At 26.9% G+C, this 57,671-nt stretch carries 64 protein-coding genes and 1 tRNA gene; 60 read left to right on the forward strand and 5 right to left on the reverse strand.

Features of this window, described 5'->3' with window-relative positions:
• Nucleotides 1–109: 109 nt before the first annotated feature.
• From BP769_RS07360 to BP769_RS07475, 24 genes are all read left to right on the forward strand, one after another.
• Entirely contained in the window at nucleotides 110–829 is a 720-nt protein-coding gene (locus BP769_RS07360; RefSeq protein ID WP_409197723.1) for an iron dependent repressor, metal binding and dimerization domain protein, read from the forward strand.
• Nucleotides 830–1,054: 225 nt separating this feature from the next.
• Entirely contained in the window at nucleotides 1,055–1,570 is a 516-nt protein-coding gene (endA, locus tag BP769_RS07365; RefSeq protein WP_409197722.1) for a tRNA-intron lyase, read from the forward strand.
• Between the two features lie 20 nt (nucleotides 1,571–1,590).
• Nucleotides 1,591–2,682, forward strand: a complete 1,092-nt coding sequence (locus BP769_RS07370; protein WP_413826037.1) for a tryptophan--tRNA ligase — start codon at nucleotides 1,591–1,593, stop codon at nucleotides 2,680–2,682.
• A gap of 23 nt (nucleotides 2,683–2,705) precedes the next feature.
• Complete coding sequence (locus tag BP769_RS07375) at nucleotides 2,706–3,416, forward strand: stage II sporulation protein M (RefSeq protein ID WP_409197720.1); 711 nt, start codon at nucleotides 2,706–2,708, stop codon at nucleotides 3,414–3,416.
• A gap of 220 nt (nucleotides 3,417–3,636) precedes the next feature.
• Entirely contained in the window at nucleotides 3,637–4,836 is a 1,200-nt protein-coding gene (thrC, locus tag BP769_RS07380; protein WP_409197719.1) for a threonine synthase, read from the forward strand.
• A 138-nt stretch (nucleotides 4,837–4,974) separates the two neighbouring features.
• A complete protein-coding gene (locus BP769_RS07385) occupies nucleotides 4,975–5,205 on the forward strand; it encodes a histone family protein (protein WP_409199093.1) in 231 nt (76 codons plus the stop codon).
• 364 nt (nucleotides 5,206–5,569) lie between these two features.
• Nucleotides 5,570–6,037: a hypothetical protein gene (locus tag BP769_RS07390; RefSeq protein ID WP_409197718.1), complete on the forward strand. Its 468-nt coding sequence runs from the start codon at nucleotides 5,570–5,572 to the stop codon at nucleotides 6,035–6,037.
• Between the two features lie 464 nt (nucleotides 6,038–6,501).
• Nucleotides 6,502–6,870: a 50S ribosomal protein L7Ae gene (gene rpl7ae, locus BP769_RS07395; protein ID WP_413826029.1), complete on the forward strand. Its 369-nt coding sequence runs from the start codon at nucleotides 6,502–6,504 to the stop codon at nucleotides 6,868–6,870.
• Nucleotides 6,871–6,916: 46 nt separating this feature from the next.
• Complete coding sequence (locus BP769_RS07400; protein WP_409197716.1) at nucleotides 6,917–7,126, forward strand: 30S ribosomal protein S28e; 210 nt, start codon at nucleotides 6,917–6,919, stop codon at nucleotides 7,124–7,126.
• Between the two features lie 79 nt (nucleotides 7,127–7,205).
• Nucleotides 7,206–7,367, forward strand: a complete 162-nt coding sequence (locus tag BP769_RS07405; RefSeq protein ID WP_409197715.1) for a 50S ribosomal protein L24e — start codon at nucleotides 7,206–7,208, stop codon at nucleotides 7,365–7,367.
• A complete protein-coding gene (ndk, locus tag BP769_RS07410; RefSeq protein ID WP_409197714.1) occupies nucleotides 7,364–7,822 on the forward strand; it encodes a nucleoside-diphosphate kinase in 459 nt (152 codons plus the stop codon). Before BP769_RS07405 ends, ndk begins: the two co-directional genes overlap by 4 nt.
• Before the next feature lie 175 nt (nucleotides 7,823–7,997).
• Nucleotides 7,998–9,785 (forward strand): translation initiation factor IF-2, encoded by a 1,788-nt coding sequence (infB, locus tag BP769_RS07415; protein WP_413826026.1) that lies wholly within the window; start codon nucleotides 7,998–8,000, stop codon nucleotides 9,783–9,785.
• A 96-nt stretch (nucleotides 9,786–9,881) separates the two neighbouring features.
• On the forward strand, nucleotides 9,882–10,265 hold the full coding sequence (locus tag BP769_RS07420) for a 30S ribosomal protein S6e (RefSeq protein ID WP_409197712.1): 384 nt from the start codon (nucleotides 9,882–9,884) through the stop codon (nucleotides 10,263–10,265).
• Between the two features lie 256 nt (nucleotides 10,266–10,521).
• The gene (locus tag BP769_RS07425; protein ID WP_413862348.1) at nucleotides 10,522–11,748 is read left to right on the forward strand and encodes a translation initiation factor IF-2 subunit gamma; all 1,227 of its coding nucleotides are present in this window, start codon (nucleotides 10,522–10,524) and stop codon (nucleotides 11,746–11,748) included.
• Between the two features lie 86 nt (nucleotides 11,749–11,834).
• Nucleotides 11,835–12,188, forward strand: coding sequence for a PIN domain-containing protein (locus tag BP769_RS07430; RefSeq protein ID WP_409197710.1), 354 nt, complete (start codon nucleotides 11,835–11,837; stop codon nucleotides 12,186–12,188).
• A gap of 66 nt (nucleotides 12,189–12,254) precedes the next feature.
• Complete coding sequence (locus BP769_RS07435) at nucleotides 12,255–12,779, forward strand: inorganic diphosphatase (RefSeq protein ID WP_409197709.1); 525 nt, start codon at nucleotides 12,255–12,257, stop codon at nucleotides 12,777–12,779.
• Between the two features lie 53 nt (nucleotides 12,780–12,832).
• Complete coding sequence (locus tag BP769_RS07440; RefSeq protein WP_413826021.1) at nucleotides 12,833–13,399, forward strand: DNA-directed RNA polymerase; 567 nt, start codon at nucleotides 12,833–12,835, stop codon at nucleotides 13,397–13,399.
• On the forward strand, nucleotides 13,396–13,578 hold the full coding sequence (spt4, locus tag BP769_RS07445) for a transcription elongation factor subunit Spt4 (protein ID WP_413826018.1): 183 nt from the start codon (nucleotides 13,396–13,398) through the stop codon (nucleotides 13,576–13,578). The genes BP769_RS07440 and spt4 overlap by 4 nt, the downstream gene beginning before the upstream one ends.
• A 134-nt stretch (nucleotides 13,579–13,712) precedes the next feature.
• Nucleotides 13,713–14,186: a GTP-dependent dephospho-CoA kinase family protein gene (locus BP769_RS07450; RefSeq protein ID WP_413826129.1), complete on the forward strand. Its 474-nt coding sequence runs from the start codon at nucleotides 13,713–13,715 to the stop codon at nucleotides 14,184–14,186.
• 88 nt (nucleotides 14,187–14,274) lie between these two features.
• On the forward strand, nucleotides 14,275–14,589 hold the full coding sequence (locus BP769_RS07455; RefSeq protein WP_413826015.1) for a 30S ribosomal protein S24e: 315 nt from the start codon (nucleotides 14,275–14,277) through the stop codon (nucleotides 14,587–14,589).
• A gap of 47 nt (nucleotides 14,590–14,636) precedes the next feature.
• Nucleotides 14,637–14,792: a 30S ribosomal protein S27ae gene (locus tag BP769_RS07460; protein WP_409197706.1), complete on the forward strand. Its 156-nt coding sequence runs from the start codon at nucleotides 14,637–14,639 to the stop codon at nucleotides 14,790–14,792.
• A gap of 180 nt (nucleotides 14,793–14,972) precedes the next feature.
• Nucleotides 14,973–16,400 carry an argininosuccinate lyase gene (argH, locus tag BP769_RS07465; RefSeq protein ID WP_413862350.1) on the forward strand — a complete coding sequence of 476 codons (1,428 nt, stop codon included), beginning with the start codon at nucleotides 14,973–14,975 and terminating at the stop codon, nucleotides 16,398–16,400.
• A gap of 135 nt (nucleotides 16,401–16,535) precedes the next feature.
• Nucleotides 16,536–17,684 carry an ABC transporter permease gene (locus BP769_RS07470; RefSeq protein ID WP_413862352.1) on the forward strand — a complete coding sequence of 383 codons (1,149 nt, stop codon included), beginning with the start codon at nucleotides 16,536–16,538 and terminating at the stop codon, nucleotides 17,682–17,684.
• A 20-nt stretch (nucleotides 17,685–17,704) separates the two neighbouring features.
• On the forward strand, nucleotides 17,705–18,409 hold the full coding sequence (locus tag BP769_RS07475; protein ID WP_413862354.1) for an ABC transporter ATP-binding protein: 705 nt from the start codon (nucleotides 17,705–17,707) through the stop codon (nucleotides 18,407–18,409).
• Between the two features lie 58 nt (nucleotides 18,410–18,467).
• Here BP769_RS07475 and BP769_RS07480 read toward each other — a convergent pair whose 3' ends face one another.
• Together BP769_RS07480 and BP769_RS07485 are read right to left on the reverse strand one after the other, a co-directional pair.
• The gene (locus BP769_RS07480) at nucleotides 18,468–18,773 is read right to left on the reverse strand and encodes a hypothetical protein (protein WP_413828387.1); all 306 of its coding nucleotides are present in this window, start codon (nucleotides 18,771–18,773) and stop codon (nucleotides 18,468–18,470) included.
• Between the two features lie 83 nt (nucleotides 18,774–18,856).
• On the reverse strand, nucleotides 18,857–19,897 hold the full coding sequence (locus BP769_RS07485; protein ID WP_413862356.1) for an ATPase: 1,041 nt from the start codon (nucleotides 19,895–19,897) through the stop codon (nucleotides 18,857–18,859).
• 218 nt (nucleotides 19,898–20,115) lie between these two features.
• Between BP769_RS07485 and BP769_RS07490 the strand changes: the two genes are divergently transcribed.
• The 10 genes from BP769_RS07490 to BP769_RS07535 all read left to right on the forward strand — a co-directional run bounded on the left by BP769_RS07490 (nucleotide 20,116) and on the right by BP769_RS07535 (nucleotide 30,260).
• Nucleotides 20,116–20,724: an acyltransferase gene (locus BP769_RS07490; protein ID WP_413825998.1), complete on the forward strand. Its 609-nt coding sequence runs from the start codon at nucleotides 20,116–20,118 to the stop codon at nucleotides 20,722–20,724.
• 260 nt (nucleotides 20,725–20,984) lie between these two features.
• The gene (locus BP769_RS07495; RefSeq protein ID WP_413826127.1) at nucleotides 20,985–21,152 is read left to right on the forward strand and encodes a 4Fe-4S binding protein; all 168 of its coding nucleotides are present in this window, start codon (nucleotides 20,985–20,987) and stop codon (nucleotides 21,150–21,152) included.
• Between the two features lie 24 nt (nucleotides 21,153–21,176).
• The gene (locus tag BP769_RS07500; RefSeq protein WP_413825995.1) at nucleotides 21,177–22,358 is read left to right on the forward strand and encodes an NAD(P)/FAD-dependent oxidoreductase; all 1,182 of its coding nucleotides are present in this window, start codon (nucleotides 21,177–21,179) and stop codon (nucleotides 22,356–22,358) included.
• Nucleotides 22,359–22,594: 236 nt separating this feature from the next.
• A complete protein-coding gene (gene galE / locus BP769_RS07505; RefSeq protein ID WP_413862358.1) occupies nucleotides 22,595–23,560 on the forward strand; it encodes a UDP-glucose 4-epimerase GalE in 966 nt (321 codons plus the stop codon).
• Between the two features lie 20 nt (nucleotides 23,561–23,580).
• On the forward strand, nucleotides 23,581–24,636 hold the full coding sequence (locus tag BP769_RS07510) for a hypothetical protein (RefSeq protein WP_413825991.1): 1,056 nt from the start codon (nucleotides 23,581–23,583) through the stop codon (nucleotides 24,634–24,636).
• A gap of 114 nt (nucleotides 24,637–24,750) precedes the next feature.
• Nucleotides 24,751–26,139, forward strand: coding sequence for an amidophosphoribosyltransferase (gene purF, locus BP769_RS07515; protein WP_413826125.1), 1,389 nt, complete (start codon nucleotides 24,751–24,753; stop codon nucleotides 26,137–26,139).
• A gap of 155 nt (nucleotides 26,140–26,294) precedes the next feature.
• Nucleotides 26,295–27,530 carry a U32 family peptidase gene (locus tag BP769_RS07520; protein WP_413825988.1) on the forward strand — a complete coding sequence of 412 codons (1,236 nt, stop codon included), beginning with the start codon at nucleotides 26,295–26,297 and terminating at the stop codon, nucleotides 27,528–27,530.
• 15 nt (nucleotides 27,531–27,545) lie between these two features.
• Nucleotides 27,546–28,346, forward strand: coding sequence for a Ni-sirohydrochlorin a,c-diamide reductive cyclase ATP-dependent reductase subunit (cfbC, locus tag BP769_RS07525; RefSeq protein ID WP_413825985.1), 801 nt, complete (start codon nucleotides 27,546–27,548; stop codon nucleotides 28,344–28,346).
• 461 nt (nucleotides 28,347–28,807) lie between these two features.
• Nucleotides 28,808–29,314, forward strand: coding sequence for a hypothetical protein (locus BP769_RS07530; protein ID WP_413828693.1), 507 nt, complete (start codon nucleotides 28,808–28,810; stop codon nucleotides 29,312–29,314).
• A gap of 31 nt (nucleotides 29,315–29,345) precedes the next feature.
• The gene (locus BP769_RS07535) at nucleotides 29,346–30,260 is read left to right on the forward strand and encodes a sensor histidine kinase (RefSeq protein WP_413825980.1); all 915 of its coding nucleotides are present in this window, start codon (nucleotides 29,346–29,348) and stop codon (nucleotides 30,258–30,260) included.
• Here BP769_RS07535 and BP769_RS07540 read toward each other — a convergent pair.
• Nucleotides 30,257–30,733, reverse strand: a complete 477-nt coding sequence (locus BP769_RS07540; protein WP_413825978.1) for a GIY-YIG nuclease family protein — start codon at nucleotides 30,731–30,733, stop codon at nucleotides 30,257–30,259. The two genes, BP769_RS07535 and BP769_RS07540, sit on opposite strands and share 4 nt — an antisense overlap.
• A 616-nt stretch (nucleotides 30,734–31,349) precedes the next feature.
• Here BP769_RS07540 and BP769_RS07545 point away from each other — a divergent pair.
• The 10 genes from BP769_RS07545 (at nucleotide 31,350) to BP769_RS07590 (ending at nucleotide 39,391) form a co-directional block, all read left to right on the forward strand.
• On the forward strand, nucleotides 31,350–32,942 hold the full coding sequence (locus BP769_RS07545) for a sensor histidine kinase (protein ID WP_413828695.1): 1,593 nt from the start codon (nucleotides 31,350–31,352) through the stop codon (nucleotides 32,940–32,942).
• 12 nt (nucleotides 32,943–32,954) lie between these two features.
• Nucleotides 32,955–33,377, forward strand: a complete 423-nt coding sequence (locus BP769_RS07550) for a DUF371 domain-containing protein (protein WP_409197690.1) — start codon at nucleotides 32,955–32,957, stop codon at nucleotides 33,375–33,377.
• Nucleotides 33,378–33,454: 77 nt separating this feature from the next.
• Nucleotides 33,455–33,538, forward strand: a tRNA-Leu gene (locus BP769_RS07555).
• A 262-nt stretch (nucleotides 33,539–33,800) separates the two neighbouring features.
• Nucleotides 33,801–34,658, forward strand: a complete 858-nt coding sequence (gene galU / locus BP769_RS07560) for a UTP--glucose-1-phosphate uridylyltransferase GalU (protein ID WP_413825972.1) — start codon at nucleotides 33,801–33,803, stop codon at nucleotides 34,656–34,658.
• 11 nt (nucleotides 34,659–34,669) lie between these two features.
• The gene (locus BP769_RS07565; protein ID WP_413825970.1) at nucleotides 34,670–35,209 is read left to right on the forward strand and encodes a hypothetical protein; all 540 of its coding nucleotides are present in this window, start codon (nucleotides 34,670–34,672) and stop codon (nucleotides 35,207–35,209) included.
• Nucleotides 35,210–35,242: 33 nt separating this feature from the next.
• Nucleotides 35,243–36,211 (forward strand): NAD-dependent epimerase/dehydratase family protein, encoded by a 969-nt coding sequence (locus tag BP769_RS07570; protein ID WP_413862360.1) that lies wholly within the window; start codon nucleotides 35,243–35,245, stop codon nucleotides 36,209–36,211.
• Between the two features lie 46 nt (nucleotides 36,212–36,257).
• On the forward strand, nucleotides 36,258–36,944 hold the full coding sequence (locus BP769_RS07575; protein ID WP_413825964.1) for a glycosyltransferase family 2 protein: 687 nt from the start codon (nucleotides 36,258–36,260) through the stop codon (nucleotides 36,942–36,944).
• A 17-nt stretch (nucleotides 36,945–36,961) separates the two neighbouring features.
• Nucleotides 36,962–37,912, forward strand: a complete 951-nt coding sequence (locus tag BP769_RS07580) for an ADP-ribosylglycohydrolase family protein (protein ID WP_413825962.1) — start codon at nucleotides 36,962–36,964, stop codon at nucleotides 37,910–37,912.
• Nucleotides 37,913–37,967: 55 nt separating this feature from the next.
• The gene (locus BP769_RS07585; RefSeq protein ID WP_409197684.1) at nucleotides 37,968–38,189 is read left to right on the forward strand and encodes a TIGR04165 family Cys-rich peptide; all 222 of its coding nucleotides are present in this window, start codon (nucleotides 37,968–37,970) and stop codon (nucleotides 38,187–38,189) included.
• 56 nt (nucleotides 38,190–38,245) lie between these two features.
• Nucleotides 38,246–39,391: a TIGR04083 family peptide-modifying radical SAM enzyme gene (locus tag BP769_RS07590; RefSeq protein WP_413862362.1), complete on the forward strand. Its 1,146-nt coding sequence runs from the start codon at nucleotides 38,246–38,248 to the stop codon at nucleotides 39,389–39,391.
• 6 nt (nucleotides 39,392–39,397) lie between these two features.
• Here BP769_RS07590 and BP769_RS07595 read toward each other — a convergent pair whose 3' ends face one another.
• Nucleotides 39,398–39,823 carry a GtrA family protein gene (locus BP769_RS07595; RefSeq protein WP_413825957.1) on the reverse strand — a complete coding sequence of 142 codons (426 nt, stop codon included), beginning with the start codon at nucleotides 39,821–39,823 and terminating at the stop codon, nucleotides 39,398–39,400.
• 534 nt (nucleotides 39,824–40,357) lie between these two features.
• On the opposite strand from BP769_RS07595, the gene BP769_RS07600 reads away from it, so the two are divergent.
• The 6 genes from BP769_RS07600 to BP769_RS07625 all read left to right on the forward strand — a co-directional run bounded on the left by BP769_RS07600 (nucleotide 40,358) and on the right by BP769_RS07625 (nucleotide 47,547).
• The gene (locus tag BP769_RS07600; protein ID WP_413825954.1) at nucleotides 40,358–41,290 is read left to right on the forward strand and encodes a glycosyltransferase family 2 protein; all 933 of its coding nucleotides are present in this window, start codon (nucleotides 40,358–40,360) and stop codon (nucleotides 41,288–41,290) included.
• A 228-nt stretch (nucleotides 41,291–41,518) separates the two neighbouring features.
• Entirely contained in the window at nucleotides 41,519–43,525 is a 2,007-nt protein-coding gene (locus tag BP769_RS07605) for a DUF7657 domain-containing protein (protein WP_413825952.1), read from the forward strand.
• Nucleotides 43,526–43,751: 226 nt separating this feature from the next.
• Nucleotides 43,752–44,738, forward strand: a complete 987-nt coding sequence (gene hisG, locus BP769_RS07610; protein WP_413825950.1) for an ATP phosphoribosyltransferase — start codon at nucleotides 43,752–43,754, stop codon at nucleotides 44,736–44,738.
• A gap of 173 nt (nucleotides 44,739–44,911) precedes the next feature.
• Nucleotides 44,912–45,826 (forward strand): CBS domain-containing protein, encoded by a 915-nt coding sequence (locus BP769_RS07615; RefSeq protein ID WP_413825948.1) that lies wholly within the window; start codon nucleotides 44,912–44,914, stop codon nucleotides 45,824–45,826.
• A gap of 199 nt (nucleotides 45,827–46,025) precedes the next feature.
• A complete protein-coding gene (locus BP769_RS07620; RefSeq protein ID WP_413825945.1) occupies nucleotides 46,026–46,976 on the forward strand; it encodes a deoxyhypusine synthase in 951 nt (316 codons plus the stop codon).
• A gap of 40 nt (nucleotides 46,977–47,016) precedes the next feature.
• Entirely contained in the window at nucleotides 47,017–47,547 is a 531-nt protein-coding gene (locus tag BP769_RS07625; RefSeq protein WP_413862364.1) for a hypothetical protein, read from the forward strand.
• 89 nt (nucleotides 47,548–47,636) lie between these two features.
• Here the strand turns inward: BP769_RS07625 and pyrF are convergent, their stop codons facing one another.
• Nucleotides 47,637–48,284 carry an orotidine-5'-phosphate decarboxylase gene (gene pyrF / locus BP769_RS07630; protein WP_413825940.1) on the reverse strand — a complete coding sequence of 216 codons (648 nt, stop codon included), beginning with the start codon at nucleotides 48,282–48,284 and terminating at the stop codon, nucleotides 47,637–47,639.
• A 282-nt stretch (nucleotides 48,285–48,566) separates the two neighbouring features.
• Between pyrF and cbiM the strand changes: the two genes are divergently transcribed.
• The 10 genes from cbiM (at nucleotide 48,567) to BP769_RS07680 (ending at nucleotide 57,203) form a co-directional block, all read left to right on the forward strand.
• Nucleotides 48,567–49,280: a cobalt ECF transporter S component CbiM gene (cbiM, locus tag BP769_RS07635; RefSeq protein ID WP_413825938.1), complete on the forward strand. Its 714-nt coding sequence runs from the start codon at nucleotides 48,567–48,569 to the stop codon at nucleotides 49,278–49,280.
• A 20-nt stretch (nucleotides 49,281–49,300) separates the two neighbouring features.
• Entirely contained in the window at nucleotides 49,301–49,597 is a 297-nt protein-coding gene (locus BP769_RS07640) for an energy-coupling factor ABC transporter substrate-binding protein (RefSeq protein ID WP_413825936.1), read from the forward strand.
• Between the two features lie 83 nt (nucleotides 49,598–49,680).
• Nucleotides 49,681–50,367, forward strand: coding sequence for a cobalt ECF transporter T component CbiQ (gene cbiQ / locus BP769_RS07645; RefSeq protein WP_413825934.1), 687 nt, complete (start codon nucleotides 49,681–49,683; stop codon nucleotides 50,365–50,367).
• A gap of 24 nt (nucleotides 50,368–50,391) precedes the next feature.
• A complete protein-coding gene (locus BP769_RS07650) occupies nucleotides 50,392–51,225 on the forward strand; it encodes an ATP-binding cassette domain-containing protein (protein WP_413825932.1) in 834 nt (277 codons plus the stop codon).
• A gap of 197 nt (nucleotides 51,226–51,422) precedes the next feature.
• Nucleotides 51,423–53,477, forward strand: coding sequence for a heavy metal translocating P-type ATPase (locus BP769_RS07655; RefSeq protein WP_413825930.1), 2,055 nt, complete (start codon nucleotides 51,423–51,425; stop codon nucleotides 53,475–53,477).
• 177 nt (nucleotides 53,478–53,654) lie between these two features.
• Entirely contained in the window at nucleotides 53,655–54,116 is a 462-nt protein-coding gene (gene ribC, locus BP769_RS07660; RefSeq protein WP_409197672.1) for a riboflavin synthase, read from the forward strand.
• Between the two features lie 15 nt (nucleotides 54,117–54,131).
• Entirely contained in the window at nucleotides 54,132–54,857 is a 726-nt protein-coding gene (locus BP769_RS07665; RefSeq protein WP_409197671.1) for a glycosyltransferase family 2 protein, read from the forward strand.
• Nucleotides 54,858–54,881: 24 nt separating this feature from the next.
• Nucleotides 54,882–55,247, forward strand: a complete 366-nt coding sequence (locus tag BP769_RS07670) for a DUF2304 domain-containing protein (protein WP_413825927.1) — start codon at nucleotides 54,882–54,884, stop codon at nucleotides 55,245–55,247.
• A 25-nt stretch (nucleotides 55,248–55,272) separates the two neighbouring features.
• The gene (locus BP769_RS07675; RefSeq protein ID WP_409197669.1) at nucleotides 55,273–55,980 is read left to right on the forward strand and encodes a (Fe-S)-binding protein; all 708 of its coding nucleotides are present in this window, start codon (nucleotides 55,273–55,275) and stop codon (nucleotides 55,978–55,980) included.
• Nucleotides 55,980–57,203: an LUD domain-containing protein gene (locus tag BP769_RS07680; RefSeq protein ID WP_413825925.1), complete on the forward strand. Its 1,224-nt coding sequence runs from the start codon at nucleotides 55,980–55,982 to the stop codon at nucleotides 57,201–57,203. Before BP769_RS07675 ends, BP769_RS07680 begins: the two co-directional genes overlap by 1 nt.
• Nucleotides 57,204–57,671 lie beyond the last annotated feature (468 nt).

The raw sequence follows: 57,671 nt of genomic DNA on the forward strand, positions 1-57,671 counted from the left end.
TGATTTTCATACATTAATTAAAAGTTTAGGTTAACCAAAACTTTTATATACTTTATTTTATAATATATCTACTATTTAAAAAAATTTCAAGAGGGTATTAATCAATAAAATGTCAACAAAAGATATTAGTGAAAATATAGAAGAATACTTAGAAGTTTTATACAAAGAGGGGAAAAACAAAAACCATGTATCCACTACCACAATTTCCAAAAACCTAAATATAGCACCAGGTAGTGTAACTCAAATGCTAAAAAAGTTAGAACAATTAGGATACATTAAATATATACCATACAAAGGTGCAATATTAACCGATAAAGGATTAACAGTATCTCAAAAAATTACACGCAAACATAGAATACTTGAAAGATTCTTAAAAGATATTCTTAAAATAAAAGATGAAAATGTTCACTTAGAAGCATGTGCAATGGAACATGCATTATCAGATGAAGCAGAAAGAGCATTATGTCACATGTTAAAATATCCCGATGTATGTCCAGATAATCATTTAATCCCTCCATGCCACTTCGACTTTGAAAACTGTGAAGAATGTATGCAAAACACAAAAGATATTGCAGAAGTAGGAATAAGAAATGAAAATCTTATAAGTATAATTGATCTCTTACCAAAACAAAAAGGCACAGTTTTATTCATAAGAGGAGATGAAGAAACATTAACAAAAATATTAAGTCAAGGCATAGCAATAGGAACAGAAATTTCATTCAATAAAAAAGATGAAACAAGCAATGTCATAAATATCCTGGTTAATTCTAAACAAAAAATATTAAAACCAGAAATCTCAAACAATATCTTTATAAAAATAGAAAACTAAATAATAATAGTTAAATAAAATTTTCACCATTTAATTTAACAACCATTTAAAAGTTTTTAAAGAAAAAATAATTATAAAACCACCCACTTATCTTTAAAAATTTTTATAAGTATAAAAGAATAAACAAATAAATTAATTAAAAAATTTTTTCTTAACTAATTCTTATAATAAAAAAATGATAATGAAATAATTTTTAACAATAATAAAAAAAGGTTGTACTTTAATATGCGTGCCGACTTATTTGATAAAACAGTAACAATAAAAATAGATAATGAAAGTAAAAGAGCCATAAGCTTCAATCAAAAAAGTGGATTTGGGAAATTAAGTGAAGATAAATTAGAATTATCTCTAATAGAAGCATTATACTTAATGGAAAATGGAAGAATAGACATTTATAAAAACAATCAAAAATGTACTCAAGACCAAATCTTAACTTTAATTAAAAACCAAGATTTATTTGGAAAATATATAGTATATAAAGATTTAAAAGATAGAGGATATATTATAAAAACCGGATTTAAATATGGATCTGAATTCAGATTATACGATCGGGGAAGACAACCAGGTGCAGGACATTCTGACTATTTAGTTAAAGTATTATATGAATCTTATGACATACACGCATTAGACTTTGCAAGCTATATAAGAGTAGCACATGGTGTTAATAAGAAATTATTACTTGCAGTAGTAGACGAAGACCACGATATAACATATTATAATGTAGAATGGACAAGACCATAAAAAAAGGAGGTAAAATTTTCATGTTAATAGACCCATGGGCATCATCACAAGTAGATTATGATAAACTTGTAAACCAATTCGGAATAAAAAAATTCCAAGATATTATAGGAAAAATAAATGAACCCTCAAGATTAATGAGAAGAGGAGTAATATTCGGACACAGAGACTATGATAAAATAATACCATTAGCAAACCAAAAAAAAGAATTTGCAGTAGTGACTGGAATGATGCCAAGTGGACAAATGCATATAGGACACAAAATGGTAGTGGACCAATTAAAATGGTATGCGGATAAAGGTGCAACATTATCATTACCTATTGCAGATATGGAATCATATGCAGCAAGAGGAATAAGTTTAGAAAAAGCAAAAGACATAGCAATAAACGAATACTTAACAAATTATATAGCATTAGGATTGGACTTAACTAATGAAAAAATAAATGTTTATTTACAATCACAAAATAACTTATTAAAAGATTTAACATTCAAAATCAGTAAAAGATCCAATTTCAATGAAATGAAAGCAATTTATGGATTCACACAATCCACAAATTTAGCACATTTATATGCACCACTAACACAAGTAGCAGACATATTACTCCCACAAATACCTGAAAATGGAGGGCCAAAACAAGTCGTTGTACCTGTAGGTGTTGATCAAGACCCTCATATTAGATTAACACGTGATATTGCGGATAAAATGAATGAAGAATACAAATTCAAACCACCAGCAAGCACATACCACAGATTCCTCACAGGATTAACTGGTGGAAAAATGTCAAGTAGTAAACCAAAAACTGCAATATATTTAAATGATACACCAAAACAGGCTGAAAAGAAAGTAAAAACAGCAAAAACAGGTGGAAGAGAAAGTTTACAAGAACAAAAAGAATTAGGTGGAAAACCAGATGAATGTGTAATTTATGAAATGTTAGTATACCACCTCATTGATTCTGATAAGGAATTAAATAAAATCCATGAAGATTGTAAAAATGGAACATTACTTTGTGGAGCTTGTAAAGCAAGAACCAGTCAATTAATGAAAGAATTCTTTGAAGACTTACATGAAAAACAACCAGAAGCAAAAGAAATAGCTAAAACACTATTCTAAAAATAATAAAGGTTTTTAATATAATGACAAATATAAAAAATTATCTAAAAATAATTGGAAGAGAAGTAAAAGCGGCATTCACTGAAAATAAATATATAATTTTAATAATAGCTGCAATATTTATAATCACAGCACTTATAGGGTTTTTCTTTGCAGCAAACTTACAAACATTGATGAATCCAGTAGTTCAAACTTTCCAACAAAGAATTAGTTCAGGACAAGTAACATTAACTACTCATAGTTTATACTACAATAATGTAATAGCTACATTAACAATATATGTGGGATCATTACTAATGGGTGTATTTGGAATATTAGCTATAATTGTAAATGCATTACTAATAGGATTTTATGCTGCAATATACAATGCACATAACCAAATAATATTATATTTATTACTTATACTCCCTCATGGAATATTTGAAATTCCTGCATTAGTTATAGCAAGTTCTGGTGGATTTGTAATGTTAGCATTTATTATAAAATTCTTAATTAATTTAATATCTCCAGATTATACTTATACTGAAATATTTGATCCAGTATACAACCAAGATAAAATTACATTAAAAGAAACACTTAAAATGTCTTGGAGAAAAAATGGTAAAATGTTTAAACAATCTATAATTTTACTTATTGTTGCAGTAGTGCTTTTAATGATTGCAGCATTTGTTGAAGCTAATATCACTAAACCTTTAGCTTTCACAATTTTTAAATATTTCTTTGGATCTGTATAAAAAATAAATCTCTAATAATTTATTTTTTTATTTTTCTTTTAATTTCAAATACTTATTTTCAACTTTTATTAAATCTTTAAGCTTAAAAATATCATAATAAAAAATTTTTTTTAAATTTTGAATAGTTTTTTATATTATGAAAAAATGAAATAACAAATGAAGTATTATTAATTTTATTTAATAAAATCTTACAAAAAAAATATTTTGAAAGTGATAAAAAATGATAAGATGTGTATCCTGTGGAGAAGAATATGATGATGATGAAATCATCTACAATTGTAAAAAATGTGGTTCAATCTTAGAAGTTGTAACAGAAGATTATGATATTCCAAAAGAAACATTTGAAGGTAGAAGAGATAATTTATGGAAATATAAAGAATTTTTACCTGTTGATGCTGATAAAAAAGTTTCTCTTGATGAAGGGGGAACACCTTTTGTCCCATGCCCTACTTTAGGTGAAGAATTAGGTATAGATTTATATGTTAAAGTTGAAGGTTCTAATCCTACTGGAAGTTTTAAAGATCGTGGAATGACTCTCGGTATGACTAAAGCAATGGAACTTGGTGTTGATACTGTTGGATGTGCAAGTACTGGTAATACCTCAGCATCTCTTTCAGCTTATGCTGCTCGTGCTGGAAAACGTTGTATTGTATTCTTACCTTCAGGTAAAGTTGCTCTTGGTAAATTAGCTCAAGCAATGTTCCATGGTGCAGAAGTAGTAAGTATAGATGGAAACTTTGATGAAGCATTAAAAGCTATGACACAATTAGCTGAAGAAAAATATTTATACTTATTAAATAGTATTAACCCATACAGATTAGAAGGACAAAAAACTATAGGTTATGAAGTTGTAGATCATCTTGGTTGGGAATCTCCTGATCGTATTGTTTTACCTGTTGGTAATGCAGGTAATATTTCAGCTATATGGAAAGGTGTATCAGAATTCCATGAAGCTGGTTTTATTGATGATTTACCTATGATGACAGGAATCCAAGCAGAAGGAGCATGTCCAATAGTTAATGCTTTCAATCAACATACTATGAAAATGACTCCAGTTGAAAATCCTGAAACTGTTGCTACTGCTATACGTATTGGTGCACCTGTAAGTAGTATTAAAGCTTTACATGCAATATATGATAGTAATGGATTTGCTCAAACTGTTTCTGATGATGAAATTTTAGCAGCTCAATTAGAACTGGCACGTAAAGAAGGGGTTGGTGTTGAACCTGCTAGTGCTGCAAGTATTGCTGGGGTTAAACGTTTAGTTAATGAAGGTGAAATTGATAAAGGTGAAAAAGTAGTATGTATTGTCACTGGACATTTACTTAAAGATCCTAATACTGCTATTAATGCTTGTACTAAACCTAAGGAAGTTAGTGCAGATTTAAATAAAATTAAAGAACTTTTACTTAATAAGTAATTTTCTATTTTCCTTTATTTTTTCTATTTTTTTTAATTAATTGTATCTTTATAATAATTTTAAATATTTTTTAGCTAGAATATTTACTCTTAAGCCCTATTTTTTCGATATATTTATATATAAGAAATTATTATATTTATTACTAAAAATGAGGTGAAAAATATGAGTGAATTACCAATTGCCCCAATAGGCAGAATTTTAAAAAAAGCTGGTGCTGAAAGAGTATCTGATGATGCAAAAATTGCATTAGCTGAAGTAATCGAAGAATGTGGAGAAGGTATCTCTCAAAAAGCTGTTGGATATGCTCGCCACGCTGGTAGAAAAACTGTAAAAGCTGAAGATATTAAATTAGCAACTAAAACTTGCTAAGTTTATTTAATATTTAGGATTAATGAAGATTTAATTATATTTTCATTTTTCCTTCCAACTTTTACTTTAAAATCTTTAATATTCTTTTTTTAATAAAAATTTTTAATCAAATTTATACTCTCTCTTTTTCATCATATAACCATAAAGTATATAATATCTGAAAACATAATTAATTATGTATATCATTTAGATTTATTTTAATTTCTAATAAATAATAGATCATTACCCTAATTTTTTATAATAAAAATTCAATATTTTATTTAAAATAATTTCTTTTAATTTTAATTTAATCATTATTAATTTTTATCATATTTAGGTAATAATGCTGTAAGATAATACAGATAATAATTGGAAAATATATGTTATGAGTATAAAAAATAGAATATGGAACCCTATGGCATTTTTCATAAGTTTATTTATGTCACTTTTAATGCCTCTTATAGTAGCAGTCCCTTTTGGTAATATGAGTTTATATACACTTTTCAGCCAATGGGTAATCAGATGGATAATAGCTTATTTTACAGTTAACTTAGTAGTTATTCCTGTAAGTTTAAGACTTGCGCAACACTTTTTCACATTCCCTCCACATGGTAAGTTATGGAATCCTGTGGCTTTCTTCATAAGTTTATGTGAATCATTTATAATGCCTTTTATATTAGCTTATGTATTTGGTGGAATGCCATTAAGTATACTAATTTTTGGATGGCCGTTTAGATGGGTTGTTGCATACTTATTAGTAACTGCATTAGTAATGCCTTTAAGCATTAAATTAGCAGAATACTTCTTTAATTTTGAATTTCCTGGAAGAGTTCAATCCCCAGAAAGTTCATAATTTCAAAATTTAATGAAAAAATTTAAATAATCCTATATAATACATAATATAAGGATTATTAAAAAATTTATTCACTCTTTTTTTAAATATTTTATAATCCTTAAAGAGTTAAGTATATAAGGTATAACAACTAAATTTAATATTGTCTAGTTCTCTAGAATTTATTTCATAAATCCTAAATTTTAGAAAATATATTATTAGCTAATTTTTACTAATAATATTCATTGAAAATATATAAACAAAAAAATAAATTAATGGTTTATATTATTTAGTGATATGAATATAATTTCATGAGTTATAGATTAAAACTAAATATTTGTGACAATTTAATAAAATATTAAAAAAGTCACTGTTTTGATTATTATAACCACAGAAAAAATACTTATTTTAAAACTGTGCAGTTATAATAATTTGCCGATGGATGGCAAAAAATTCACGCCAGATGAAAAAGGAGGTAAATTAATATGGCAAACATTTATGTAAAATTTGACACCCCAGAAGAAATAGCTCAAAAAACCGAAGAAGCTTTAGAATCAGCAAAAAATACCGGAAAGGTAGCAAAAGGAACTAACGAAGTAACTAAATTTATTGAAAGAGGTGACGCAAAACTTGTCGTTATCGCTGAAGATGTAGATCCTGCTGAAATTGTAGCACATTTACCAGTACTCGCAGAAGAAAACGAAATTCCTTACGCATACTTACCAACTAAAGAAAAAGTCGGTGGAGCTGCAGGATTAAGCGTTGGAACCGCATCAGCTTGTATTGTAGATGCAGGTGAAGCAGAAGATTTAGTAAACGAAATTGTTGAAAAAGTCGCTGAACTCAAAGAATAATCACATTCTCTGTTTTCCAGTATAATATAAACAGGAGGATAAAAAAATGAATGACGAAGGAGTTCCAGCAGAAGTCATAGAAGTTTTACACAGAACTGGTATGACTGGAGAAATCATGCAAGTAAAATGCAGAATTCTCGATGGAAGAGACAAAGGAAGAATTTTAACAAGAAACATCATGGGCCCTGTACGTAAGGGAGATGTTTTGATGTTACTCGACACAATTAGAGAAGCTAAAGAAATTAGAACCCCATAAATTTAAATAAAATTTATTTAATTTTAAGGTTCAAAATATTAACTGCTTAATCTATAATATATTTAGAAGGTGTAAGAACATGAGAACTTGTTCATTCTGTAACAAAGAAATAGAAGAAGGTACTGGAAAAATGTACGTTAAAAAAGATGGAAGCATCTATTTCTTTTGTAGTAGTAAATGTGAAAAAAATATGATACAACTTGGAAGAGTTCCAAGAAAAGTTAAATGGGTTAAAGAATGATGGAAAAAAGCTTTGTAATGATGAAGCCTGATGCAGTCGCAAGACGCTTAATGGGTAAAATATTAACAAGATTTGAAGAAAAAGGTCTCCAATTAAAAGCAATAAAACTAATGACTATAAGTGAAGACTTAGCTAAAGAACATTATGGAGAACACAGTGAAAAACCATTCTTTAATGATTTAGTAGATTACATCATTAGTGGCCCTGTACTTGCAATGGTCATTGAAGGAGACGATGCAATAAGCTTAATCAGAAAAATGGTTGGCGCAACTAATCCTCAAGAAGCAGAACTCGGAACCATCAGAGGAGATTATGGAATCCAAACTGGAAGAAACATAATCCACGCTTCAGATGCACCGGAATCTGCTGAAAGAGAAATTGGTTTATTCTTTAATGAAGATGAAATAGTAGATTATGATATGGTAGATAACACTTGGATTTATGAAGAGTTATAATCTAATATTTTAATTATACAAACCCATACATCATTAAAAACTCAAAAAAATTTAATAAATCATATTAATTAATTTTTTAGAGAATAAAAAAAAAATTTTACGGAAAAAAAGAAAAGACTTTTTTTTTGATGAGGAAACTATTAAAAAAATAACATTAAAGAGGAGTGGAGTAAAAATGAAGATAAGATCACCAATCATATCTGTATTAGGTCATGTAGATCATGGTAAAACCACACTACTAGACTATATCAGAGGAAGTACTGTGGCTGATAGAGAAGCTGGTGGAATTACACAGCATATAGGAGCAACAGAAATTCCTATAAGTACTATTAAAGATATTTGTGGAAACTTCATATCAAAACTCTCTATTAAAGATACAATTCCAGGTTTATTTTTCATAGACACTCCAGGACATGCAGCATTCACATCACTAAGAAAACGTGGAGGAGCTTTAGCAGATTTAGCAATACTTATAGTGGATATAAATGAAGGTTTTAAACCTCAAACTATTGAAGCAATAAATATCCTTAAAATGTATAAAACCCCTTTTGTCGTTGCAGCTAATAAAATTGATAAAATATTTGGTTGGGAATCCCATCCGGGAAATTCATTCACACAATCATTTCAAGAACAAGCACCTAGTGTGCAACAAGATCTTAATCAAAAACTGTATGAACTTGTTGGAGAACTACATAAATTAGGTTTTCAATCAGAAAGATTTGATAGAATAAGCTCCTATGCAAGTCAAATATCAATAATTCCAGTTAGTGCAAGCACTGGTGAAGGAATAATAGAATTAAATGCAATGCTTTTAGGTTTAGCTCAAGAATATTTAACACAACAGTTAGAAATACATGAAAATGCACCTGCTAAAGGTACAGTTCTTGAAGTTAAAGAAGAAACAGGATTAGGAATGACAATTGACACTATCATTTATGATGGGGTTTTAAGAACTAATGATGAAATAGTTTTAATGCTTAAAAATGAGATATTAACAACTAATGTTAGATCTATACTTAAACCAAATCCTTTAGAAGAAATGCGAGATTCTAAGAAAAGATTCCAAAAAGTTGATGAAATTGTCGCTGCAGCAGGAGTTAAAATAGCAGCACCTAACTTAGAAGATGTAGTGTCTGGTTCACCTTTACGTGTTATTAATGATGAAGAAGATGTTAAAAAAGAAATCCTAAAAGAAATTGAAGATATCACTATAGACACTGAAGAAAATGGTGTTTTAGTTAAAGCAGATACTTTAGGTTCACTTGAAGCAGTTGTTAATATACTTAATCAAGAAAAAATTCCAATTAGATCTGCAGATATTGGAGATGTTAATAAAAAGGATGTTATTAAAGCATCTATCTCACAAAAAGAAGATCCTGATCATGGGGTAATTATTGCTTTTAATGTTGATGTTCATCCAAAAGCAAGAAGAGAACTTGAAGAAACATCTCTTAAATTATTCCAAGGTAATGTAATTTATAAATTAACTGAAGATCATCATGATTGGTTAGAAGAAAGAAAGAGTGCTGTTAAAAAACATTTACTTGATTCTTTAATAAAACCAGCTAAAATTATGATTCTTCCTAAACTTATTTTCAGACAATCAAAACCTGCTATTTGCGGTATTGAAGTTTTAAATGGTACTGTAAAACCCGGTTATATTTTAATGGATGAAAATGGTAATAAAGTAGGTTCAATAGCTAGTATGGAAGATAAAGGTGAAACTTTACCAAGTATGAGTCGTGGTCAACAAGTTGCAATGGCAGTTAATGATGCTATTGCAGGTAAAGACTTTGAAGAGGGAGATAGCTTATACGTGGATATTCCTGAAAAACATTTTAAAGTTATTGAAAGAAAATTCAAGGATAAATTAAATGATGATGAATTAGCTTGTTTAGAAGAATTTGTACGTATTAAACGTAAAGATGATTCTGAATGGGGTAAATTCGGTTTATTTGAATAAATTTAACAATAATTTTTCTAATTTTATATTAGAAAAATCATTTTACTAAAATTATTAAACATTTTAAAAATTAAAAAAAATAATGGAGGAATTTATTTGGCATTCAAAATAGTTGTTTCAGATAAAGCAGAAACTTATCAAGTTGAAGCTGAAGATGCTAAACAAATTGTAGGCTTATCTCTTGGTGAAGAATTCGATGGTAATGTCATAGGATTAGAAGGATACACTCTTAAACTCACTGGTGGTAGTGATAAAAACGGTTTCCCTATGAGACGTGATATTTCTGGACCAAGAAGAGTTAGAAGTCTCTTATCTAATGGAGTAGGTTACAATCCAAAAAATAATGGTGTTAAAAGACGAAAAACTTTAAGAGGAAACGTCATATCTGATGATATAGTTCAAATTAACACTATTGTTACTAAAAATGGTAGCAAATCATTAGCTGAAATCTTAAATCCTGAAGAAGAAGCTGAAGAATAGTTATAATATTTTTTTAACTATTTTTCAATTAAATTTTTAATTTTATTTAATGAAAACTCTTAAAAAGAATTTAAATTAAATATAATAATTATAATTTATACAATAATATAAATTTAAAAAATAATAAATATATAAATAGAATTTTAACGATTATAAAAAAAGAGGGTAATAGTTTTTTTTAAAACAATTCCTTTTTTTATCACTTATATACGAAATAAAAAAATTAAATAAAAAAAATAATTAGCAGGTGTAATCTGTGACAGTACAATCTGATGTAAACATAGGCTTAGTGGGTCATGTCGACCATGGTAAAACAACTCTTACCAAAGCATTATCTGGAGTATGGACAGACACTCATAGTGAAGAAACTAAAAGAGGAATATCTATCCGATTAGGATATGCAGATATAGAATTTAGAAAATGTCCAAAATGTGACGAGCCTTTATGTTATACTACTAAAAAAACTTGTGAGCATTGTGGAAGTGAAACTGAACTTTTAAGACAAGTATCTTTTGTTGATGCTCCAGGACACGAAACTCTTATGGCTACCATGTTATCTGGTGCAGCTATAATGGATGGTGCAGTATTAGTAATCGCTGCAAATGAAAAATGTCCTCAACCACAAACAAAAGAACACTTAATGGCTCTAGATGTAATTGGAGTAAAAGATGTAGTTGTTGTTCAAAACAAGATAGACATTGTCCCAAAAAAGAGAGCAATTGAAAGTTATAAAGAAATACAAGAATTTGTAAAAGGTACCTGTGCAGAAAACGCACCAATCATCCCAGTTTCAGCTCAACAAGAAGCAAATATGGATATATTAATTGAAGCTATGGGTGAAGTTATAAAAACTCCAGAACATGATATTGAAAAACCTGCACGTATGTATGTAGCAAGATCATTTGATATAAACAAACCAGGTTCACCTCCTAAAAAACTTCGTGGAGGAGTTATAGGTGGAAGTCTCATTCAAGGAAAACTTAAAGTTGGAGACACTATTGAAATCCGCCCAGGAATCAATATCGGTGAAGGTAAACATTCTAAATGGATTAATCTTAAAAGTGAAATTGTTGGTTTAGAAGTAGGTGGACAACATGTTGAAGAAGTAGGTCCTGGAGGATTAATAGGAGTAGCTACAAAACTTGATCCATCATTAACAAAAGCTGATACTTTATCCGGTTCTGTTGCAGGTAAAGAAGGTTCCTTACCAGATGTATTACATAACTTCAATATGAAAGCAAACTTATTAGATCGTGTAGTTGGTACTAAAGAAGAAAGAGAAGTTTCCCCAATTAAATTACATGAACCATTAATGATAAATTGTGGAACAACTACTACAATTGGAGTAGTAGATGAAGTTTCCGGTGATGATTTCCACGTAAACTTAAAACTCCCTGTATGTGCAGATAGTGGTGACAGATTAGCACTAAGTCGTAGAGTTGGAGCACGTTGGAGATTAATAGGTTTCGGTATTATCCAATAAAAAAATTTTTAATACAATATATAAATATAAGAGGTATTAAATATCATGGAAAATCAAAAAGAAATAATATTAGATACGAATTTTTCATGATTCCCTTTCAGTTCAATATAGATATAATTGATGAACTTGAAAAAGCCTTTCCCTCTTATAAATTAACAACCCCTCAATTCGTTATCAATGAATTAAAAGGTTTAAAAAGAAATCAAAAAGGCAAAACTAGGGTAGAAGCAGGATTAGCTTTAAAATATGCACAATCATCTAAAATAAAAATAAAAAACATATCATTACAAGAAAAAGAAACTGTAGACGATGCTTTGATTAGAGTAAGTAAAGTTTTAGCCACAAACGATAAAGAATTAAAACAAAGGGCTAAAAATCAAGGAAGAACGATCGTTTACTTAAGACAAAAAAGATATGTAGCAGTAGATGGTTATATTTAAATAAAATATTTCATACTAATATTAAATAAAATATTTATTGACAAAAAAGATAATGGTGGCAAAAAAATGAATTTATGGAAAGATTTAAAACCAGGAGAAAACATACCAGACGAATTCAATGCAATAATTGAAGTTCCTAAAGGCTCTCGTAACAAATATGAATATAATAAAGAAGCTGAAGCATTTGAATTAGATAGAGTATTATATTCTCCCGTACATTACCCAGCAGATTATGGTTTCATACCACAAACAACTTATGATGATGGCGATCCAATGGATGTATTAGTAATGATGCAACAACCAACATTCCCAGGATGCTTATTAAAAGTAAGACCTGTAGGTATAATGGGTATGATTGATACTGGAGAAAAAGATTATAAAATACTTGCAGTACCTGTAGATGATCCAAGATTTGCAGAAATACAAAATATTGATGATGTGCCTGAAGCATTTAAAAAAGAAGTACAACATTTCTTCAGTGTATATAAAAATTTACAAGGTAAAAAAGTAGATGTTTTAGATTGGGAAGATATTGATGCTGCAAAAACAGAATTAGTACGTTCTATCGATATGTATAAAGAAAAATACTAAAACAGAGAAATTATAAATAATAAAAGAGAAAAGAAGGGATAAATTTGTATTATATGAGTAAAATTCAAGACACAGTAAGAATCCCACCTTATAAATTTGAAGACCCTCTTGATGATGTTGCTATTCAAACATTAAACGATGAATATAATGGTGTTTTAGATAAAAAATTAGGTTTAATGGTAGCAGTAACAAGTATCGATGAAATCGATGATGGTGTACTCATAATGGGTGATGGAGCAGCTTACCATCATGTAACATTCAATGCTATCTTTTACAAACCAGAACAACAAGAAATTGTTGAAGGTGAAGTAATAGAAATAGCAGAATTTGGAGCATTTGTAAGAATTGGACCAATGGATGGTCTTGTTCATGTTTCTCAAGTAACTGATGATTATATTAATTATGATTTCAAAAGAGGAGCACTTCTTGGTAAAGAATCTAATAAATCTTTAGAAGAAACTAATCGTGTAAGAGCTAGAATAGTTGCTCTTAGTTTAAAAGGAAAATCTGTTAATGATACCCGTATAGGATTAACCATGAGACAAACTGGTTTAGGTAGATTTGAATGGATTGAAGAAGAAAAAAACAAGAATAAAAAAGGTAAGAAGGCTAAAAAATGAGTGAAAAAGCATGTACCTCTTGTAAAATGTTAACTTCCAAAGAAAGATGTCCTGTTTGTAAAAATCCTACAAGCTCAAATTGGAGTGGATTAGTAATCATAACTGATCCTGATAATTCTGATGTTGCTAAAGAATTAAATATAACTCTTAAAGGCGAATATGCACTAAGAGTCAGATAATTAATTAAAACTTTTCATAAATAATTTTGTCAAATTAATAAAAGAATATATTTTTCTAAATTATTCTTTTTAAATATAAATATTAAATTAAAACATAATTAGAGGTTAAAATCTTGTTTGTATTAAATAATAATATGATATCAGAATTCAAAAAACCACTTGGAAAATTATATCCTAATTTTGAGGATGCAATTCCTGATATAAAAAAAGCAGATTTTTTAATCTCAGTAGGAGATCAAACTACTAAAAATTTAAAAGATAACGATTTAACACCCCATCTTGGAATAATTGATAATCGTATACAAAGAAAAGATCATTCTCATGATTTAATACAAAATAACATACTTGAAGCAAATAATCCCGCAGGAACAATTACCGATGATCTATGGGAAACCATAGAATCTGCTATTAAAGCTATAAATGCTGATGGAATCAAACGTCAAATTGTAGTTAAAGGGGAAGAAGATCTTGCAGTTCTTCCTTGCATCTTAATTGCACCTGAAGATACTATAATATTATATGGACAACCAAATGAAGGTTTAGTTTATGTAAAAGCTTCAGATGTTAAATCTAAAGCAAAAGAATTAATGTCCTATAGTACACATTAATATGCTTTTTATTAAATAAATAAAACCCCAAAAAAATAATAATTGGATAATCTAAATATAAAAAATAAATATATAATGAGGTTTAATAATGGAATACACTATCATAGAAAAAAAAGAAAACAAAGTTTTAGAAAGAACTGAAGTTAAATTTGAAATTGATTATGAAGGAGAAGCTACTCCTAACACAATGACTGTAAAAAGTAAACTTATTGCACTTTTAGATACTAAAAAAGATTTAATTGTAATAGATAGTATTAAACCCTCCTATGGTGAACCTATTGCAGTAGGATATGCAAAAGTATACGATAATGAAGCAGCTTTAAAGAAAGTTGAAACCACTAGTGTTATTGAAAAAAATACTGAACCAGAAGCTCCAGAAGAATCTGAAGAAGCAGAAGAATAAAATTAGTATAATATTTTAATAAAATAAATTTAAGGGAGAAAATTAACATGAAAGTAAGTAGTCTTTACAAAGTCGATGGCGATAAAATAGAACGTAAAAATCCAATCTGCCCACGTTGTGGAAATGGAGTATTTATGGCAGACCACGGTGACAGATACGCATGTGGTAAATGTGGATACACTGAAATGAAAAATAAAGATTAAGTTTATAAAAAATTATAATATTTTTTATTACTTAACCATCTATTTTTTTTTAAATACAAAATAAATATACTCATTTTTTTTAAATTCAAATATTTACATACTTAATACTATTTTTTCTACATTTTAATATTAGAAAATTATATAAACTAATTAATATAAAATTTTTTTTAAGGTGAAGTCATGAAACTTAGAAGTGGAAGATTAGAAAAAGAGATGACAGATGAAGCAGCTGAATACACTTCATCTCTTGAATTTGATAAAATCATTTTCAATGCCGATGTAAAATGTAACATGGCACATACATTAATGTTAAAACAAGAGAACATAATAGATTTTGAAATAGCTGATCATATTATTGATGCATTAATTTCACTTAAAGATGAAGGATATGATGTATTAGAATTTGATCCATCTGTAGAAGATGTGCATATGGCTGTTGAAAATTATGTAACCAATAAAATAGGTCCAGAAGCAGGTTTCATGCACACTGCTAAATCTAGAAATGATCAAGTAGCAACTGATATTCGTCTTGTTTTACGTGAAAAAATAAGAGAAATGCAATATGATATTTTAGATTTCATTACTGGTATAGTTGATCTTGCTGGAGAATATAAAGAATCTGTTTTCATAGGTTTCACTCACTTACAACATGCTCAACCTATTACTGTAGCACATCATTTAATGGCTTATGCTCAAAGTTTAAAAAGAGATTATCAACGTTTAGATGATACTTATAAAAGAGTTAATATAAATCCATTAGGCTCAGCTGCTATGACTACTACAAGTTTTCCAATTAATCGAGAATTAACAACTCAACTTTTAGGTTTTGATTCATATATGGAAAATAGTATGGATGGAGTTGCTGCACGAGATTTTATTGCTGAGACTGTATTTGATTTAACTCAATTATGCACTACATTATCTAAAATTTGTGAAGAGTTAGTTCTTTGGAGTACTTATGAATTTGGAGTTATTACAATGGCAGATGAATATTGTAGTACAAGTAGTATTATGCCTCAGAAGAAAAATCCTGATGTTGCAGAAGTTGCAAGAAGTAAAGCTACAATTGCTAATGGAGAATTAGTAACAATTTTAACTATGCTTAAAGCTTTACCTTATACTTACAATAGAGATTTACAAGAACTCACTCCTCATCTTTGGAATGCTATTCAAAACAGTTATGATACTTTGGAAATAGTTAAACATATGTTATTGTCTGTTAAATTTAATACAGATAGATGTTTAGATTTAGCTAGTAAGAATTTTGCTACTGCTACTGATCTTGCAGATATTATGGTCCGTGAACGTAAAATTCCTTTCCGTACTGCACATAAAATTGTTGGTCGGATAGTTAATGAAGCTATTAGTAATGGTTTAAATGCTGAAGATATTACTTCTGATTATGTTGATAATGTTGCTGTTGAATTAGGTTTTAATAAACTTAATTTAGGTGATGATTTGGTTCATACTGCTCTTAATCCACTAGAAAATGTTAAGATGAGAAATGTTCCTGGTGGTCCTTCTCCTGAAATGGTTGAGCTAGCTAGAAATAATATGATTTCTTTTGTTAATACTGAAATTTCTTTAAAAAAATCTTTAAAAGATTAAAATTTTTTACTATTTTTACATTTTATATTTTTTTCGCCCTAATTTTTATATATTATAACAAAAATATACTAACATATGATAGTTCAATTTTGAACTATTTTCTTTTAATTAAATAAACTAAAGGATTAAAAAATAATGTCATTTTTAAAATTAATACTTAAAAACCCATTTAGAAGTAAATCCCGAGCAATCCTTGCAATAATAGGAATTGGGATAGGAATAGCAACAATTGTAGCACTGGGGGCAATGACTGAAGGAATGGTATCAGGTGTTGACGATACATTACATGCTGGAGGATCAGACTTTACAGTTGCAGGAAATGAAAACAATACAGACTCAGGAATGTCACAACAAAATATGGCCTCATTTGGAGCCACACCATTAAACCAATCATGGGTTGGGAAAATATTAAATGTAACAGGAGTAAATTCTGCAGTAGGTATATATAGTACAATGGTACAACCTCAAGGATTAAATGGTTACCTAGTTGTTATAGGATTAGATCCAAGTCAATCAAAATTTGCAGAATTAACTATAACCAATGGAACATCATACCATAAAAATACTTCAGAAATGATAATGGGAAAACTATCAGCTGAACAATTAAACAAAACAGTAGGTGACAATTTAACTCTTAAAGATAAAACATACCATATTGTTGGAACATATGAAACTGGAGATAGTAACCAAGATCAAGGAGTATACACCAGCCTAGAAAATGCACAAAACATAGATGATACAAAAGGAAATGTTTCCATGATATATGTTAAAGTAGATAAAGGAGCAGATGTCGATCAAGTTACACAAAGAATAGATAACTTATATAGTGATAATGTAACTACTATAAGTTCAGTATCAGATATTTCATCAATGCAAAGTGTAATAGATATGTTAAACAGTGCATCATGGGCAATAAGTTTACTTGCAATAATTATTGGAGGATTAGGAATAATCAATACCATGCTAATGAGTGTAATGGAAAGAACCAGAGAAATAGGTGTACTAAAAGCTGTTGGATGGAGTAGTAAAAAAATATTACTAATGATAATGGGAGAATCTGTAGTTATAACCGTAATATCTGCTATAGTAGGAACTATTATGGGAGTAATAGGTGTAGAACTAATAACTGCCATGGGAATAATGAATGGATTAACACCAATATTTACTATAACTACTATATCAGAAGCATTTGCAGTTGCAATAATAGTAGGGCTCTTAGGAGGATTATATCCTGCAATTAAAGCAACTAAATTACAACCAACAGAAGCTTTAAGATATGAATAAAAAAAAGAGGGAAAATTATTATGGGTGAAAATATTGTAGAAGTAAAAAACTTAGTGAAAACTTATGAAAATGGACAAGTAAAAGCATTAAATGATATAAGTTTCAACATAAAAGAAGGAGAATTTGTTTCAATCATAGGACCCTCTGGTAGTGGAAAATCAACACTTTTACATATGTTAGGAGCATTAGATATCCAGGATAGTGGTTCAATACGTGTGGGGAATATAAATCTAGAAAAAAGTAAAAAATTAAATGAATTCCGTGCAGAACAAATAGGATTCATTTTCCAATTACATAATCTTATACCTAATCTATCAGTTGTGGAAAATGTTGAAATACCTATGTATACACAAAAAATTTCTAGTAAAGATCAAAGAACTAAAGCATTAAGTTTATTGGAAGATGTAGGAATAAAAAATAAAGCTAAAATGAAACCTAATCAATTATCTGGTGGGGAACGTCAAAGAGTGGCTATTGCAAGATCTCTTGCAAATGATCCTTCAATCGTATTGGCAGATGAACCTACAGGATCCTTAGATTCTAAAACTAGTAATAAGATTCTTGAAAAATTAACTTTATTAAATAAACAAAAAAATGTTACTATAATCCTTGTTACTCATGATATGAATGTAGCAAAACTAGCAGACCGTGTTATTGAAGTTTTAGATGGAAAAATCCTTGAAAATTCAGAGGATTCATTACTTGATAATAAAATTTCTGTCTAATTCTAAAAAATAGGGAATTATTAAAAAAAGGCATTTTTATTAAAAAAATGATCCTTTTTTATTTATTTTCCTCAAATAATTGATCTAACTTTTTTTCCATTTCTTCATCAGTTAAATCATCATCTAATTTTTTATCAAATTCACTTTCATCATCAAATGTTTCCTCGAAACGTTCTTTTTCTTCACTTAAGATTTTTTCCTTATTTAAAGCCCAATTTTCTTGTATTTCTTTTTGTAATTTATCATCTGCTTCTATAACAGGTCCAGTATAATCACAATTATAACATAACCATCTAGACCAAACTTGAGGAATTATCCATTTAACATTATCAGATCCACATCTTGGACATATTTTCTTTTTCAATTTTACTCAACTTCTATATAAAAAATTTTTTTAAATTAGTAATTATTTATTAATTTATTTTATACATTATTAAAACTATTTTTTCATATTTTATAAAAACTCCAAATTAACTTTAAAGCTTCACCGGGTTCTAAAACTCCAGATCGTGTTTCACGTAAAATTCTTTGAATACTATATTTTTTCATAAAAGGATATTTTTTATGAACTTCATGTAAGAGTGGACAACCAAATCCTTCCATATTTTTAAGACTATAATTTTTATTCAATTTCTTATGCTCCATTTTAGTTGAAGATATGCAAGCTGGCAAATTCAATCTCAAAATTTCATTATTATCACTATACTGTTTTGTAATGCATTGACTACCAGTAGATAACATATCACCAAAAATAATTAAAGGAATATTTTTCTTAATAGAATATTTTAAAACTTCATTTTCAATAACATCAGAACATTTACCACAGGGATGAAAACGACCATTAAAACTTTCTTGAATAATTTCACTATAATCTACAGGAATATAAACTTGAGGGACACTTAAATCGTTTGTAATCTTTTCAATATTTTCTTTAAACTGTTTAGGTAATACAATTGTACCAGGATCAACACTAACAGCAATAGGATTAAAACCCAACATCTTAGCTAAAACAAGAGAAAAACAACTATCAGCACCACCAGATAAAGCAACAACAGCTAAATGTTCATCACTTTCTACAAAATCATGTTCATTAAAATATTTTTCTAAATCAAAACTATAAAGATTATTTAATTTATCCATAATTAATTTACTTAAATTAACTAATGAACTATTTAATTTAGGATAATCTTCACGAAACATTTTCAATGTTTTTAAAGATAAATTTAACCTATACTTTTTAGTTAAAAGATCACTATAACTTTCTACATGAATACTATTAATACTCAAATCTTCACGTAATTTACCTACTACCCATCCACCTTTACCAATCACAGCAGATTTATCAGGTCTATCAGTAGTAATAATCCATAATTCATCTTCTTCTTTATTATAAATAATATCATGAATATTAATAATTATAGGGTCATGACCAATATCTTTTCGAATTTCGTAGATTTTATCTAAAATATATTCCTTAGTAACTTTCAAAATTTTTCCCTCAGTTAATTTAAGACTTATAATAAACTTAATTTTATAATCATATTAAACTTTTTTACAAAATTTTTAAATACTTTGTAATTATATATCATTATCATATTAAAAAAATTATTATCTTTTGATATTTATTTTATTAATTTAATAATTTTTTTTAAAGTCAAAATTTACAATTAATAAAATTAATTTATTTAGGGGAGATTGAAGATAAAATGGCAAAATTCTTTGGAATATTAGGTGAAGAAGATACTACTAATGATAATCCGCAATTAAGTAGAAATAATATCCAATTAGGTGTTAACTATAAAAGATTTAGTAAAGAACCTGTCCTTGGGCAAAATATAGTTATACGATCTAATAGTATTATTTATAATGATGTTATAATTGGGGATGATTTCAAAACAGGTCATAATGTAGTAATACGTGAAAAAACTAACATTGGAAATGATGTTCTCATTGGTACAAATACTGTGATAGAAGGAGAATGTGTAATCGGAAATAATGTAAGTATTCAATCAAACGTGTATATTCCAAGAAACACTATAATTGAAGATAATGTATTCATAGGGCCATGTGCATGTTTTACTAATGATCGGTATCCTATAAGAGTAGATTACAAATTAAAAGGGCCACGAATAAGAAAAGGAGCTTCAATTGGAGCTAACACTACTTTCTTAAGTAATCTTGAAATAGGAGAAGGTGCTATGGTTGCAGCAGGTGCAGTTGTAACCAGAAGTGTTCCTCCATTTTATTTAGCTATAGGAACACCAGCTAAGATAAAACCATTAGCTGCATCATTAAGAGTTAAAAATATTATTTAAAAAAAATTCTTAAAATCTTCCCTTACCTTTTTTTAAATAATTTAATATTTAATTAATAATACTTTTTTTAGAAAAATATATATATTACATTAACTTAAAATTAAGATATTATAACTTTTATAATTACAAACCATAATAAAATTTTTTTTCATAACTAAATATTTAATTTTTAAAAAAAGAAAATGGTTTAATTAATTTAACAATTATAAATTTTTAATTAAAATAAAAGAATAAATATTTCTGGAGTAAAGAACCCTATGATGATAATAAAAGATTGGTGTTCATATTGCGGTGCATGTGCCGGAGTATGTCCTAAAAATTGTATTGAAGTAAAAGAAACTAGTTTAGTTTTTGATGAAGACGAATGTAGTGAAAAATGTGATATCTGTATAAAAACATGTCCTTTACATGCTTTAGAAAAACAATAAAATATTTAGGAGATAATGATACTTATGATTAAAACTGATGTATTAGTAGTAGGATCAGGTCCTGCAGGTTCCTCAGCAGCAAAACATGCAGCAATAGGCGGAGCAGATGTAATATTAATGGATAAAAAAGCAGAAATAGGTGCTCCAAAAAGATGTGCAGAAGGAGTCTCTAAAAATGGATTAAAAAGAGTTGGAGTAGAACCAAACCCAAGTTGGGTAACACGTGAATTAGATGGAGTAAGATTAGTAGCTCCAGATGGAACTGATGTATGGTTAACCAATGATAAAATTGAAATTCCAGAAGCAGGATACATCCTAGAAAGAAAAGTATTCGATAAATACATGGCTATGGATGCAGCAAGAGAAGGAGCAAAAATCTTCATTAAAACCCAAGCAAAAGGTGTAAGAAAAGATGGGGATGGATTTATAGTTACCTGTGAAAAAATGGGTGAACTATTCGAAATAAAATGTAAAATCTTAATAGCAGCAGATGGACCAGAATCACATATCGCAAGATGGGCAGGACTAAAAACAAGCACAAAAGCAAAAGATATGGAATCAGGTATACAATACGAAATGTGTAATGTAAAACTTAAAGATAGAAATGTTATAGAATTCTACTTTGGAAGTGTTGCTCCTGGAGGATATGTATGGATTTTCCCTAAAGAAGATGACATAGCAAACGTAGGATTAGCAGTATTACCAAATGTAGCAGAAAAACCTGCAATAGAATATTTAGATGATTTCGTCGCAAACTGTGATTCATTACAAGAAGCACAACCTGTAGAAATGAATGTTGGTGGAGACCCAGTTGGAGGAATCCATAAAAAAATATATGCAGACAATCTTTTAGTTGTTGGAGATGCAGCAGGACAAGTTAATCCATTAACTGGTGGAGGAATTATCAGTGGAATGACCGGTGGTTTACACGCAGGTAAAGTAGCTGCAAAAGCAATAGAAGAAAAAGATTACAGTGAAAAACGTCTCAAAGAATATGATACAAACTTAAGAGATGCAATCGGTGATGAAATGAAAAAATACTTGAAAGTAAAAGACTACTTACTCAGTTTAAATGATAAAGAATTAAACAGTGTAGCAAATGCTTTCCAAGATATTGAATTTGAAAAAGCAAACACAGAAGAGCTTGTTAAAAATTTAATTAAAGTATCACCAAAAGCTGTATTAAAATTAGGTAAATTATTTTAAACACAAGTAATTTACTTAAAAATATAATTAACCACCATCATTTTTTCTTTTTTTAAAATTTAACATAAAACCCCTCTTTTTTTAAAAATTTTCATGAATTAATTCTATTTGCAAAAATTTTTTATAAATATAATTATAAACATAATTAAATATTTAATTAATAATTAATTCTAAATATTTATAAGTACAATCTAAATTTTAATAAAAATTATAAATTAATGGGAGTAATAAAAAGTATGATTTTAATCACAGGTGGAGCAGGATATATTGGTTCACACATCAATAAATTATTGAACAAAGAAGGATATGATACAATTGTGCTTGATAATTTCTCAAGTGGTAATCAAAATACAGTAAAATGGGGTAAACTTGTAGAAGCAGAATTAAAAGATACTCAAGCACTAAATAAAATTTTCAATAAATATCAAATTGATGGAGTAATACATTGTGCTGCATTTACATCAGTACCTGAAAGTGTTGAATATCCTGCAATGTATTTAAAAAACAATTACCAAAATACTTTAAACTTAATTAAAGTAATGAAACAGAACAATGTTAAAGATTTCATTTTTTCATCAACCTCATCATTATATGGAAATCCTTTAGAAATTCCAATAACTGAAAATGCTCAAACAAAACCAATAAATCCTTATGGACAATCAAAGTTACTAGTTGAAAAAACATTAGAAAATGAATCTAAAAATGGAAACTTAAACTATATCTCATTAAGGTACTTTAATGCATCAGGAGCAGATCCAGAAAGTGAAATAGGTGAAATGCACAATCCCGAAACACACTTAATTCCATTAATCCTTAACACTGCAATGGGAAAACAAAGTTACATTTCAATTTATGGAGAAAATTATAACACTCCAGATGGAACATGTATCAGAGATTATGTACATGTAAACGATATATCCAAAGCACACATATTAGCATTAGAATATTTAAAAGATAAACAGAAATCAAAAATATTCAACCTAGGAAATGGGGAAGGTTTCTCTGTAAAAGAGGTAATTAACACTTGTCAAGAAGTTACAGGAACTACAATTCCAACAATAATTAAATCACCAAGAAAAGGAGATCCAGAAAAATTAGTAGCAGATTCTACTAAAATTAGAAAAGAACTAAATTGGAAACCGGAATATGATACATTAAATAAAATTGTGGAAACAGCATGGAATTGGCATAAAAAACAATAAGAAATGAAGGATTAATTAAAATGGAAGATGAAAACAATTTTAATATAAATGAAATTTCACAAGAATTAGAAAACCAAAATGATGAAGAAAAATATCAATATTCAGAAGAATCTCATGATTATGAAAAAAACATTTTAGATGTTAAAATTATTGTAAAAGATTTAGATGCTGCTGAAATTTTAATTAAAGCAGTAAATAATATGCACTTAATAGACAATTATAATATGTCTGTATCTTCAATAATACCAACCAAAGATATAAATTCAGTAAAAGAATCCATAATAGGTGCAGATTTAATATTAATCTCAATCGATTTAACATCTGAAGGAAAAGAACAATTCATTAATCAATACAAAGAATTAAAAACAAATTATAATTATGTGGAATATTTAATATTCTCAAATGCTAATGGAAATGAATTTATAGAACCCTCAAAAGTAGAACATGAAATTCATAATAGTATAATTAGAGCATCCCTAACTTCTATACTGAATAGAGAAGACATTAGTGAAATTCAAAAAGAATTATATGATTTAAAAATAGATTATGGAAAATTAATTAAAACTAATGAACAATTAAATTTAGAGAATGCTAATGCAATAAATTATTCAAAAGAATTAACTGATAATAATCAAAGTTTAAAAGAAGAAATACAAAGCTTAGAAAATACATTAGATGATATTAAATCTGAGTACAGTAATTTCAAATCAAAATTTGCAAATATATACACAAAAGATTTATTAGAAGTATTCAACCTTAAAGAATTATGGCAAGAATCATTTGATGAAATATTAACAAAAGAAGATAAAGTAATTTATGCAACAAACAATTTTAAACCATTAAATATAATTGTAGGTCAAGGTTTTATAGTTGCAAAAACTAAAGATGAAGCAATTGATTGGTTAAAAATAATTAGAACAACCTTAATATTTTTAGAAAATAATGAAAATTTACAAAACGATTTAAATCATAATATGGATACTAAAAATCAAAATATTGATAATTCAATCAGTGATGGAAATGAAAATAATAATGATGAATATGATATGTCAAATTTTCAAAACCTTTGGGATTAAGAAATAAATAAAATATTATATATTATGAATAACTAAAGATTTAATTAATTATAAATATTTTTTAATTTTTTTTATAACTACGGAGACTATAAATTGCGAGATAAATGTGGGATTATGGGGATACACTCAACAAATAAAGACTTTGATGTATCTTCATTAATTTATTATGGATTATATGCTTTACAACATAGAGGTCAAGAATCAGCAGGAATAGCTACTTTTAATCATGATTCTGGCTTAAATTATTACTGTGGAATGGGTTTATTAACTGATGTTTTTAAAGATGATCAAATCAAAAATTTAGTTGGAAATGTTGGTATTGGACATGTACGTTACTCAACAACAGGTAAATCAAAACTTGAAAACTCACAACCATTTGTAACAGACTTTGATGATGGATTCATTTCAATAGCTCATAATGGAGATATAGTTAATTCAGCTAGATTGAGAAAAGAATTAATCCAAGATGGTTATGAATTCCAATCAGATACTGATTCTGAAGTATTATGTTATCTTATTAAAAGAGAACATGAAAAAAATGATAACATTATAGAAGTATTAGAAACTATTTCAAAAGATATTGTAGGATCTTACTCATTAACAATACTTATAAACAATGACTTATATATAATTCGAGATCCAAGAGCAATAAAACCATTAGTTCTTGGTAAAAAAGATAATGTATATATAGCAGCTTCTGAAACTGTTGCATTAGATGTTATTAATGCAGAGTATATACGTGATTTAGAACCTGGTGAAATAGTATACTTTGATGGTGATGAAGTTAAAAGTCATATTTTAAAAATAGCAGGAAAATTCCCACTTGCAAGATGTATGTTTGAATATGTTTATTTTGCAAGACCTGATAGTATTATAGATGGTAAAACAGTTTATGAGGTTCGTAAAAAGATAGGTGAAAAACTTTATGAAGAATATCCTATTGATGATGCAGATGTTGTAATGCCAGTACCTGATTCATCTATACCTGCGGCTATTGGATATTCACGGGCTTCTGGAATACCTTATGCTGAAGGTTTAATTAAAAATCGTTATGTTGGACGAACATTTATCATGCCAACTCAAGAAGAACGAGAAATGGCAGTTAAATTAAAAGTAAACCCCTTAGCTTCAGAATTAAAAGATAAAAAAATAGTTTTAATTGATGATAGTATAGTTAGAGGAACAACTTCAGAATCATTAATTGATGTGTTAAAAGCTTCTGGGGCAAAAGAAGTTCATTTAATGATAGGTTGCCCGCCAGTTATAAGTCCTTGTTATTATGGTGTAGCAATGGCTACAAAAAAGGAATTAATTGCTGCAAATTTTTCTGTTGAAGAAATCCGACAAAAATTAGGGGCTGAAACTTTAGGATATATCACTATTGAAGATTTAATAGATGCTATAGGATTTGATAGGGAAGAATTATGCTTAGGTTGTATAACTGAAGAATATCCTACTTGTATTCCAGATACAGCTACTCCAGAATCTTATTATAAATTTTAAAATTTAAATGGAATTTTCAGATTCTATTTATTCACAATTTTTTTAAATATTTTTCTATTTAAATATTAATTTCTTTTTTCAAATAAATTTCTTTTTCAATAATTTAATATTCTTTTATAAGTTTACAAAAAAATAATTTAAGGTAAGTATTAAAAATGGTAGAATTATTAGCACCTGCAGGAAATTTCACAAGCTTATCTGCAGCATTAAAAAATGGGGCAGACTCAATTTACATTGGATTAGAAGGTGTAAATATGAGAGTAAATGCAAACAATTTCACAATTAAAGACATAAAAAAAGTTGCAGAAATTGTTAAAGAATATAATAGTAAATTATATGTTTGCACTAACATTATTATGAAAGACAAAGATATTAATTTAATGAAAAAACAATTGCCTATTATTAAAGAAGCTGGTGCTGATGGAGTAATTTTATCTGATTTAGGATTAATCCATTCTGTAGTAGAAAATGATTTAGAAGCTCATTTAAGTGTTCAAGAAAACACTACTAATTTAGAAACATTAAAAATTTTAAATGAATTAGGAGTCAAAAGGGCTATACTTTCAAGAGAACTAAATCTAAATGAAATTTCTCAATTAGCACATAAATCCCCTATAGAAACAGAGATATTTATTCATGGAGCTATGTGTATGGCTATTAGTGGTAGATGTTTTTTAAGTTATGGATTGTATAATAGAAGTGCAAACTGTGGGGATTGTCTTCAACCTTGTAGAAAAGAATGGAAATTAACTTATGAGGGAAATAATAATTTAAATGTTAAAAACACAACAGAATGTGAAGATGAATCTTTTATAATAACACAAGCATATGATAACTCATATCACACTAATTTTTTCTCACCTAAAGATATGGCATTAATTGAACATATACCTGAAATAATGAAAACAGGTGTTGATTCTTTTAAAATTGAAGGAAGAGCAAGATCTCCTGATTATGTTGCAACAGCTACAAAAGTTTATCGTGAAGCAATAGACTCCTATAACAGTGGAAGCTATGAATATAAACCTTTATGGGTGGAAGAATTGAATAAAGTATTTAATAGGGGATTTGACACAGGATTCTACTTTAAAATACCTTACACTCAAAGTCAAGATAATCAATCTAAATACATTAAAAAAGATATTGGTAAAGTCGTAAATTATTATAATAAAATACATGTTGTTGAGCTAAAAATTTGGGACGATTTACATTTGGGTGATGAAATAATGATTCAAGGACCAACAACAGGTTCAATAACTCATAAAATAAGTTCAATGCAAATAAATAAAAAACCTATACAAACTGCTTATAAAGGTCAAAATGTAGCAATATTAATACCTGAAAAATTACGAGAAAGTGATTATGTATATAAATTAATTAAAAGAGAATAATTAGGAGGTTTAAGTTTGAAAAAACAGAAAAAAATAGCAATATATGGAAAAGGTGGAATAGGAAAATCAACAACAGTAGCTAATATATCTGCCGCATACAGTCAACAAGGAAAAAATTTAATGGTTATTGGTTGTGATCCTAAAGCAGATACTACAAGAACATTATATGGTAAAAGAATACCTACTGTAGTTAGTACATTAAAAGATAATCATAAACCAAAAATTGATGATTTAGTTTTCACAGGTTATAATGGGATAAAATGTGTGGAAAGTGGAGGTCCTGAACCTGGAGTTGGATGTGCTGGACGGGGCGTTATTGTTGCAATGAAACGTTTAGAAAACGTTGGTGCATTCAATGAAGATTTAGATATTATATTTTATGATGTTCTTGGAGATGTAGTATGTGGAGGATTCTCAGTGCCTTTACGAGAAGATTATGCTGATGAAGTTTTCATAGTATCCTCAGGTGAATACATGTCATTATATGCTGCAAATAACATTTCTCGAGGAATTAAAAAATTACATGGTAATCTTGCAGGTATAATCTGTAATTGTAGAAATATACCTAATGAAGAGAATATTGTTAAATTATTTGCTGAAAAGATAGGTACTAAGATAATTGGAACAATCCATAGAAGTAATCTCATACAACAAAGTGAATTAGATGCTAAAACAGTTGTTGAAAAATATCCTGAATCCGAAGAAGCAGAAGAATACAATGATTTAGCTTTAAAAATATTAAATAATAATGATTATATAGTGCCTGAACCATTAAATGATGAAGAATTCGAAAACTTTTTTAAACAATTTATTTAATTATAAAATTTTACTTTTTTTAGAAAACTATTTTAATACTTACTAACAAAAAAATATTATAAGTATGCATAATAAATATTAGGAAAGTATAAAACATGTTAAACAAGTTATTAGATGATGATTATGATTATAAAACATTTATTAATTATCCTCTTGTTAATAAATTAAAAAAATATTCTATTTTAATAACAATTATAACCTTAATAATTTTTTTAGCCGTGATTTTCTTAAATATTTTGTTACATTTACCAAATAAAAATTTTTTAATATTTAACACTACATTTTTTTCACTATTCTGTATTGGGTTTTTATTAGTAGCTAATAAAGAAAATCATCATAAAAAGTATTTAAATAATTTTTCTAAACTATTTCTTGCTTTAATGATTTTAAATACAAGTATTTTTCTTTTATCTTTATTAAATTTAATTAATTTATCTTTTTATTTTCAATTTGGTAAATTAATGTTATTATTTATTATATTAAATTATATTGGGATTATCTTCCTTTTATATTCATTAATCTATAAAAAATATTATGCTTTTGCACAATTTTTGGCTTTACTTTTAATTGTTGGAAGATTTGTTGCTTTTGCAATAAATTATGTAAATATTAACCTTAATGGTATGGTTTTATTATTTACTTTATCCTCTTATTTAATAATTTCATTTTTATTCTTAGCTTATACTCCTGATAAAGGATTTATGAAACATTTAAATCTTAAAACTAAAAACAGTGTATTTGGAAGGAATATATTTATAATAGGTAATATTTTTGTTTTAGTACTTACAGTAATCTTAATCATTAAATCTGCATGGTTTACTTTTTTATCAAATGAATTATTCTTAATATTATCTTCAGTATTATTCTTAATATTTTTAGTTTTTTATTATATTAATCATATTACTTATGCTGAGTTTAACCATATTCAATCAGAAGAAGAAGCAGAAAAAAAAACAAGTATTATTTGAAGATATAATACAGTATACTATTGAAGGGGTCATGGTTTTAAATGAAGAAGATCAAATTGTTTATGCAAATGATATTTACTATGAATTTAGGGGTTTTGATGAAAATATTATTGGTTTAAATTATTTCACAGAATTTGATGGGCTTGTTAAAAATCATGCTTTAGAAGTAAAAAAATCTTTGAAACCTCATTTCTTTGAATTTAGTCATAAATCTCAAAATATTGATAGAAATTTTAATGGATGGGTAATACCTTTTATTAAAAATGATAAATTTGATGGTGTTGTTATAACAACTTTTGATATATCTGAATCTATTGAAAAACAATCAGCTCTTAAAAAAAGTATTAAAGAAAGGAATGCTCTTTTAACTGAGGTTCATCATCGTGTTAAGAATAATATGCAAATTATTATCAGTTTATTAAGTATTCAATCTCATAAAATCGATAATTTAGAAGCTAAAGAAGCTATTTTTCAGACTCAATCTCGTGTTCGTAGTATGGCTTTAGTTCATGAGAATTTATATAAAAATCTAAATTTTGAGGATATGGATATTTTTGATTATATAAATGATTTAGTTCGTGAGATTAAAGGAAGTTATATTACTTCTAAAAAGATTACCTTTAAAATGGATTTAGTTAAGACATATATAAATTTAGATATTGCTATTTCTCTTGGTTTAATTATTAATGAACTTTTAACCAATAGTATTAAGTATGCTTTTGAAGGTCGTGATGAAGGAACAGTTTGGGTTAAGTTAAGTGAGAATGATGGTTTATTTACTTTAATTATTGAAGATGATGGTATTGGCATTAATAATTCTGTAAGTAAAGGTACTGGTATAGGTTCTACTTTAATTAATAGTTTGGTTGCTCAAATTGAAGGAACATATGCGATTGAAAGTAAGAATGGAACTAAAGTTTCTATAACTTTTAAAAATAAAGTTTAATTAATTATAATTCTATTTTTTTCATTGTAGTTTTTTTTAAAATATTTTAAGTCATGGTAATTCATATTAAGATTATTAAATGTGTTTTTAACATTTTCATTTGCATCTTCATAATTTTTAAAATAGATTAAATGACTGTTGCATTTACAATCAGAGCATCCAAATTTTGGTATTCCCGCTCCTTTTTTGCTGATTCTTTGGGCTAGTTTGCATTCAATTTTATTGTTAGAAATATTGAATAAGACTTCTTCAATTTTAGTATTTTTATTTTGTAATAAGTAATCTATATGCCAATGTAATTTTTTTTCTTGAGATAAATGTCTTTTAATTCTAGGAATTAATGAATTCATTGCAGATCCTATATAAACATAATATCCTTTGTTGAATTTTAAATTAGAGTATAAATTACCTATTTTAATATTTTCCTCTTTTTTTAAATATATAATTAAACAATAAGAACCTTTTAATGGCATAGTTTTCCTCTTTTAAAAAATATTTATTAAAACTTTTGGCTTTTAAGAACTTTTTATTTTTTTCTATTTAATATTTTTTTATAGTAAAGTCTTTATTTTTATTTAGTAATCTATATATCCGATTAGTAAAATGTAATTTTAAGTTAATACTTCTATTTTAATACTATTTACCTTTCATATTTTTTTATTTAATCAATAAACTTATGATTTAATGAATTATAAAATTGAAATTAATGTTTAAATTTTTCTAGGGATATGTTAATGGTTTTGTCTTAGTTAAATATAAATAATATTCAAAGATAAAAATTAATATTATATTACAAAATTTTTTCCTAATAAATTGGAGATAAACAAGTTGTTTAAATATACTAAAGATGAGGAATATGAAAAATATTTGACAGGGTTAGTTGATCAAGTTTATGTTAATAATTTAAAAAAATTAAGTAAACTATTATTTTCACTAATTATTTTAATAATTGTAGTGGGCATGGTTTTTAACTCATATTTTATAACAGATATTAATTTTTTTCATCGGTTTATGATAGAAAGTTCCTTTTTTCTTTGTTTTTCTGTAACTGCATTTTTATCCATTTCAAAATTTAGGGAAAAATATGGAATGTTAATTAAAGGATTATTTTTCTTAACTATGCTTTTATTTATAATATTTTTTGCATATATCATTTTAATTAATCCAAGTTTTATTCTTAGAATTTCTAATATAATTTATGGCTTATGTTTATTTTCCTTATTGATTTTATTATATTTAACATTTAAACAGAAATATTTTAAGGGATCACAAGTCTTATCATTTATAGTGCTTGTAATCGGGATTATTGGATTTTTCTTTTACTCACAACCAGGTATGGATAACCATTATTATGCTTTACGTGCTTTAGTAACCTACTTTATGTTAGGTTTTGCTTTTTTATTAATACATCCAGATGAAGGTTTAATGAGAATATTTTGTTTAAATAACTTGAGCAGTCGTTTTGGAAGATACTTTTTAAGCATATTTTCTATAATAATGTTTTCAATATTACTATTTATTTACCCTATTGTTAACCATACCAATTATATGATACTTAATGAGATTCCATTTGAAGGATTAATAGCTTCTATTTTACTATTTGTATTCTATTTATTAATTTTCTTATTTGTAATTAGCATCAATAAAAAGGATATTAATAGATTAATTTTAAAGATGAAATCTGATAAAAGGGAAAAATTTTTTGAAAGATTAATAGATTATACAAATGATATGGTTTTAGTGACTGATTCAAATCATATTATGACTTATGCAAATTCTAAATTATTTGAAATATTAAAATTAGATAAAGATAATTTATTAGGTAAAAACTTTATTAATTTTTCTCCTGAATTGTTTATAAAAAAACATTTATATTTAAAATCTTGTAAAAATTTAACAACAGAATTTGTTGAATCTCATAAGGTTACAATTGATGGTAATGATTTATATTTAAGTGGTTATATAATACCAATTTTAAAAGATGGTAATTTCAATGGTACTATAAATGTTATTGTTAATATGACAGATATTGAAAAAGATGAAAGTAATCTCAGGTCTTCCTTAAAATTATTAAATGTATTGTTAACTGAGGTTCATCATCGTGTTAAGAATAATATGCAAATAATTATAAGTTTGCTTAACTTACAAAAGTATCAAATTAAAGATGAAAATGTGATAAATGTATTGAATGATAGTCAATCACGTATTAAAGCAATTTCATTAGTTCATGAAAACCTTTACATGTCAGGACAATTTTCAGAAATAAATATTAAAGATTATATTGACTTATTAATTGTTGAAGTTAAAAATCATTACAGTAATATTCCTAATTTGGCAATTAATAATAATGTTGAAGATAAATTTATTTGTTTAGATAATGCTGTGCCTTTAGGTTTAATAATTAATGAGCTATTAAATAATTCTATAATATGTGGATTTAATAATGGCGAGTATTTAAAAGAAAAAAATATTCAAGGAGTAATTGATGTAGATCTATTTCAGAATGATAATAATAAAATCATATTAAAAGTTAAAGATAATGGTAGAGGTTTTAATTTATCTAATAAAGATTTAAATATTAGTATAGAACTAATGAATGCTTTATCCAGTCAATTATCTGCAGAATATGAGATAGTGGAAAATAATGGTGTTGAATTTATTTTCATAATGCCCCAAATTTAAGCTGTGATCTTAATGAATGATTATAATTTTAAAATTCGTACAAAAGGCCATAAGAATGTGACTAGTAAACATAAATCTACTTTTGAAATAACAAAAGATTCAGAAATTGGTAAAACTGCTGATTGTATTATAGGAGTTAAAATGGATAAATCATTACTAGATTTTCCAGACGATTTTAAAGAAAAAATTAGAGATTCTAATACTCAAATTATTATGAAACTTAAAACAATTCATGGTTTTGATGAAATTCAAGGTTATGGAGATGAAAAACTTACATTAAATCATCCTACAGATATTGTATGTAGAAAAAGTAATTATACTTGTAATAGAACTTTAATGGTTAATGCAAATAAAGCATCTTGTGATTTAAATGCAGATCTTATTGATGATTTAAGTAATGGAGAGCTTATGGATGTTGAAATTATTTTAAAATAATTTTAAATATATAATGGTTAAGTTTAAATACTTTAATAGGTAAATAATTAATTACTGTATTATTTATTTTTAATAATGCGGGGGTGGTCGAGTGGTCAAAGGCGATAGGTTGAGGGCCTATTGGGTTAGTCCCTTCGCGGGTTCAAGTCCCGTCTCCCGCACTCATACTTTTTTAATTTAACTCAAAAAAAATCTATTTTTAATAAAAAAATTTCTAGTTTTTCTAAAAAATATTTCTTAATCTAATTTTTTCACAATTTAATTTATCAAATTTTATATATTTTAAAAAATAAAAATAACTTAAATTATAAACTAATAATATTTAATAAATAGTTTAATTTTGGAAAAAACTTTTAATTTGAAAAAAATAATTAATTTTCCCAATAAAAATAATTAGAATAATTTATTCAGGAGGTAATATATTTGAAAGCAGTTATACCAGCAGCAGGTTTAGGAACAAGATTTTTACCAGCTACTAAAGCTCAACCTAAAGAAATGTTACCAGTTTATGATAAACCAACAATACAATATGTTATAGAAGAAGCAGTTGCATCTGGAATAGATGATATAATTATCGTAACAGGTAAAGGTAAACGAACTATAGAAGATCATTTTGATAGGTCATTTGAACTTGAACATCACTTAAGAGAAAGAGGTAAAATAGATTATCTTGAACAAATTAAAGCAATTAGTGACTTAGCAGATATTTATTACGTTAGACAAAAAAAACAAAAAGGATTAGGTCATGCGATTTACTGTGCTGAAAAACATATAGGTGATGAACCTTTTGCTGTAATGTTAGGTGATACTATTACAAGAGGCAAAATTCCATGCACACAACAATTAATAAATGTTTATAGAAAATATAATTCTTCTGCAATATCTGTTGAAAAAGTGCCTCAAAATAAAATTGAAAGATATGGTATTATAGATGGAAACCAAGTGGAAAATAATGTGTATGAAATTAATAATTTAGTTGAAAAACCATCAATCAAAGAAGCACCAAGTAATCTTGCTATAATGGGTCGTTACTTATTAACTTCAAATATTTTTGAGGCAATAGAAGAAACTCAACCTGGTAAAGGCGGTGAAATACAATTAACTGATGCTTTATCAAAACTAAATAAAGTTTATGGTGCTGTCTATGATGGTAAATCTTATGATATAGGGAATCGTTTAGAATGGTTAGAAACATCATTGAAATTTGCAATGGATGATCCAGAAGCAAAAGACGATTTAACCAATTATATAAAAAATGACTTATTCAAAAATAACGATTGATGGTAATAATTATGGCTAATGAATCAATGAGTTCACTAAAACAAGAATTGGACATTACAAAACGGAAACTTCAAAATACAAACCAATTATATCAGCAAGTAAAAGACAGAAACTCTTACATACAAAAAAGAATGTCCCAATTGGTTGAAGAGAAAAATAGCGTTCAAGAAGAACTCCTAAAATATCAAGCAATGGATTTAAAATTAAAAAGTAAAGAAGTTGTAAAATTTAGAATTGATTTCAATAAAATGAAACATAGGACAAAGGTTACAAAAAATTTATTAGATGAGCAAAGACAAGATAATATAAATTTTAACCTTAAATTAGCCAAATGTGATAAAAATATTAAAGAATTATTCCAAATTATAGATGAAATAAGTGAAAACATTGATGATTTAATTGATGAGAATTACTTATTAAAAGATTTAATAATAGATTACCAATATCAAAGTTTATGGGATTATTTAAGTAATAAAAAACCTGAAAACTTAGTAAAATATGAAGAAACCGTTAGAGATGACAGTGAAATATCTAATATTTATAAAAAATAATTAAATTAATAAAAAAATGAGGGGAATTAAATAATGGAAACTCAAAGAATTTTAGTAACTGGTGGAAGTGGATTTATAGGAACTAATTTAGTAAATGAACTCCGAAGTAGAGGACATGAAGTATTAGCATGTGATTTATTACACCATGAAGGGGAAGCAGATTTATACAGTGACTCATATTCAGATTATGTTCGTGGAGATGTTAGAAGTTATCGTCAAATGGAACGTATATTCGATGATAATTATGATTTTGATTATGTATATCATTTAGCTGCAGAATATGGAAGATGGAATGGTGAAGCATACTATGAAAACCTTTGGCAAACAAATGTAATGGGATTAAAAAATATGATCCGTTTACAAGAAAAATTAGGTTTCCGTATGATAAGTTTCTCTTCAGCAGAAGTTTATGGAGATTATGATGGAATTATGACTGAAGATGTAATGACAAATAATCCAATTGCAGATACTTACCAAATGAATGATTATGCAATCAGTAAATGGGCTGGAGAATTAATGGTAATGAATTCCGCAACAATGTTTAACACTGAAACCGTAAGAGTAAGACCAGTAAACTGTTATGGTCCTCATGAAGCTTATTCACCTTATAAAGGATTTATTCCAATATTTATTTATAAGGCATTACATGGTTTACCTTACAGTGTACATATGGGGCATAAAAGAATAATTGATTATGTGGATGATACTGTAAATACTTTTGCTAATATAGTGGATAATTTTATTCCTGGAGAAGTATATAATGTTGGAAGTAAACAAGAATGGGAAAGAGATATTAAACAATACTCTGATATGGTTTTAGATGCATGTGGAGTGGATGATTCTCTTATAACTTACACTGAACCTGAAGCTTTCACTACTAAAGTTAAAACTATTGATTTCAGCAAAGCAATTCGTGATTTAAAACATAATCCTCAAATACCTCCTGAAGAAGGTATTAAAAGAACAGTTGATTGGATGAAATATTATTATAGAATTGAATAAAATCTTTTTAATTAAATAATGATTTTCAAATGGAGATTTGGTAAATTTGGTTAAATCGATAGCTATTATTCCAGCATTTAATGAAGAAATTGCAATAGGTTCAGTTATTTTAAGAACCCTTCAATATATTGATGATGTTTTGGTTATAGATGATGGTAGTGAAGATAAAACAAAACAAACAGCATTATTAGCTGGAGCTCATGTATTAACTCATCCTGTTAATTATGGTAAAGGTATAGCTTTAAAATCAGGTTTTGATTATGTTTCCGATTTAGGTTATGATGTTATAATCACTATTGATGCTGATGGTCAACATAATCCTGATGAAATTCCAGAATTAATAAAACCTGTAATTGAAGATGGAGTGGATTTAGTTAATGGTAGTAGATATTTAAATGGGCATGAAGAAAACACTCCAGCTTATCGTAGGGTAGGTCAACAAGTATTAGATCATGCAACTAATATTTCTGCTGGAATTCATGTAACAGATTCACAAAGTGGATTCAGAGCATTCAGTAATAGGGCTTTGTCTTGTTTCAGATTCAATGATCCAGGATTTGGTATTGAAAGTGAAATGTTAGCAGATGCATCTGATAATGGATTAAAGATTAGTGAAGTACCTATAACTGTTAGATATGATGTTAATAGTTCAACTAAAAATCCAGTAACTCATGGAGTAGGTGTGCTCTTAAAAATTGGTAAAGATAAAGTTGAAAGAACATTAAAAAAATAAATTTTTTGTTGATTTTTATGAAAAATGTTAAAGATGGTATAGTAGGTTTAGTTGTAGGGGATGCATTAGGGGTTCCATATGAATTTAAACCAAGAAAATATTTCGAGGATCATCCTGTAACAAATATGGATGGGTATGGTACTCATAATCAACCGGCTGGTACATGGTCTGATGATTCTAGTTTAACACTTGCAACAATAGATAGTTTAACAAGTTGTGGCCTAGATTATGAAGATATAATGAAAAAATTTTATGCATGGTTCATTGATTCTGATTATACTGCAACTGGTGAAATATTTGATATGGGTATTAGTACTCGAAATGCAATTATTAAGTATGGTGAAGGTGAAAGTCCAATACTCTGTGGAGGTAATGGTGAAAGAGATAATGGTAATGGATCACTTATGAGAATATTACCTGCTGCTTATTATTTGCATGGGAAATCTATGGAAACAGAAGATGCAATGGAAATTATTCATAATTTATCTTCATTAACTCATAACCATATTAGAAGTAAAATATCCTGTGGTATTTATGTAAATATTGCATTAAAATTATTAAATAATGATATAGGTTTACCTCTTATTGAAGTAATAAAAAATGGTGTGGACGATGCTGTAGATTATTATAATTCAAAAAAAGAGTATTCTGATGAATTAAATCATTATTTTAAAAGAATTATTAATGGTGAAATTTATAATTTATCCTGTGATAAAATACAGAGTAGTGGTTATGTAACTGCGACTTTAGAAGCTAGTATATGGTGTTTAGCTCAAACAGATAATTATAAAGATTCTATACTTAAAGCTGTGAATTTAGGTTATGATACTGATACAACTGCCTCTGTTTGTGGTGGTTTATCTGGAATATATTATGGTTATGATAATATTCCTAAAAATTGGCTTTCTGAAATAGAAAATATTAATCAAATCATTGATTTATGTGATAATTTTGAAGAAACTTTATAAAAAAAATTTTAAATTAATTAAATTATATACTTAATATTTAAGGGAGAAAAAAATAATGAAGCTTGAAGAAATGTTAGCAAAATGTCCAGAATGTGGTTCTACAGATAAAATAATTAAAAGAAGAATGATTGATAACCACCATGCACATGCTGAATTAAAAGAAATAGTATGTGAAAATTGTGGACATGTATTTAGTGATGGTTCTGAAGAAGAACCTGAAGAAATTAAAGAAAAAGAAAAAGTATTAAGAGAATTGACCCAAAACGGTTTATTCTAATTTTATATAAATTTTTATTATTTCATTTTTTCTAAGATTTGAAGGTTTAAAATATTATGACATTTCATGTAATGATTATACCAACATTAAAATGTCCATCTAACTGTAGTTACTGTTGGGGATCTGAAGATAAATCACCAATAATAAGTATAAGTGTGATAAAACAGATTAATGAATGGTTAAAAGATTTCAGAGATGATGATGTTCATTTCACATTCCATGGGGGAGAACCATTATTAGCGGGTTATGACTTTTATGAGGAAGCATTACCACTTTTAAATGATAGTGAAACTCATATTACAGAAGGATTTTCTTTACAAAGTAATTTATGGTTATTAACAGATGAAATGGCTAAATTATTCTCAAAATATAATATTAACATTAGTACAAGTATAGATGGTCCAAAAGATATAAACGATTATCAACGTGGAAAAGGATACTTTGACAAAACAATGAAAAAAGTACATCTTGCAGAAGAGAACGGTTTAAATATTAACTTTGTATGTACTTTTACAAGTTACTCTAAAGATTACAGTAATCAAATATATGATTTTTTCAAAGATAATGGTTATGTTCTTAAAATTCATGCAGCATTACCCTCATTAAGAGGGGAAAATGCAGATTCATGGGCATTACCTCAAAAAGAACATGGGAAAATATTAGTTGATTGGTTAGATAAATATTTATATGATTTAGATAAATTTGTTGTAATGGATTTAGATCATATAACTAAAAGTACATTGCGAAGAAGAGGAACATTATGCACATTTAATGATTGTATGGGTACTACTTTAGCAGTAGGTGCAGAAGGAAACATATACCCATGTTATCGTTTTGTAGGAATGACTGAGTACATAATGGGAAATGTTGCTGATAAACCAAGTATGGAAGATTTAAAACAATCACAAGCTTGGAATAAGTTAATGGAATTTGAAGAATATGTTGATGAAAATTGTGGAAAATGTAAATTTATAAAATATTGTCGTGGGGGATGTCCATATAATGCATTAGTATCAAATGGAACACCACAAGCAGTTGATCCTCAATGTGAAGCATATAGTATGATATTTGCTGAAGTTTCCAAATGTATAAATAAAGATTTCATGAAAGGTGCAATGGGGCAAATGTTAAATAATAATTCTGAAGAGGAAAACAATTCTAAAAAACAATTCAGTATTATGGATTTGGCAATGAAAAATTAAATTTTTTTATAATTTTTTACCATAATACATAACTCTTCTTGCTGAAAAATTCCAAAATAGAACCAATATTGAAGCTATAATCTTAGAAATCATATAATATATTCCACAGATATCTGTGAGTAAATAAAGTATTATTTCTGTAAAAACAAGACCTATTGTACTTATTAAGATGAATAAATTAAATTCTACCAATTTATTATTTATATTGTCTTGATTAAATACCCATTTAGTGCTCATCACATAATTAACAAGTACAGAAATTAAAAATGATAAAACGGCAGATATTAAATAATAAATATTTAAATAACTTGTGAATACGTAAAGTAATCCAAAATCGATTACAAAGGCGGTTCCTCCTACAAAAATATATCTAAAAAATTGTAGAAGAAGATTATCTGTTTTTTCTTTTAATAGTTTGTTAATTATTTGCAATTTAAATATTTCCTATTTTTTATTAATTTAATATATTTCTTTAATTTTTATTATATTTAATTTTATTTTTTTTTATCAATATTATCAGAATGTTTATAATAAAAAAAGAAATAAAGTTTTGTCAAAATAAGAGGAGTCCTATTTTTTAAGTTTTCATATCTATTTATTTTTGATTTAGAAATTAATAAGTCAATCTTTTTAATGCAAAAAAAGTTTTTTTTTGAATCATTTTTAATTTTTGTGGAAAATTATATCTTATTATACATTAAAAAAAAATGGTAAAAATTAATTGTACACTTAATAAATTAAACAATATATCTATAAAAATTTTCTTAATATTTATTAAACTGTTTATAATAATAGAAAATAAATTAATTATTAAATATAAATTTTAATAAAATTTATTAACATTAAAAATAAAATAAAATATAATTAATTAAGTTTTGATTAGTTAAATAAAAACATTTATATTATATCAAGTAAATAAATCTTAATTTATACATTTTTTGATAATTATATAAACGAGAATTTACTATGAAAACAGCAATATTGATTCCATGTTATAATGAAGCACTTACTATTGAAAAAGTCATCAAAGATTTTAAACATGAAATGCCTAATGCAGTAATTTATGTATATGATAATAACTCCTCAGATGGTAGTGATGAAATAGCTAAAGCTGCAGGAGCCATTGTAAAATATGAATTTAAACAGGGTAAAGGTAATGTTGTTAGATCAATGTTTAAAGATATTGATGCTGATTGTTATATATTAGTAGATGGAGATGATACTTACCCTGCAGAAGTTGCTCCTGAAATAGAAAAACTCATACTAAATAAAAAAGTAGATATGGTTATTGGGGATCGTCTTTCATCAAATTATTTTGAAGAAAATAAACGTCCTTTTCATAATATAGGTAATAAAACTGTACGTAATTTTATAAATTTCTTTTTTAAAAGTGATTTAAATGATATAATGTCTGGGATGAGAGGTTTTAGTTATGATTTTGTTAAATCATTTCCTATTTTATCTAAAGAATTTGAAATAGAAACAGAAATGACTATCTTTGCTTTAAATAATAATTTTAATATTGAAGAGATACCTATTACTTATAAAGATAGAATTGAAGGTAGTGTATCTAAACTTAACACTTATACTGATGGTTATAAAGTAATTGCTATGATATTTGCATTAATACGTGATAAAAGACCTTTTTTTTATTTTTCATCAATAACTTTAGTTCTTTTATCAATATCATTTTTATATTTCTTTCCCATATATTTGAACTTTCTGAAAACAGGGTATGTAGATAAAATTCCAACTTTATTACTAATTTGCACTATTTTAGTTTGTGCGATAATTATATTTTTTACAGGTGTGATTTTGCATGTTCTAAATAAACAGCATTCTCAGAATTTAGAACATCACTTAATACTATTAAAATATATTAAAAATAACAAGGAATAAGGTAAATATTTTAACAATAAAATTTTTTCATGAGGTATAAATAAAATGTATAATCTTAAAAATAATTTATTTAAAAATTCTTTAATTTTTACTTTTTCTTTGATTTTAACAATTTTAACTGAGATATATATCATTTTTGTTGAAAATCCTATCATATTTAATTCCACAAGTTTAGTTTCTATTTTAAATAAAATTATTTTATATTTTTCTTTTAAACATTTAATTTTGTTGTTTATAATAATATTCTCTTTAATTTATATTTTATCTTATGATAGTTTAAGGGTTAAATGTTCTAAATTTTTATATAAATTTCGTTATCCTTTAATCCTTGTTTTATTCTTAATTTGTGTAATATTTGAGATTCATGGATCATCTATAGCACAATTATCTTTATTCAATGTGGATTCTCATAATTCATTACTTGGTATTTCACGTGTGATTCGTTCAGATGAGTTTAATGTAAATACTGTAATGGCTTTTTCTCAATATCATAATGGATTTTCTTATTTCTCATCTATTCTTAGAGCTACGCCTACAGATATGTTTCTTCTTTATGGACAACCTGTTTGGAATTTAGTTGGCCTATTCCGTCCTTTTCATTGGGGATATTTATTTTTAACTCCTGGAAAAGGTTTATCCTTCTTTTGGGTAGGTAGATTATTAGGATTACTTTTAGTTTCGTTTGAAATGGGGATGTTTTTAACTAAAGAAAATAAAACATTATCTTTAGCTTATGCTTTATTATTAACATTTTCTCCACTTGTTCAATGGTGGTTTTCAGTAAATGGTTTAGTTGAAATGCTAATTTTTGGTCAATTAGCAATTCTTCTCATAAATTATTATATGAATACTATTTCTTATAAAAAACGTTTGTTATGTACTTTAGGTTTAATAATTTCGATTGGAGCATTTTTATTAGCTGTTTATCCTGCATGGGAGATACCTTTAGCTTATATTTTCTTAACTTTATCTATTGCAATATTTTTGCTTAATAAAAAATCTTTTAAATATTCTAAAAAAGATTTAATATTAAGTTTATTATTTGTCACTATTTTAGGGTTAAGTATGTTTTATATATTCTTAAAATCTCATCAAACTATAATTTCCCTTTTAAATACTTCTTATCCGGGTTTAAGAAATTATGTTGGTGGAGGGAACTTTTTATATGCGTTTGATTATATGGGTTCATTATTTTATTCTATTATTCCTCAACGTTTTAATGTTCAAGTTAATAATTTTTCTTTCATTATTTCATTCTTCCCATTAAGTATTATTCTTTATATCATTGTTACTTTTGTTCAAAAACAAAAAGATATAATTTTAAATAGTTTAATGGTTATTTATGTCTTTTTAGGATCTTACTATCTTTTTTCATGGCCTGCAATTATTGGAAAGGTCACATTATTAGGGAAATCCACTGATTTTCGTTTATTAGTAATTCTTTCTTTCCTTGATTTATTAATTCTTATACGTTCTATGGGTTTATTAAAACATATTAACTTTAATATTTTTAAATCTAAAATTTTTAGTAAGTTTAATGCTTTATTTAAAAATAGGTTCTCTTTTGTTTTGGGATTTTTAATGGCTGGAATAATTCTTTTTATTTCAATTTGGGCTTCTAATTTTCATTATAATATGTTTATGATAATGATATTAATGATTATATTTGGATTTTCATTTTTCTTTATTTTAAATAGTGGTGAAAATAAGAAAGCTCAAACTGGATTTTTAGTTTGTATATTAATTATTTCATTTACTGGAGGAGCTTTAGTAAATCCAATTGAATCTGGAGTAAATGTTTATTTTAATCAAGCTCCTATTCAAGAGGTTTCTCATATTGTTCAAAATGATCCTAATGCTACTTGGATTGTAGAAGGAAATGGTATATATATTGATGAATTAATTCCAGTTGGAGCACATACACTTAATTCAGTAAACACTTATCCTAATTTAAAAGCATGGTCTTCTTTAGATTCAAATAATAACAATCTTAGTATTTATAATAGATATGCTCATGTTCCTACATTTTTAACAAAGGATAATACAAGTTTTAATTTAATACAAGCTGATGTTTTCGCTTTATCCTTAAATATTAATGATTTAGAAAAACTTAATGTTAGTTATATATTTACAAAAAATGATTTAAGTGGTTTGAACTCGGATAAGGTGAATTTTAATAAAATTTATGATCATGATGGATATAAAATTTATAATATAATTTACTCTAAGAATTAACTTAAATCTTTTTAAATTTATTTAGAGTAAAAATTTAAGTTTATTTTATAAAATTTACTTTTTTTTATATCATAACTTTTTTATATCTTCGAAATTAATTACTAAATAATAGATTTTTTTAAAATAGAATAAAGATAATATTTTAAGGTTTTTTTTATTTAATCAATGAAAAAAAATTGAAATTTAAAATATGTTTATTAAATAATTTTAGGATGATGATTAGAAAATGGTAAAGATTACATTAGGTCTTCCAAAAGGAAGTTTAAATAATATTAAAAGAGGAAATACTTATCAATTATTTGTAGATGCAGGTTATGAAATGAAAGGATATGAACCTGAGGATGAATCCTTTGAAATACAAATTGTTAATGATGAAGATATTAAAGCATTTTTAACTAGACCTCAAAGTTCACCTGTAGAGTTAAATCGTGGAATGGTGGATTTAGCTATTGTTGGTGAAGATTGGGTAAAGGAAGAATCTGTATTAAGTGATAATGATATAACTAAACTTGGAGATTTAGATTATGGTCAAACACGTTTAATAATGGCTGTGCCAAATGATTCTCCCTATGAAAATTTAACAGATTTTTTCAGAAAAAATAAAAATAGAGACACTCCAATATTATGTTTTACAGAATATCCAAATTTAACACGTAAATTCATGATGCAAAATAATGGATATCAAGAAATTTATGGAGATACTGTACCACTTGTACAAGTTAGAGGATTAAAAGATGGCAATAATGATAAAGTTCAAGTTATTAATAGTGATGGAGCAACAGAAGTTTACATAGCTAAAGGTGCAGATTTAATAGTTGATAACACTCAAACAGGAAACTCTCTTAAAAAAGCAGGATTAAAAGAATTAGAAACAATTCTTCACTCTTCTGCAGGTTTATATGCTGGAGTATCATGTACAGGGGAAAAAATGGAAAAAGCTCAATTAATTTTTGATCAATTATATGGAGCTATCCTTGCACGAAAATACTTTGATGTTAAATTTAATATTAATAATGATATTGTTAAAGAATTAACAGATTATTTAATTGAAAATAAATTATGTTCAGATGAACCAACAATTAATAAAGGATCTACATACTCTCAGGTTAATGTTTTAATTCCGAAAGGAAAATTCCCTGAAATGTTATATGAAATTAAAAAATATGGTGCATCAAGTATTATTAGAAGTGATGTAAAACAGTATGTTAAATAAATTTATTAAATAATTTTTTAACTTTATATCTTATTTTTTTAACTTTTTCTAACTTTTTTACATATTTTTAGTAAATTTAAATCAATATCTTTTTATATAAATTTTAATAAATTATAATTATTCATAAAAAATCATTATAAATTATCATTATATTTTTTTGGGTGTTAAAAAAAATGTTAACTTCTGTACAAAAAGAAATCTTACAAAATTTAATTAATTTATATCAAACTTCTAATGGAAAATCTATTAAAGGGGAAGATATTGCTGATGTTATGAGTCGAAATCCTGGTACTATTCGTAACCAAATGCAATCTTTACGTAGTTTAGGTTTAGTAAAAGGTGTTCCGGGCCCAAGAGGGGGGTATAAACCTACAATTGAAGCGTATCAAACATTAAACATTACTGTTTCTGATGAAGATTCTTTTAAAGTCCCAATGTTTAAAGATGGGAATAAATTAGAAGGATTATCTGTTGCTAAAATAGAATTTACAAGTGTTCCACACCCCGGAGAATGTGAAGCAGCAATAAAAATTTTAGGAAATATTAAAGATTTAACTCTAGGAGATATTATAACAATAGGACCAACACCAGTAAATAATTTAGGGGTTATGGGAGAAATTGTTGGAAGAGACGATATGGATAATTTAATACTATTAGACACAACAACAATTAGAAGTATACCTAAAAATGCTATTGAAGATATAGCTACTACAAATTTAATAAGTTTAAAAAGTCAAGATAGTATTCGTGAAGCAGCCAAAATATTAACCATGAATGATATTGAAGGAGCACCAATAATAGAAAATAATTGTGCAATAGGAATGTTAACATTAACAGATATTGTTGAATCATTAGCAGAAAATAGGGAAAACTTAAAAGTTCAAGATATAATGAGTAATGAAGTCATAACAGTAAACAGTAAAATGAAAATAGCAAATGCTGTTGAAATTATGTATAAAAAACATGTAGGAAGATTAATACTTGTTGATGAAGATAAAATACCAACTGGAATTGTAACACGCACAGATTTAATAGAACAAATCACAAATTTAAAAAATTTCCCAATAATGGATTCTATAAAATCTTAAAATCCCCTTTTTTGGTTTTAAATCAAATTTATCTTTTTTTTAATAAAACTTATTTAACATAATAAATAAATATTATATTAATTATTAATTCTTTTTTTTAAAATTTTATAATAAAATATTAATAAAAAAAGTAAAATTTTTAAACATATATTTTCCTTAAAATAAAATTTACAAAATAAATAATAAATAAATGATTTTTATGAGAATAGAACGAACTAAAGTTAATCAAATGAATATTAAAAAAGATATGAAAGTATCTGAACTCATGGAAGAATTTGAAAACTGTGGAGTATTAGGATCTGGAAGAGTAGCAAGAGCTTCAGATTTACTTGCAGCAATGATAAATGAAGAAGACATGAATATTTTTATGAGTATGGCAGGGCCACAAGTACCTGGGGGAATGCGAAACATTATATCATACATGATAAAACATGAATATATTAATGTATTAGTTACAAGTGGAGCAAATATAACTCATGATTTATTAGAATCATTTGGAGGAAGACATTACAGAGACTTTGGGGATGATGATGAAGCATTAAACAAAGCAGGGATAGGACGAATTGCTGATGTTTACACTCAAAATGATGATTTTGAAATATTTGAAACAGAAATCAATAAAATCTTTGGTAAACTTAGTGAAAAATTAGATAATCCTAAAGATAAAGGGATAATTTCAATTAACACATTATTACATGAAATAGGATTAATAATAGATGATGAAAATAGTATTCTCCATCAAGCAGCAATACATAATGTAGATATATTTGCACCAGGAATTGTAGATAGTATGCTTGGATTACAATTATGGATGTTTACACAAGATCATAATCTAATTTTAGATGTTGTAAAAGATATGCATCATTTTTCAGATTTAGTATTTGAATCTCCAGAAATTGGGGGAATTTTCCTTGGAGGAGGAGTTCCAAAACATTATACTATGGCATCAACTTTACTTAAAGGAGGATTAGATGCAGCTATACAAATAACTATGGATCGTCCTGAAGCTGGAAGTTTAAGTGGTGCTCCTTTAGAAGAAGCTAAAAGTTGGTCTAAAGCTAAATGTGGTTCAAACTTAGCTAATGTCGTAGGAGATGCAACTATTATCTTTCCATTGATTTTTGCTGCTGCATTAGATAAAATTGAATAAAATAATGTTTAAAGAATAATATTTTTGAGGGAAAAAATTCATGACTCCGATTTTACTAGCAGCATCTTATGCATTATCTGGATTTTTTATGAAATTTAGTGATGATGAATTTGATGAGAAAAATAATAAAATATTAGCAGTTATATTAGGTATAATTTGTGGATTATTCGCAGCTTATGCTACTGTTACAAATATAGATGCTGCTTACATTTTTATAGGGATACTTATTGGTAATCTTTTAGGTTTAAAAGTGGATGGTGTTCATCATATAGCCACACTTTTAACTTTCTTAATTATTGTAGCCATAATTGGTATTCCGGGAATTAATGGTTTTATTTTATTGGCTTGTATTTTAGGTGCTTGGATTGATGAATTAGGTAATGATAATCCTAAAGTTTATTCTAAAGGTAAATTCTTTGAGTATTTCTTTGATTATCGTTTTTCAATGAAAGTTGTAATTTTACTCTTAGCAATTTTTGGGTATCTTCAATTAATTAGTTTTGTTTATTTCTTACTTTTTGAAATATTTTATGAATTTGCACGTAAATTATTTGAAAAATATTTAATATAAAAAAAGGATTTTATTAATGAGAAATATTTAATATAAAAAAAGGATTTTATTAATGAGAAATATTTAATATGTATTTTTCTCATTTTTTTTTATTTTGTAGATTTTATTATATCTTCTGTTGCTTTTTTTGGATTTTCAGATTCATAAATGGATCTTCCAACAATTATAGCATTTGCATATTTTAATGTTTTTTTAGCTTCTCCACCTTGTTTTCCTACACCTGGGGATATTATGGATGAATCTTTTCCAACTATTTCTCTGATTTTTTTTAAACGATTTATTCGTGTTGCTGGTGCTACATAATTTTTTATTCCCATTTCCACTCCCATTTTTGCTATTTCATCTGCATCTTTTTGGAGGAATCTTTTTGCTCCGGGATGTGACATTTCTGTAAGTAAAAATAGGTCTTTGTTGTATTCATTTGCTTTGTCTTGGCATGCTTTTACACTGTCTTCTCCTACGAATCCGTGTGTTATTATTCCGTCTGCACCATTTTTGAATGTTTGTTCTGCTATTTTTGAATTAGTTGCTGGTATATCCGCTACTTTATAATCGCATATTATTTGGTAGTTGTAATTTTCTTTGAATATTTTTATTGTTTGTATTCCTTCTGCTAATGTTAGGGGGTATCCTATTTTTATTGTGTCTATTTGGTTTCCTATTGTTTCGCATACTTTTTCTGCTTTTTGGAGTTCCATTATGTCCATTGCTAATATTAGGTTGTTTTTTATTTTCATATTTTTTTATCCTTTTTTGTTTTTATTGTTTGTTTTTTCTAGTTTATTATTTTTTTTAGTAAATTATAAATATTAAAATTTACTTAATTTAATTCAAGAAGTTTTTATTAATTTAACTTTATTATTTTCATATTTATTTGAAATTTTTAGAAAGGCTTAAATAGGGTTTTGGATAAAATAATATTTATAAAGTTAAATTTAATTTAATCAATTTAACTTTAATAAATTTTTACTTTAAAACTTTTTTAAAAAAAACAATAAAATTATGGGGATAGATATTAAATGCATATTATGGAAGGATTTCTCCCGCCACTTTGGTGTTTATTTTGGTATATACTAATGATACCAGTAGTAGCATGGGGATTAATACAAATTAAAAGAACATTTGAAAAAACTCCAGAATCAAAAGCATTACTTGCAGTTTCAGGAGCATTTATGTTTGTACTATCATCACTTAAAATGCCATCCGTAACAGGAAGCTGTTCACATCCATGTGGGAATGGATTAGGAGCAGCACTATTCGGACCAGCAGCAACAAGTGTACTCGCAGTAATCGTACTACTTTTCCAAGCTATCATCTTAGCACATGGAGGATTAACAACTTTAGGGGCAAATTGTTTCTCAATGGGAATAGTAGGACCATTCGTAGCATGGGCAGTATATAAGGCAATCAATAAAACAAAAGCTGGATCACTAGTTGCAATATTCTTTGCAGCATTCTTTGGTGATTTATTAACTTATGTAACAACCGCTGTACAATTATCAGCTGCATTTCCAATACCATCATTCACAGCTGCATTTGTAAAATTCTTTGCAATATTTGCAGTAACTCAAATACCATTAGCAATAGCAGAAGGTATTTTAACAGTTGTAATATGGGATATGTTAAAGAAAAATAAACCAAAACTCATGGAAAAACTTGGTGCATTAACATCAAAAGAAGCTGAAGAAGCTCAAGTTGAAGCATTAGAAGATGATAAAGGATCTGCTATATAAACTTGGAGGTTTGTTAATTAATGAAAACAAAAATGTATATAATATTATTAATATTAGTTGCAATCATTGTAATGATACCCTTAGCAATGTATAGTGGATTAGGTGAAGACCAAGGTTATTTCGGCGGATCTGATGATGCTGGAGCAACTGCAATAAAATCAACTGGTTACACACCATGGTTCAGTTCAATGTGGGAACCACCAAGTGGGGAAATACAAAGTTTACTCTTCTGTGTTCAAACTGCTATAGGAACTATAATTATAGGTTATTTCTTCGGTTATTGGAGAGCACAAAGAAAATACAATATTAAAGAATAATGGAATTTTATTAATAGATTTAAATAAATCTATTAAATAATTTTTTTTAAAAAATTAAAATAAAAAAAGGTAAAGATGAGAACATGACATTGAATATAGATTATATTGCACAAACAAATCGCTTACGTGATGTAAACTCAAATCTTAAAATAGTATTATCTATAGGGATAATGTTAATCTCTTTAATTAGCCAAAATATTCCATTGGAAATTTGTGTAATAATCTTAGCAGCAATTGGAATTATGGGTGTAGCTCGTGTTAAACCTAGTATTTATTTAAAATTCATAGCGATACCATTTGCTTTCACAAGTATTACTTGTGTATTTTTATTGTTCTTCTTTGGAGTAGGTCCTGTTATATGGGATAGTGGAATTTGGGGAATAGTAATTCGCCAAGATGCATATAACCTTGCTGTTTTAACTTTCTTTAGAGTATTTGCATGTTTCTCATGTTTAGGGTTCATGTCACTTACAACACCAATAAATGATTTTTTACATGCTTTAGCTAAAGTTCATGTACCTAAAATATTTATAGAATTATCCATGTTAATGTATAATATTATATTTATATTCTTAGAAGAAGTTGAAACAATGAGAAATGCTCAAAAATCAAGATTAGGATTTAATGGTTATATGAATTCTTTCAAATCTCTTGGAAGTATTATTGCAAATCTTTTCTTTAAATCATTAGAAAAAGCAGAATCATTACAAAGAACTTTGGAATCTCGGGGTTATAATGGTGAAATACCAATTTATGAACCTAGTAAATAAAGGTTAGAGGAGTTAAAAAAAATAATGTTAGAAGCAAATCATATAGTTTATAAATATGAAGATGGTACTAAAGCTTTAAATGATGTAACTGTTAAAGTCAATGATAATGAAATAGTTGCATTACTTGGTAAGAATGGTGCTGGAAAATCTACTCTTTTTTTACACTTTAATGGAATTTTTAAACCTGATAAAGGGGAAGTATTAGTTGAGGGTAAACCAATTAAATATAATAATAAAGGTTTACTTGATGTTAGATCTAAAGTAGGTGTTGTTTTTCAAAATCCTGATGATCAACTTTTTGCACCAACAGTTCAAGAGGATGTGGCTTTTGGTCCTTTAAATTTAGGACTTTCTCAAGAAGAAGTGGAAAATCGTGTTAAAGAATCCTTAAAAAAAGTGGGGATGTCTGGATTTGAACGTAAACCTCCACATCATTTAAGTGGTGGTCAAAAGAAGCGCGTGGCTATAGCTGGTGTTTTAGCTATGAAACCTAAAATCATGGTTTTAGATGAACCTACTAGTGGTTTAGATCCTAAAGGTGCTTCACAAGTTTTAAAATTATTATATAAATTAAATAGTGAAGGTATATCTATTATTATTTCTACTCATGATGTGGATTTAGTTCCTTTATATGCAAATCGTCTTTATGTGATTAAAGAAGGTCAAATTATTAAGGAAGGTACTCCTAGTGAAGTTTTCAGTGATGTAAAAACTATTAGAGGTGCTAATTTACGTTTACCTCGTATTGCTCATTTAGCTGAAATTTTAGAAAAGGAAGATTCTATAGATTTTGAAGGGGAATATCCTTTAACTATTAGTCAAGCTAGAAATCAATTCTTAGAAAAATTAGATTTATAATTATTATAGAAAATTTGTATTAAGTAAAGGTTTTCCTAAATTGTTATGATTTGGGATTTTTTAATACAAGTTAAGTAATACTTAGTATATAAATGAATTTAAAAAAAGTATTATTATATTTTTTTTCTAGCTATAGTAATACTAAGTATATAAAGAAATTCAAAAAAAGTAATACAATTTATTACAGGGAGAAAAAAATGAATATAAATAAAGAGGATATGAGCCTAGAAAAATTAAATGAATTATTAGCAGGATTAAAAATGACTATAATTTCAGGAATATTCTTAGCTATAAGTTTAGTTTTCATGGTATTTCATATTCAATCACCAATAGATCCAGCATGGGGTGCAGTAATAATAAGTGGTTTTCCTTTAATATATCTTGCACTAATTAGAGTAATAAAAGAAAAATTTGTATCATCTGCATTACTTATAACAGTTGCAATGATTGCAAGTATAGGTATAGGTCAAATATTTGCTGCAGGAGAAGTAGCATTTATAATGTCTTTAGGTGCACTATTAGAAGATTATACAGTAGATCGTGCTCAAAATGGTTTAAAAAACTTAATAAATTTAACCCCACAAAAAGGTAGAAAAATAATACAAACAAATAATGGAAATTTTAAAGAAGAAATAGTAAATGTTAATGAAATTAACTTAAAAGATACTTTAAGAGTATTACCTGGTGAAGTAATACCCGTCGATGGAGTAATAACAAAAGGAAATACTTCTCTGGACCAATCTATTATGACTGGGGAATCTTTACCAATTGATAAAAAACCTGGGGATGAAGTATTTTGTGGAACTATGAATTTATATGGTAGTATTGATATGGAAACTACTAGTCGTGGAGAAGATTCTAGTTTACAAAAATTAATAGACATGGTGAAAGATGCTGAAAATAAACAAGCACCAACCCAAAGAATTGCAGATAAATGGGCAACATGGTTAGTGCCAGTAGCATTACTAATTGCTATATGTGCATTCATATTTACTGGTGATATAAATCGTGCAGTGACTGTTTTAGTAGTATTTTGTCCTTGTGCATTAATACTTGCCACACCAACAAGTATTATGGCTGCAATTGGTCAAGCAACAAAATATGGTGTAATTATAAAATCTGGTGAAGCATTAGAAAATCTTGGAAAAACCAATATTATAGCATTTGATAAAACAGGAACATTAACATATGGAGATTTAAAAGTATCAGATGTGATAAGTAAAAAAGAAAACTTAAGTAATGAGCAATTACTTAAGATAACTGCAAGTTGTGAGAAAAGAAGTGAACATCCACTAGCTAAAGCATTAATAAAATATACTGAAGAAAATAATATAAAATTTGATGATTGTGAAGATTTCCAAATGATACCTGGAAAAGGAGTAAAATCTAAAATAGATCAAGAAGAAATATTTTGTGGAAACTTAAACTTCATAAAAGAAAATAATATAAATACTAATGGGTTAAATGAAACATTAAAATATTTAAATAATGAAGGTAAAGCAAATATAATTGTTGCAAATGAAAATGAAATATTAGGTATTATAGCATTATCCGATATTTTATGTGAAGATGCAAAAGAAATGATTAAAAATTTAGAAGAATTAAACACTAAAGTAATTCTTTTAACTGGAGACAATATACAAGCAGCAAATTATTTTTCTAAACAAGTAGGTATAAGTAATGTTCATGCAGAATTATTACCTGAAGATAAAGTAAAACAAATACAAAAAATCAAAGATAATAATGAAATGGTTGCAATGATTGGTGATGGTGTAAATGATGCTCCTGCATTAAAAACAGCTAATATTAGTGTTGCTATGGCTAAAATGGGTAGTGATATTGCAATTGAAGCTGCAGATGTAGCATTACTTGGTGATGATATTGAAAAAATCCCATATCTTAAGAAATTATCTAATGCCACATTATATAATATACATTTCAATATTACTTTAAGTATGTGTATAAATGCAGTTGCTATATTCTGTAGTGTAATGGGTTGGTTAAACCCAGTAACTGGTGCACTTGTTCATAACATTGGATCATGTGTTGTTATTGCTAATGCAGGATTTTTATATGATCGTAAATTTGATGATAATATTAAAAAATATAATCCTAATGAACCAGTTAAAAACAATGAAATTTTAACCCATTCACATGATAAAGGTAATCTTAATCATTCTCATAAAAATTTAGATTTAGGGGAAGTAATTACTTTTAATGGTTCATCACATACACATAAACATATGCATTAAATATTTTTTCTTTTATACTAATTTCTTTCTCCTTTTTTTATTTTATTCTACTTCCACAAACTACTCTTTTTTCATTGTAAAGTTTTTTATATTACAAAATTCATATCTAATATTAATATATATTATAATATTATATCATTTTTTCATAAAATAAATTATAAAAGGTGGAATAAAACATTGCTTAAAATAGGAGTTTGTGAAACAACATTTGCACGTTTTGAAATGGGGGCTGCTGCAATAGATGAATTAAAAAAATATGCTTCAGATATAAAAATAATTCATTCAGTTGTACCTGGTGTAAAAGACTTACCTGTGGCTTCTAAAAAATTAATAGAAGAAGAAGATTGTGAAATTGTAATGGCTCTTGGAATGCCGGGTCCAATGGAAAAAGACAAAATGTGTGCACATGAAGCATCTACAGGTTTAATCAGAGCACAATTAATGACAAATAAACATATATTGGAAGTTTTTGTACATGAAGATGAAGAAGATAATGAAAAAGATTTAAAAATACTTGCAGAAACACGAGCAAGAGAACATGCACAAAACTTAATAAAAATGATGTTTAAACCAAAACAATTTTCAAAAGAAGCAGGAAAAGGTAAAAGAGAAGGTAAACCTGATGCAGGTCCTTTATAATATTTTTTGATTTTCATGACAAACACACAAGCGCAAACTAAAACAAATTATGAAGATACTGACGGTGTATACATAGTTGTACCTGCATTTAATGAAGAAAAAACAGTAAGTGAAGTTATAGAAAAAATTTCAAAAAAAGGATATCATGTAGTAGTAGTTAATGATGGATCTGTTGATACGACTTTAAAATGTGCAAAAGAAAGTCAAATAAAATATCCAAATAATATTATTATAGTGTCCCATGTAATAAACAGAGGTTTAGGAGCAGCATTAAAAACTGGAATGAATACAGCTTTAAAACATAATGCTAAATATATTGTGACATTTGATGCAGATGGACAACATGAAGTTGAAGATATAAAAAAAGTATGTTTTCCATTAAAACAAGGTCAAGTTGAAGCAGTAATAGGTGCAAGACCTTTTGAAGATATGCCTAGAAGTAAAAATTTTGCAAATACAATGATGAATTTACTTACATTAATATTTTATAGAGTTAAAGTAAAAGATTCACAATCAGGATTAAGAGCATTTTCAGCAGATGCTGCAAGTAAAATTGATGTAGTTTCCCAAGGTTATGGAGTATCTTCTGAATTCATTAAAGAGATAAAGTTAAATAAAATATCTGTAGGAGAAGTAACAATTACAACTATATACACTCCAGAAACACAAGAAAAAGGGACTAATTTAATGGTAGGACTAAAAATTATGTTCCAAATGATTTTAGATTTATTTAGATTTTAATAAAAAGATAGGTAGGTAAATACAATGCAACAATTATTATTATATCAAGTAATATTTTTAATTATAGCTATTGTAGCAGTTATTTTAATTTATCATAGATATACAAAAGAAAAAACTAGTCTTCCAACGTTTATATTATGGGCTATATTATGGGTTTTCCTTGTTCTGTTTGCATTTGTACCAAATACAATAGATTCTATAGCACATGTATTCGGTATAGCTACAGGTGCAAATTTATTATTCATAATAGCAATTTTAGGATGTTTTTACTTAATATTTAGATTATATATTAAAATTGATGATTTAAATCAAAATATTAATGATTTAGTGAGAGAATTAGCAATTAAAAATGAAATAATATTAGAAGATGAAAAAGATAAAAAGGAATAAAAAAATTTTTTAGGAAAATTAAAACATGATACTTTATTATAAAGGATGCACAGCCAGTGAAAAAATACCTGAAATAGCTGATGCAACAGAATATATACTTAAAAAAGCAGGTATAAAATACCATACTTTAGAAAATGAACCATGTTGTGGATCTGTATTATTACGAACAGGATTCCATGATGCTGCAATACAACAAATGAAAGAAAATATAAATTTTTTAAAAGATTATCAAAATGAAACAATACTCACATCTTGTGCTGGATGCTATAAAACTTTAAAAAATGATTATAAAGAAAAATTAAACACTGAGTTTAATGTTATTCATATATCACAATTATTAAATCAACTTATAAAAGAAGGAAAAATTAGTCCTGAAAAAAATGATATCAAAGTAACTTATCATGATCCATGCCATTTATGTCGTCATGCTGGAGAATCTGAAGCTCCTCGTGAAGTTATAAAAAGTAGTGCTGATTTAGTTGAAATGAAACATAATCGAGAAGATGCCCTATGTTGTGGGTCTGGTGGTGGAGTTAAATCTGCATATAATGATATGAGTAATGAAATAGCTAAAAATCGTATGAAAGAAGCAGAAGAATCTGGTGCAGAATTATTAGTAACAGCATGTCCATTCTGTAAATTAAACCTTAATGATAATTCAGATATGGAAGTATTAGATTTATCTGAATTTATTTGCACTAATCTAAAAAAACAAGAAGAAGAGGATATGTGATGAAAGAAAATGAATTAGAAACAATGAGAAAATCTTTCAAAACAGCAAATGATAGAACTAATCATATTATGAAAGAACCTAAATCTCTAGAATTAAAAGAAAAAGTTCAAAATATTAGGAAAGACAGTATAAATAATAATGAAGAATTATATAAAACTGCCTGTGAGTCATTTAAAAGAAATGGTATTGATTCATTTTTTGCTTCAACAATTGAAGATGCTCAAGATAAAATCGTAGATTTAATAAAAGAAAATGCTGAAGATGAAGATTTATCTGGGGTTACAGTTACTAAATCAAAATCTAATACATTAAGGGAAATTAAAATTGAGGATTGTTTAGATGAGTATGGTGTGAATTTTTTAGCTACAGATTTAGGTGATCGTATATTACAAATTAAAGAGGGATATAATATTCCAATTCATCCAACTTGTCCTGCGGCTCATTTAGATGTGCATGAAATTGCTAATGTGATTAATAATAGTGAAATGAATGTTCATGTTGAAGATGATGCTCATGAGATAATGCAGGCTGTTAAAAAAGATGTTTTAAATCAGATGAAGGATTCTGATGTTGGTATTTCTGGGGCTAATAGTATTGCTGCTGAAGATGGTTCTATAATTTTAATTCATAATGAAGGAAATATTAATCATGTGATTAGTAAAAAATTACATATTGTTGTTGCAGGTATTGATAAATTAGTTCCAAGTATTGAAGATGCAATAAGTGTAGCTAAATTAGAAACTATTTATGCTACTGGGAGTCATGTTACTTCTTATATGAATATTGTTTCTGGACCTTCAAAAACTGCTGATATTGAAAAGAAATTGTTTAAGAATATGTATGGTGCTGAAAAAGTTGTGGTTATATTTTTAGATAATGGTCGAAGTAAAGCTTTTAATGAATGTTTATGGTGTGTAGGTTGTGGAAATTGTGTTACAGTTTGCCCTGTTTATAATGTTATAGGTAGTGATTTTGGTTATGAAAATTATGTTGGTGGTCGTGGAGTAGCTTTCAGTGATTTTATTGGTGATCATGATACTAGTTTAAAGTCAGGATTGTTTAAATGTACTCTCTGTGGTATTTGCACTGAAAATTGTCCTGTTTCTTTACCTACTAATGCTATTATTGAACAATTAAGGGCTAATAATAATGATTTAGGTATTTTCCTTGAACCTCATAGTTTAATTAAGGATAAAATTAAAGACCATAATTCTCCTTTTTAATTTAATTTTTAACTCTTTTTAATTATTTGTTTTTTCAGTGTTTTTTTTAAATTTTTTTAGGTTTTTAAGTTTTAATAAAATAAGTATTATTAATTATTTATTTTTTATTATTTTATATTTTTTATAAAAAATAATATAAATATAATTAAGTTTAAACGAAAAATATACTAATAAATTTATATAAATTAAAAAAAAAGATATATTAACTTATATTATAAAAAAATATTAGATTTTGCAATATATTTTAATAGAAATTATCTTTGTTGTAACTTTCCCTATATGTTGTGCCATGTGTTTTAATGGCGTTGGTCTAAGTTTATTATGTATTTTACATTATGACTATGATGACTGCTTTTCCACATGTGGCTAGATATTATATTTATAAAATTGTATTAATCAAAATTTGATTATATACATGTTCGTGAGAACCTAATATTAATTATTATGGTTTGATGTTGGTTTTGTAGA

The sequence above is a fragment of the Methanobrevibacter sp. UBA417 genome, from assembly GCF_002508845.1.
GTDB lineage: Archaea > Methanobacteriota > Methanobacteria > Methanobacteriales > Methanobacteriaceae > Methanobrevibacter_A > Methanobrevibacter_A acididurans.

Coding starts and splice junctions, on each gene's coding strand:
- BP769_RS07360 (WP_409197723.1), top strand. CDS start 110: ATGTCAACAAAAGATATTAGTGAAAATATAGAAGAATACTTAGAAGTT.
- endA (WP_409197722.1), top strand. CDS start 1,055: ATGCGTGCCGACTTATTTGATAAAACAGTAACAATAAAAATAGATAAT.
- BP769_RS07370 (WP_413826037.1), top strand. CDS start 1,591: ATGTTAATAGACCCATGGGCATCATCACAAGTAGATTATGATAAACTT.
- BP769_RS07375 (WP_409197720.1), top strand. CDS start 2,706: ATGACAAATATAAAAAATTATCTAAAAATAATTGGAAGAGAAGTAAAA.
- thrC (WP_409197719.1), top strand. CDS start 3,637: ATGATAAGATGTGTATCCTGTGGAGAAGAATATGATGATGATGAAATC.
- BP769_RS07390 (WP_409197718.1), top strand. CDS start 5,570: ATGAGTATAAAAAATAGAATATGGAACCCTATGGCATTTTTCATAAGT.
- rpl7ae (WP_413826029.1), top strand. CDS start 6,502: ATGGCAAACATTTATGTAAAATTTGACACCCCAGAAGAAATAGCTCAA.
- BP769_RS07400 (WP_409197716.1), top strand. CDS start 6,917: ATGAATGACGAAGGAGTTCCAGCAGAAGTCATAGAAGTTTTACACAGA.
- BP769_RS07405 (WP_409197715.1), top strand. CDS start 7,206: ATGAGAACTTGTTCATTCTGTAACAAAGAAATAGAAGAAGGTACTGGA.
- ndk (WP_409197714.1), top strand. CDS start 7,364: ATGATGGAAAAAAGCTTTGTAATGATGAAGCCTGATGCAGTCGCAAGA.
- infB (WP_413826026.1), top strand. CDS start 7,998: ATGAAGATAAGATCACCAATCATATCTGTATTAGGTCATGTAGATCAT.
- BP769_RS07430 (WP_409197710.1), top strand. CDS start 11,835: ATGATTCCCTTTCAGTTCAATATAGATATAATTGATGAACTTGAAAAA.
- BP769_RS07435 (WP_409197709.1), top strand. CDS start 12,255: ATGAATTTATGGAAAGATTTAAAACCAGGAGAAAACATACCAGACGAA.
- BP769_RS07440 (WP_413826021.1), top strand. CDS start 12,833: ATGAGTAAAATTCAAGACACAGTAAGAATCCCACCTTATAAATTTGAA.
- spt4 (WP_413826018.1), top strand. CDS start 13,396: ATGAGTGAAAAAGCATGTACCTCTTGTAAAATGTTAACTTCCAAAGAA.
- BP769_RS07450 (WP_413826129.1), top strand. CDS start 13,713: ATGATATCAGAATTCAAAAAACCACTTGGAAAATTATATCCTAATTTT.
- BP769_RS07455 (WP_413826015.1), top strand. CDS start 14,275: ATGGAATACACTATCATAGAAAAAAAAGAAAACAAAGTTTTAGAAAGA.
- BP769_RS07460 (WP_409197706.1), top strand. CDS start 14,637: ATGAAAGTAAGTAGTCTTTACAAAGTCGATGGCGATAAAATAGAACGT.
- argH (WP_413862350.1), top strand. CDS start 14,973: ATGAAACTTAGAAGTGGAAGATTAGAAAAAGAGATGACAGATGAAGCA.
- BP769_RS07470 (WP_413862352.1), top strand. CDS start 16,536: ATGTCATTTTTAAAATTAATACTTAAAAACCCATTTAGAAGTAAATCC.
- BP769_RS07475 (WP_413862354.1), top strand. CDS start 17,705: ATGGGTGAAAATATTGTAGAAGTAAAAAACTTAGTGAAAACTTATGAA.
- BP769_RS07490 (WP_413825998.1), top strand. CDS start 20,116: ATGGCAAAATTCTTTGGAATATTAGGTGAAGAAGATACTACTAATGAT.
- BP769_RS07495 (WP_413826127.1), top strand. CDS start 20,985: ATGATAATAAAAGATTGGTGTTCATATTGCGGTGCATGTGCCGGAGTA.
- BP769_RS07500 (WP_413825995.1), top strand. CDS start 21,177: ATGATTAAAACTGATGTATTAGTAGTAGGATCAGGTCCTGCAGGTTCC.
- galE (WP_413862358.1), top strand. CDS start 22,595: ATGATTTTAATCACAGGTGGAGCAGGATATATTGGTTCACACATCAAT.
- BP769_RS07510 (WP_413825991.1), top strand. CDS start 23,581: ATGGAAGATGAAAACAATTTTAATATAAATGAAATTTCACAAGAATTA.
- purF (WP_413826125.1), top strand. CDS start 24,751: ATGGGGATACACTCAACAAATAAAGACTTTGATGTATCTTCATTAATT.
- BP769_RS07520 (WP_413825988.1), top strand. CDS start 26,295: ATGGTAGAATTATTAGCACCTGCAGGAAATTTCACAAGCTTATCTGCA.
- BP769_RS07530 (WP_413828693.1), top strand. CDS start 28,808: ATGTTATTATTTATTATATTAAATTATATTGGGATTATCTTCCTTTTA.
- BP769_RS07535 (WP_413825980.1), top strand. CDS start 29,346: ATGGTTTTAAATGAAGAAGATCAAATTGTTTATGCAAATGATATTTAC.
- BP769_RS07540 (WP_413825978.1), bottom strand. CDS start 30,733: ATGCCATTAAAAGGTTCTTATTGTTTAATTATATATTTAAAAAAAGAG.
- BP769_RS07545 (WP_413828695.1), top strand. CDS start 31,350: ATGTTAATTAAAGGATTATTTTTCTTAACTATGCTTTTATTTATAATA.
- BP769_RS07550 (WP_409197690.1), top strand. CDS start 32,955: ATGAATGATTATAATTTTAAAATTCGTACAAAAGGCCATAAGAATGTG.
- BP769_RS07565 (WP_413825970.1), top strand. CDS start 34,670: ATGGCTAATGAATCAATGAGTTCACTAAAACAAGAATTGGACATTACA.
- BP769_RS07570 (WP_413862360.1), top strand. CDS start 35,243: ATGGAAACTCAAAGAATTTTAGTAACTGGTGGAAGTGGATTTATAGGA.
- BP769_RS07580 (WP_413825962.1), top strand. CDS start 36,962: ATGAAAAATGTTAAAGATGGTATAGTAGGTTTAGTTGTAGGGGATGCA.
- BP769_RS07585 (WP_409197684.1), top strand. CDS start 37,968: ATGAAGCTTGAAGAAATGTTAGCAAAATGTCCAGAATGTGGTTCTACA.
- BP769_RS07590 (WP_413862362.1), top strand. CDS start 38,246: ATGACATTTCATGTAATGATTATACCAACATTAAAATGTCCATCTAAC.
- BP769_RS07600 (WP_413825954.1), top strand. CDS start 40,358: ATGAAAACAGCAATATTGATTCCATGTTATAATGAAGCACTTACTATT.
- hisG (WP_413825950.1), top strand. CDS start 43,752: ATGGTAAAGATTACATTAGGTCTTCCAAAAGGAAGTTTAAATAATATT.
- BP769_RS07615 (WP_413825948.1), top strand. CDS start 44,912: ATGTTAACTTCTGTACAAAAAGAAATCTTACAAAATTTAATTAATTTA.
- BP769_RS07620 (WP_413825945.1), top strand. CDS start 46,026: ATGAGAATAGAACGAACTAAAGTTAATCAAATGAATATTAAAAAAGAT.
- BP769_RS07625 (WP_413862364.1), top strand. CDS start 47,017: ATGACTCCGATTTTACTAGCAGCATCTTATGCATTATCTGGATTTTTT.
- pyrF (WP_413825940.1), bottom strand. CDS start 48,284: ATGAAAATAAAAAACAACCTAATATTAGCAATGGACATAATGGAACTC.
- cbiM (WP_413825938.1), top strand. CDS start 48,567: ATGCATATTATGGAAGGATTTCTCCCGCCACTTTGGTGTTTATTTTGG.
- BP769_RS07640 (WP_413825936.1), top strand. CDS start 49,301: ATGAAAACAAAAATGTATATAATATTATTAATATTAGTTGCAATCATT.
- cbiQ (WP_413825934.1), top strand. CDS start 49,681: ATGACATTGAATATAGATTATATTGCACAAACAAATCGCTTACGTGAT.
- BP769_RS07650 (WP_413825932.1), top strand. CDS start 50,392: ATGTTAGAAGCAAATCATATAGTTTATAAATATGAAGATGGTACTAAA.
- BP769_RS07655 (WP_413825930.1), top strand. CDS start 51,423: ATGAATATAAATAAAGAGGATATGAGCCTAGAAAAATTAAATGAATTA.
- BP769_RS07665 (WP_409197671.1), top strand. CDS start 54,132: ATGACAAACACACAAGCGCAAACTAAAACAAATTATGAAGATACTGAC.
- BP769_RS07670 (WP_413825927.1), top strand. CDS start 54,882: ATGCAACAATTATTATTATATCAAGTAATATTTTTAATTATAGCTATT.
- BP769_RS07675 (WP_409197669.1), top strand. CDS start 55,273: ATGATACTTTATTATAAAGGATGCACAGCCAGTGAAAAAATACCTGAA.
- BP769_RS07680 (WP_413825925.1), top strand. CDS start 55,980: ATGAAAGAAAATGAATTAGAAACAATGAGAAAATCTTTCAAAACAGCA.